Below are 56,237 nucleotides of genomic sequence, written 5' to 3' on the forward strand. Positions count from 1 at the left end.
GCCGAGGCGGCTGGGCGGCCGGGCGTCCCCGCCGGGCGCTCCGGCGCCGCGGGTCGCGCGAACCGCCAGCGCGCGGTGGCGCGGCGTCGCTTCTCCGGCGCGGGCGTCGCGGGCCGCGCGGGTGGCGGCCTCCACGCGGGCCTCCTCGCGCTCGGTGGTGACCAGCCGGGGGCGCTGCGAGGCGCGGACGTCCTCCTTCGAGTCCTCCGTGTACTCGAAGTGGAACAGGCGCTTGATGACCAGCGTGGCGTACGCGCCTGGGGGCAGCGTGAAGGCCACGTTGACCTTGATGTCGCCGCGGTTCACGTCGTCGTTCTGCGTGCGGCCCACGACGAGCTTGTGCGGGAACATCACCAGCGGGCGCTGCTCCTCCTTGAAGTAGAGCATCCGCTCCGCGCCCTTGATGCGCAGGTCGGACAGCTTGAGCTTCTCCCGGCCCAGCACCCAGGTCATGGCCTCGGCGACCTTCGGATCCTCGAAGGTGGTGTCCGGCCCCACGAGCGGGAAGGTCTTCTCGCGCAGGGTGTGCAGCACGTCCGGGGTCGCGTCCCGGTAGTGCAGGAGCGTGCCGGCCTGGTAGCGCATGGGGAACATGGCCTCGCGCGGCAGCATCAGCTGGAGGTAGCGCCGGACGCCCTCGTTCCAGAGGAAGCTCTGGTACTCGAAGAGGATCATCGCCCGGTAGTCCGAGTCGATCTGCAGGAACGCGCGGAGCCAGTCGCCCGGGTGCTCGCGCAGGCTGCGCAGGATGCGGTGGTACTTCTTCGCGCCCTCGAAGGGCACGCGCGCGTCCCAGCGGCCCCAGTTGTCGCGCCAGAAGCCCTTCACCTTGGCGTCCTCGGTGCGGTCCAGGTCCGAGGGGCGGGCGAAGTAGTTGTGCAGCGCGGCCTCGAAGTCGCCCCGGATGAGGTCCTTGGCGATGAAGCCCTGGCCGTGCTTGAGCGCGCCGAAGCGCTGGCTGTCGAAGTAGTTCACCACGCCCAGCCGGTTCACCTCCGCGGCGGCCAGGTTCAGCGGCGCCAGCGAGTCGCGCGTGAGGGCGCGCACGGTGACGGAGAAGCGGTTGGAGGTGATGTTCTTCGCGGAGAGCGGCTTGTCCGTCCGGCCCAGGAACTTCAGGCGCAGGTCGGGCTCCTGCATGTCCACGTCCGCGCCGTCCACGGCGATGATCTGCTCGGTGCGGCCCTGCTTGTCCTTCAGGCCGCAGTAGCTGATGGCGCCGGGCTTCAGCCCGAACGCGTCACGGATTCGGTTCACCGCGTCAAAGGTGGACAGCTTCTGCTTGTCCATCAGGTAGACGCGATGCTTGCCGCTGGCGACCTCGTCGAAGCGGTAGGACTCCTTCACGGAGAAGTCCTCGGGTTTTTGCTTGATTCGCACGACAGCCCCCTTACCACGTGGACGCCCGGATTGAAGCGTTCGCACTGGAAATGGGCTTAACCTGCAACCCCATGAGAAACCTTCCCGCCCTGCTCCTCCTCGCGCTCGCCGGGCTCGCCGTCGGGTGCGCGACCCCGCTGTCCACCATGCAGACGGCCAGGACGCTCGCGCCGGGCCAGGTCCAGGTGACGGGCAGCATGGGGGTGTTCGTCCCGGTGGGGACGCTGGCGTCGGTGGTGGACGTGGGCATCGACCAGGGGCGCGAGGCGAAGCGCGCCATCGACGAGGACCGGCCCTACACCCTCACGGAGGAGGATCAGCAGCGCCTGCTGACGGCGGGCCTGGCCCTGGTGGTGGCGCCGCCGGGGGTGAACCCGGAGCTGATGGTGCGGGTGGGCCTGGTGGACGGGCTGGACGTGGGCGGGCGCTACAACGGCAACTCGCTGCGCTTCGACGGCAAGGTGCGGCTGGCCCACGGCGGGCCGGACCCGCGCCGCTCCTATGACCTGGCGCTGGGGGTGGGGGTGTCCAAGTACCTGTTCTCCGGGGCGGTGATGGACGTCCTGGAGGTGGTCCAGCTCGGGGACTTCAGCCGGACCGACGTGGAGGTGCCGCTGTACCTGAGCGCGGAGTACGGCGACGTGTTCAAGCTCTACGGCGCCCCCAAGTACGTCTTCAGCCACACCCGGCTGGACGCCCAGCTGGTGGACTTCTCCCAGCAGGGCAAGCCGGTGACGGGCTTCGACGCGAGCCTGCCATCCTCCGTGAACAGCCACTTCGTGGGCACGACCGTGGGCTTCGCGGTGGGCTACCGCTACGTGCACTTCTACGCGGAGCTGACCGGCGGCTACGTCTTCTGCAACCCCCACATCTTCGGGCAGAAGCGGGACCTGGGCGGGATGACCTTCCTGCCGTCCATTGGCCTGGGCTTCCGCGCCCCGGAGCGCCGGCCGGCCGCGTCGGTGGACCCCGCGACCCCGGGGACGTTGGCGCCTCCCTCCACGTGAGCCGCCGGGCGGGCGAGGGGACTGACCGGCCGTGCAGGGCGTTGGCGGTCTGGACCCGGGGGCGCTTCGCGAGCGTTCCTTTGGGGCGGAAGGCTCTGGTAGTGTCCGGGCCGGTGAGGATTCGCGCGTGAACCAGGCACCCGCCCCATTCCCGCCCCGGTCCGGGTCGCACCCGCGCGGGCCGCACCTGACGGGGCGGTTCGCGGACGGGACGTTGGGGGAGTTTCCCCTGGGGGCCACCACGTCGCTCGGCCGCCACCCGTCCAACACGCTGCGGCTGGTGGACCGGGAGGTCTCCAAGGAGCACGCCACCATCGAGAAGGTGGGGCGTGACTTCGTGCTGCGCGACCTGAACTCGTCCAACGGCACCTTCGTCAACGGGCGCCGGGTGACAGGGGAGATGCGGCTGAAGGACGGGGATGAGATCGCCCTGGGCTCCTCCCGGCTCGTCTTCCACAGCGGCGAGGCCGTCCCCGGCGGAGGCAACCCGCCCACGCTGCCGGGCGTGACGGTGGTGGCCAACGCCGTCTCCATGCCGGCCTTCCTGGCGCAGATGGACCAGGTGCCGCAGAACTTCCGCCCCGCGGAGCAGGTGACGGACGTCGCCGCCCTGCGCCGCGACTACGAGAAGCTGCGCATCGTCCACGAGTTCCACCGGCAGGTGAGCCTCAAGGGCAACCAGGCCGACCTGTTCGAGCAGATCCTGAAGGTGGCCTTCGAGCTGCTCGCGGCCGACCACGGCGTCATCCTGAAGGTGGGCCCGGAGGGGGAGTTCATCCCGGCCGCGGTGCACCACCGGCAGGGCAAGCAGGCGAACGTCATGCTGTCGGACACCGTGCTCAAGCGCGTGGTGGAGACGGGCAAGGCGGTGCTCACGGCGGACGCCATCATCGACGAGCGCTTCTCCGCCGCGGAGAGCATCGTGGCGCAGGGCATCCGCTCCGCCATGGCGGTGCCGCTGCTGGTGAACGGCGACATCATGGCGGTGCTGTTCCTGGACAGCCGCCAGCAGATCAACGCCTTCTCGGAGAAGGACCTGACCATCCTCTCCGGCATCGCCGCGCAGGCGGGCATCGCGCTGGAGAACGCGGCCCTGGCGGAGCAGATCCGCAACGAGGCGGTGACGCGCGCGGAGCTGTCGCGCTTCCTGTCCAAGGCGGTGGCGGACGCGGTGATCAACGGCGGTACGGAGGACCTGCGCCAGAGCCGGCTCGCGGAGGTGAGCTGCCTGTTCGCGGACATCCGCGGCTTCACCACGCTGGCGGAGAGCGACTCGCCGCAGGAGGTGGTGTCGATGCTCAACAGCTTCTTCACCGCCATGGCGGACGTGGTGTTCCGCTACGAGGGCAACCTGGACAAGTTCATCGGGGACTGCGTGATGGCGGTGTGGGGTCCGCCGCTGTCGCACCCGGATGATCCGGCCCGGGCCCTGCGCGCCGCGCTGGAGATGCAGGACGCCGTCACGGAGCTCAACCGGCAGCGCGTGCTGGACGGCAAGAAGCCCATCGAGGTGGGCATCGGCGTCAACACCGGCCAGGCCGTCGTGGGCTACATGGGCAGCGCGGAGCGCCACGAGTTCACCGCCATTGGCGACACGGTGAACACCGCGTCGCGGCTGTGCGGCATCGCCAAGAGCGGCGAGGTGCTGGCGTCGGAGGCCACGGTGCGCAAGTCCGGCGCGGGCTTCGACGTGGAGGAGCTGCCGGTGCTGCAGGTGAAGGGCAAGGAGAAGGGCGTGCAGACCTTCCGCGTGCACGGCGCGGAGCTGACCACCTCCACCTCCCGCAAGGTGCGCTGACGGTGCGCTCCTCGTCCCTGATGCCCACCCAGTCGTGCCCCAACTGCGGCACGGTGCACGACACCCGGGTGTACGTGAGCGGCCAGAAGGTCACGTGCCGCTGCGGCATCCGGTTCGAGGTGCGGCGCGCGGACGTGTCCGGCATCCATCGCCCGGCCGAGCCGTCGGGCATCCGTCCGGCCGCGCAGGCCGACGACGCGGCGGGCGTCGCGGTGACGTTCACGCCGCGCGCGGCGGAGAATCCGCGAGAATCGACGTCACCTTCCGCCGCGTCCGGTGTTGGAGCGGGGAGGGAGGACGCGGTGGGACAGGAGATGAGGGCCGGCTCCGTCCCAGGGGGCAGCGAGATGAGCATCCCGCGACCGGATGGCGTGGGGAAGGCGGACGAGGGCGAGGTTCCCGTGGGCGCAGCCGCCGTGGGGGGCCCGGGTGCGCCTTCCTCCGGAGTGGCATTGCCCGCGGCGGACCCGGCGGCCGCGGAGCTGATCGGGGCGACGCTGGTGCGCTCGGGGGCGCCGGGCGTGCTGGCCCCGCGCGCGCCCGTGAACACGGGCATCCGCGACATCGAGAACGCGGAGACGATGCTGTCGGGCGCGAAGCCCGAGCTTCCCGGGCTGGAGCTCCTGGAGATCCTGGGGCGCGGCGGCATGGGTGAGGTGTGGCTCGCGCGCCAGCGGTCCCTGGGCCGCACGGTGGCGGTGAAGGTGCTGCCGCCCCGGCTGGCGAAGGACGAGGAGTTCGTGTCGCGCTTCGACAAGGAGGCGACCGCGCTCGCGGCCCTGAGCCACCCGAACATCGTGCAGATCATCGACCGGGGCGTGTCCGGCGAGCACTACTACTTCGTGATGGAGTACGTGGAGGGCCAGTCGCTGCGCCACGCGCTGAGCGGCAGGGAGCCGCTCACGCCCGCGCAGTCGCTGAAGGTGCTGCTCCAGGTGGCGCGCGCCGTGGAGTGCGCGCACGCCAAGAACATCATCCACCGCGACCTGAAGCCGGAGAACATCCTGCTGGACGGGCGGCTGCACGCGAAGGTGGCGGACTTCGGCCTGGCGGGCATCCGCGAGCCGGACTCGGAGAAGCACCTCACCGCGACGGCGGTGGCCATGGGCACGCTCAACTACATGGCCCCGGAGCAGCGCCGGGACGCGAAGAACGTGGACGGGCGCGCGGACCTCTTCTCCCTGGGCGTGATGATGTACGAGGCGCTCACGGGCGAGCTGCCCGTGGGCCGCTTCAAGCTGCCGTCCGAGCGCGTGCGCGGCCTGGATCCCCGCCTGGATCCGGTGGTGGAGCGCCTGCTGGAGACGGACCGCGAGGCCCGCTACGCCACCGCCACGGAGGTGTGCGAGGCGCTGGAGGGGCTGGTGTCGGCCTCGTCGTCGCCGCACGCGGCGCCCGCGTCGGCGCTGGCGCGCGCGCAGCCGTCGCACGTGGCCCCGACGAAGGCCAGCGCGGGCCCGGAGACGGCCGTGCTGGAGGCGCTCCACGCGGGCTGGGGCCGGGTGCGCACGGGCCTGTCCATCGTGGGCGGGCTGGCCGTGCTGGGCTTCGCGGTGCGCGCCTTCGTGGGCGTCGGGGGCCTGGCGGGCCTCGCGCATGTCGTGGACCCGCCCCCCGCCGTCCAGCACTTCCCGCCCAACACGGAAGGGGAGGTGTTCTCCGGCCTGAAGCTCACGCCCCCGGCGGCCGGCTCGGATGACTTCACCCTGGAGCTGGGCTTCGAGCAGGGCGAGGAGGAGCTCAACGTCCACAGCGGCACGTGGACCATGGACCAGGGAGAGCTGCGCGTCGTGCAGGCCGGCCGCGAGGCGGACGGCAAGCTGGTGCCGCGCGCGTACCTGGCGCACCGCTACTTCACGAGCGACGACTTCACGGCGGAGGTGCTGATGGACGTGAAGGCGCTGGGCAAGGAGTGGTCGGTGGAGGAGGACGGGCAGCACTTCGGCGAGCTGGCCTTCCGCATCCGCGACGTGCAGGTGTCCGTCTTCGCCATCCCCGACGCAGGCATGCGGCTGTCGTGGCGCTACTTCTCCCCGGAGGACGGGCACGAGGTGGTGGGCAACAGCGCGGAGGACACCAAGAACCTGGTCCAGGACGAGATGCCGGTGCCGAAGCAGGGCCCCTTCCTGGTGAAGCTCCAGCTCAAGCGGCAGAAGAGCGGCGTGCGGGTGGACGCGTTCCTCAACAAGAAGCTGTTCGCCTCCAAGGTGCTGCCGGGCTTCGAGGGGCGCGTGGGCAAGCTGGCCCTGGGGTGCCGCAACCTCCAGTGCACCTTCGATGACCTGAAGATCGTGGGGCCGCTGCAGGAGCGCCCCGTGCGCCGCGCCGAGTAGTCCCCCGCGGCTGGGAGGGGGCTTGCCGCCCCGTCCGGCGGTCCCCACCTTGCTCCCGCCGGGCTTCCGCGCGTGCGCGGGGCCGTCCGGCACCGCGGGGGTGAGGCATGGGCGTGGACCTGGACCTGGGGCGCGTGCTCCTGCTGCCGCTCTGCGGCCTGGGGCTGGCCCTGCTGCTCTGGGCGACCTTCGCCCTGGGGCGGACGCCCACGGGCGCGCGGCCTCACTGGATGCTCGCGGGCTTCGGGGCGCTGGCCCTGGGGCTGGTGCTCTTCGTCCCGTGGATGCGCGGGACGCCGCTGGTGCCCGTGTCTCCGGACGTGCTGGTGAAGGCGCTGGGGGGGCTGCTGCTGGTGCTGGCCGCGGGCCTGTCCGCCCGGGGGGCCCGGGTGCGCCTGCGGGCGGATGCGCTGCGAGGCGCCGCGCCCATGCCCCTGGACGAGGCGGTGGAGGCCCTGCGCGCGGGCCGGCCCCCGGGCTTCGGAGTGTACCGGGGCCGGCTGGAGGCCGTGGAGACGCTGACGTCGCCCGGCGGCGTGCCGTGCGCCTTCTACGACGCGGCGGTGCACGCGGTGGGCGCGCAGGGCCGGAGGGGGGCGCTCCTGGCGCGGGAGCGCGCGTATGCGCCGGTGCTGCTCCTGAAGGGCGAGCGCACGCGGGCGGCGGTGGGCTTCGCGCCGTCCGCGCTGCTGGCGCCGGTGGAGGTGCGCCGGTGCGCGGTGCCCTCCGGACTCACGCAAGCGGAGCTCCTGGGCGAGCCCGGGCAGGCGCTGTCCTGGGAGCGCGTGGGCGTCCCGGGCGAGGCGTGCCTGGTGGTGGGGGAGCTCCAGCGCGGTTTCCGCGACGGCACCTACGCCCTGCGCGGACGCGGCGGGCGCCCGGCGCTGGTGGTGCTGGGGGAGGAGGCCCCAGGCACCGGCGGGGTGCTGTCCCGCCGGGCCTGGAGGCACTTCGCGGCGGCCGGGGCGCTGTCCCTGGCCGCCGTGCTCATGCTCGCCCGGACCTTGTGAGGCCCGGGCGAGCCGGGGACGGCGGGGCGACTACCCTGGATCGATCTGGCAGTTGTTGGGGCAGCCGTCGCGGTCGTTGGTGTTGCCGTCGTCGCACGTCTCGCCGTAGTCGTACTGGGTGATGCCGTCGCCGCAGCGGGCGTTCCAGATGCAGGTGAGGCTGCACTTGCCGTAGCCCGGGCCGTTGGCGTTGCCGTTGTCGCACTGCTCGCCCTTGTCCACCTGGCCGTTGCCGCAGGTGGACTCGCAGGAGGTGCGTTCGGTCTGGAAGTTGGTCAGCGTGAGCTTGTACGACGACGCGCTCTGGTGGCGCTCCGCCTGGAACACGACGACCTCGTAGATCTTGTCCTTCTGCAGCTTCAGCTTGGACACGGTCGTGGCGTCGGCCAGGTTGACCGAGCCGTCCTTGGCGCCGTGCACGCCGCCCAGGTCCAGGGCGAGCGTGCCGTTGATGTACACCCAGACGTCGTCGTCACCGTTGAACTCCAGCAGCTCGTTGCCCGCGAACTGGAACCAGTAGCGCGTCTCGCTGGTGAAGCTGAAGTTGTGGTTGTTGGCGCCGCGGTTCTCCAGCCCCGCGCCCACCCAGCCGCTGTTGTCGAGCGGGAAGAAGTTCGGGTTGTCGAAGCGGTAGGTGGCGCCGGAGGTGCCCAGCCGGTTCAGCTTCAGCGTGCTGACCTCCGTCATGTTGATGCCCTGCACGTCGTTGTACCACTGGTTGAAGTTCGCGCTGCCGCTGGTGGTGCCGGAGCTGACGCCATCCTTGGCGTAGGTCGGCTTGCCGTTGGTCAGCTTGCCCTCGTACAGCGCTCCCACGATCCCCTGCTCCTCGCCGTTCTTGTCGTCGAAGTCCGGGTGGACGGTGGCCGGGTACTTGCCGCCCACGGGCTGCCCCTTGCCGCGGAAGTCGCGGTAGACGACCGGGATCTCCACGGCGTTCGGGAGCTCATCGGTGACGCGGACGCAGGCGAAGCCTTCCTCCAGCTGGCAGGTGGACGAGCAGCCGTCGTTGGAGCGCGTGTTGCCGTCGTCGCACTGCTCGGTGGTGTCACCGGGGAGGATGACGCCGTCGCCGCAGCGGGACTCGCAGACGCCGTTCACGCACTTGGGCTCCAGCACGCACAGGGGCGAGCAGCCGTCGCCCATGTTGTGGTTGCCGTCGTCGCACTGCTCGGTGCCTTCCTTCTTGCCGTCGCCGCAGGTCGTCTTCGTGCACGGCTGCCCCACGGTGTCGCACTTGTAGCCCTGCTCCAGGCGGCAGGTGTCGCTGCAGCCGTCGCCCTTGGCGGTGTTGCCGTCCTCGCACTCCTCCTCGCCGGCGACGATGCCGTCACCGCACTCGGCCGCGCGGCAGCGCTGGCCCTGGAAGGGGCAGGACCAGCCGGTCTCCACGGCGGAGCAGTCCGCCTTGCAGCCGTCGTTGGACTCCTTGTTCCGGTCGTCGCACGCCTCGCCCTCCTCGACGATGCCGTTGCCGCACGCCGTCGCCACGACGCAGGGCCGGCCCGAGACGGGACACTCGAAGCCGACCTCCACCTCCGTGCAGTCGTTCTTGCAGCCGTCACCGCTCACGGTGTTGGCGTCGTCACAGGCCTCGCCCTTCTGGACCTTGCCGTCGCCACAGACCTGGGGACCCGGATCGTACGAGCCGCCGTCGGGCTGCTTGTCGCCACCGTCCGTGGAGCCGCCATCGTTGCTGCCACCGTCCGTGACATTCGTACCGCCGTCGTCGTCCGGACTGTCATCGCCCGGACAGGCTGTCAGTGTGAGGAGGAGGGAAGCGAGCACGAGGCTCGCGAGTCGAGGCAGACGGGGGGAATGTCTCAGCATGGAGAAGATGCTGAAAGCCCGTGGCCCCGGGTGTCAAATGGATCAGGTGTTTTCTCACCCCGCCGGTACGTAAAAATGCAGAAAGCCCGTACAGGTGTACGGGCTTCCGGCGGTGCCCTGCCTCACGGGGCTACATCTGCTCCAGCTCGCGCCCCTTCGTCTCGCGGATGAACTTCGCGGCGAAGAAGATGGAGAACACGGCGGCCGCGGCGTAGAGGCCGTACGCCCAGCCCAGCCCGATGGCCTGGAGCGACGGGAACGTGGCGGACACGAGGAAGTTGGCCAGCCACTGCGCCATGGCCGCGATGGACAGGGCGAGCGCGCGGATGCGGTTGGGGAACATCTCGCCCAGGAGCACCCAGACGACGGGGCCCCATGAGAAGCCGAAGAAGACGACGTAGAGGTTGGCGGCGATGAGCGCGGTGGTGCCGGCCGCGCCCTGGAGCACGGGCTTGCCCGCGGGATCCAGCGGCGCGCTGCCGAAGAGGTACGCCAGCAGGCCCAGCGTGAGCGCCATGCCCACGGAGCCGATGATCAGCAGGGGCTTTCTGCCGATCTTGTCCACGAACGCGATGGCCACGAGCGTGGTGAGGATGTTGGTGACGCTGGTGATGACGGTGATGGCCAGCGAGTTCTGCTCGGAGAAGCCCACCGCCTGCCAGAGGACGCTGGAGTAGTAGAAGATGACGTTGATGCCCACGAACTGCTGGAGCATCGCGAGCACGATGCCGATCCACACGATGGGCAGGAACCCGAAGCGGCCGCCCTTCAGGTCCGCCAGGTGCGGCGTGTAGTTGGTGCGCAGCGAGCGGCGGATCTCCACGACCTTGGACGGCGCGGTGTCCCCCTCGATGTCGCGCAGCACGCCCAGCGCCTCCTGCTCGCGCCCCTTGGCCACCAGGAAGCGCGGGGACTCCGGGATGAAGAACGCGCCCGCGCCGTAGAGGATCGCGGGCGGCAGGCCGCTGAAGAACATCCACCGCCACGCGGTCAGGCCCAGCCAGCCGGGGTTCGCGGCCGAGCCCGCGGCGCGCGCGATGGCGAAGTCCCCCAGGAGCGCCATGAAGATGCCGACCACGATGGCCAGCTGTTGCAGGGACGCCAGGCGGCCGCGCAGGTGCGCCGGGGCGATCTCCGCGATGTACGCGGGCGCCACCACGCTGGCCGCGCCCACGCCCAGGCCGCCCACCAGCCGCCAGAAGCTCAGGTCCCACAATGAGAACGCCAGGCCGGAGCCGAGCGCGCTGATGGTGAACATGGCCGCCGCGACCATCATGGTGCGCCGGCGCCCGTAGCGGTCCGCGATGTGCCCCGCGCCGAACGCGCCCGCCGCCGAGCCGATGAGCGCCGAGGACACCGAGAGGCCCAGGGCGACCTCGCTCGCGGCGAACTCCGTCTTCAGCGCGCTGACGGTGCCGTTGATGACGGAGGTGTCGAAGCCGAAGAGGAAGCCGCCCAGCGCGGCCACCACGGAGATGATGATGATCCTGCCGGTATGGGTCTCCGGTCGCGCCGTGGGATGCCTGCTCGCCGGAACATCCAGGACTTCCGCCATGACGGGCTCCTTCCCCCTGGGATGGGCGCGTGTCCGGCCCTCGCGGTACGCACAACGGCCCTGAAGAGAGGTGCCCCCCATGGCCGCCGAAAGGCACCCACGGGCAGGGCGGCGCCCCGATGGCTGCTCGCTGGGGAGCAAGGCTCACGCCCCGAGGACGGGCCGACGCTCAGCCCTCGTCCGCCAGGCCGTACTCCTTGAGCTTGCGGGCGAGCGTGTTGCGGCCGATCTCCAGCGTGCGCGCCGCCGCGGTGCGGTTGCCCTTCACGGCCTCCAGGACGCGCAGGATGTGGCGGCGCTCGACCTCCGCCAGCGGCAACAGGAGCGGCGCGTCCGGCGCGGCGGGCGGGGGGGACGGGAGCGCCTTGTCCAGGGAGGGCAGGGGCAGGTGCTCCTCGAGGATCTCTCCCTCGGACAGGACCACGGCGCTCTCGATGCAGTTCTCCAGCTCGCGCACGTTGCCGGGCCACCGGTAGCGCTTGAGCCTCCCGAGCGCGGCGGCGCTGAGGCGGGGCACGGGCAGGCGGTGGCGCTTCGCGGCGGTGGCGACGAAGTGGCGGGCGAGCCGCTCGATGTCCTCGGCGCCGCGCTCGCGCAGCGGGGGCAGGTGCAGCTCCACGACCTTGATGCGGTAGTAGAGGTCCTCGCGGAACCTGCCCTCCGCCACCATGCGCGGCAGGTCGCGGTGGGTGGCCGCGACGATGCGCACGTCGACCTTGACGGCCTGCGTGCCGCCCACGCGCTCGAACTCGCGGTCCTGCAGCACGCGCAGCAGCTTGCCCTGCACGGCCTGGGGCAGCTCTCCCAGCTCGTCGATGAAGACGGTGCCCCCGTCGGCCGCCTCGAACTTGCCGGGCACGCGGTGGTCGGCGCCGGTGAAGGCGCCCTTCTCGTGGCCGAAGAGCTCGTTCTCGATGAGGGCGGCGGGCAGGGCCGCGCAGTCCACCTTCACGAAGGGCTTGTCGCGCCGGGGGCCGTTGACGTGGATGGCGCGCGCGAAGAGCTCCTTGCCGCAGCCGCTCTCTCCGCGCAGCAGCACCGTGGCGTCCGTGGGGGCGGCCTTCTGCACCAGGCGGTAGAGGGCCTTGAGCGGCGGGGCCTCGCCGATGATGCGGTTGAAGAAGTAGCCCACCGGGGCCTGCGGCTGATCCTTCGCGCGCTGGAGCTCCTGGTAGAGGCTGGTGCTCTGGAGGGCGGTGCTCACCTGGGCCGCGATGTCGGTGAGCCTCTGGGTGTCCTCCTCCGTGAAGGGGCCGCCGCCCAGGCGGTTGAGCACCTGGAGCACGCCGTACACGGCGCCGCTCGCGTCGCGCAGGGGCACGGCGGCCAGGCTGATGGTGCGGTAGCCCGTCATCCGGTCGATGTCCGCGAAGAAGCGGCGCTCGCCGCGCGGATCCGGCACGTGCACGGGCACGCCGGTCTCCGCCACGGAGCCCGCCACGCCCTGGCCCAGCTTCACGCGGATCTGCGCGACCTCCGGCAGGTGCGCGGCGCGGCTGAAGAGCTCGCGGCGCACCGGATCCAACAGCCACAGCGTGCCGCGGTCCGCCTGGAGCGTGATGGCGATGCGGTCCACGAGCGTCTGGAGGAAGGCGTCCAGGTCCACCTCGCGCCCGACGAGGCCTCCGAGGGGGAGCAGGACCTGGGACACATCCGGCGGGGAGGAGGGCATGGCGGTGGGCAGCGGCGGAAGTGAGAAGGGCGCTGGGGGCACTGTAGCAGCGCGGGGCGCGGGGCTCGGGGCGCTCATGCGCCCGCCGCGCGGCCCAGGAGCATGCGCTGGCCCTCGCGCGCGGGCTCGGTGAAGGGGAACAGGCCGCGCGCCTCCTGGGCCATGTCCTCCAGGAGCTCGTCCGCGTGGGACGGATCATGGTGGAAGAGGAAGAGGCGGCCCGCGTGCAGGTCCTTGGCCACCTTGGCCGCGTCCATCATCGTGGAGTGGCCCCAGCCCTTCTTGGACATGCCCTTCCGGCCCTCGTACTCGTCGGGCGTGTACTGGGCGTCCAGGCACAGCGCGTCCGCGCCCTCGAAGTGGCGGGCCACGTCCGACGTGAGGCGCTCGGGCAGCTCCACGTCCGTGGCGTACACGAAGGCGTGGCCGTCCGCCTCGACGCGATAGGCCATGCAGCCGTCCGGGTGGGGCACGTCGATGGGCGTCACCTTGAAGGGGCCCACCTCCACGGTGCGGCCGTGCAGCGCGGCGCCGAAGGCCATCTTCGAGCGCATGGTGGACAGCGGCACCGGGAACTGCGGCGGGCGCATCTGCTGCGACAGCGTGGACTCCAGCGCCTGCGCGCCGTTGGCGCCGGGGCCGTACAGCGTCAGCGACGTCGTGGGGAGGTACGCGGGCGTGAAGAAGGGGAAGCCCTGCACGTGGTCCCAGTGCAGGTGCGAGAAGAACATCGTCGCCTTCTGCGGGGCGCCCTCGCGCATCATCACCTCGCCCAGCGCGCGGATGCCCGTGCCCGCGTCGAGGATCAGCCGCTCGCCCTGGCTCGTCACCTCCACGCACGCCGTGTTGCCGCCGATGCGCGAGCCCGACACCGCGATGCTGCCCCGAACGCCAAAGAAGCGGATTTCCATGGTGCGTCTCCTGGTGCTCCGACACCCGCTGGGGGCGCCCTGACGTGGAGGGGCAGAGCACGTCCGGTGCCAGCGCCAAGGGGCTGGAATCATTGGGGGCCGGGGGAGGGGGGCGGCAGGCCGCTCCATTCTGGAGCGCTCCGGATGGGGCGGGCGTTCCAATCCGGCGCGGACATCGCACGACCGGAGTAGGCACGTCATGCACCTGCGGTGCTCACTCGGCCAGCCAGAAGAACTCGTCGCCGCTGGCCAGCGCCTTCTCCAGGAAATCGCTGAACGAGGCGGCAATCTGCCGGGTCTCGACCGGATCCGGGAACGTCTCGTGGAAGGCGTCCAGGAGCGGGTATCGCCCGTTCACCTGCTGCGAGACGTCGGCGAGGATGTAGTCCCCGTCCTGGAGGTAGAGCAGCGTGTACCAGGAGGCGGGGCCATCCGCGTCTGACTCGCTGCCGCGAATGGCTGCCCGACCGCGGCGGATTTCGTCGAGCGAGAGGAAGCGGTAGTTCGCGTACAGGCGTGGACGGAATAGGGTCGCGCCGTTGCAATGCAGGTAGAAGGCGCGCAGATCTGCATCCAACTGCCAGCCCACACGAGCCTCGAAGGCCGCGATTTGCTCCGGCGTCGCGGGAGGCTCAGGAAAGTGGTGCCGGGATACCTCGGCCAGAAGGGTGTCCATGAGCGGCATGCTTTAGTCCACGTAGGGCCGTGCAGGTCCGGGCGTGCTCCACTGGCCGCTCCCAGCGTAGCAGGCCGGGTCATGAGGGCGTGGCCCTGCGCGGAGCACTTCCGCTGGCACTCCGACATGAACGCGGCGCTGCACTGCCAGGGCCCGTAGTAGATGGTCGTGCGCAGCTGCCCACCGTCTGGCGTGTTGACGATGGGCCCGACCCATTTCGCACGCGCAGGACTGCCTCCGCCTCCGACGGTGGCCGAGCCACACCCGGCGAGGATGAAGGCAATGCATAGTGTGCATCGTCGGTTATGGGTGGCTGTCATTGATATTCATGACAGCACGGCCAAGCACGCATGTTAAGGCAGCGCTGGGCTACGAGGTGGTGTTCGACATGAGCCCGAACGCGGCGGGCGCGGCGGAGCTGCGCGCCATGGCCCGCGAGCTGGCGATGCTCGCGGAGCTGCGCTGACGCTCCCGCGCGGGTCGCCTCAGGCTTGCTGTCCGATGGTGCCGGTCCGCAGGGGGCCTCCGCGCCGGTACGTGAGCAGCGCCACCCCTTTGGGCGTGATCCGCGAAGCGGCGAGCTCCAGCGTGCGTGGCTGCGTCCCCGCTCCGAAGAGGCTCCGGCCGCTGCCCAGCGTGACGGGGATGACGTGCAGATGCAGCACGTCCACCAGGTCATGTGCCAGCAGGGTCTGCAGCAGGCCGCGGCTGCCATGCACCTGAAGCTCACGGCCGGGCGAGGCCTTGAGGCGGCGCACTGCCTCCACCGTGTCCCCCGCCAACAGCGTCGAGTTCGCCCATTCCACGCGGCGCAGGGTGGTGGACGCCACGTACTTGGGCAGCGTGTTGAGCTTGTGGGCGATGGGGTCGTCCGGCGACGTCACCCGCGGCCAGTAGCCAGCGAAGATCTCGTACGTCCCGCGCCCGAGCAGGAACGCGTCCGCCCGGGAGAAGATGTCGACGATGTGCGCGCCCAGCTCCTCGCTGCCATGGGGTTGCACCCAGCCGCCATGGGTGAAGCCGCCGCTCGGGTCCTCCTCTGGGGCTCCTGGGGCCTGCACCACTCCGTCGAGTGTCACGAACTCCGTCACCGTCAGCTCCATCGCCGCATCCGTCCCTTCCGGGCAGTCCGTTCGCCCGTTCAAGATCGCGACGGATGGGCGGCGCGTGGATCGACACGCCCGCGTTCTTTCCGCGCCCCGGGAGGCGAGCGGGCCTGGGCTGACTCAGGGCGTGGGCAGGCCGGGGGTGAGCGCCGAGCGCACGTCGGCCTCGGTGAAGGTCGTTCCCCAGACGGCGTTGACCTCCTGGGCGATGAAGGCCGCGCCTGGCTGGAGCGTACCCAGCGAGGCCTCCAGCATCGCCACTCGCGGGTCGGTGAGCTCCAGCAGGCGGGGCACCACGTCGCTGACGTCGCGGCCCTGCTCCTGCGCTGCGCGTACGCCCTGGAGCCACGCGCGCACGGTGCCCTGCGCGTGGGGGACGTAGAGGGGTTGATCCGCCGCGCCCAGCGACACGAGGAGGTGCCCCAGGCTCAGCGTGAGGACGACGCCGCCGTGCAGGGTGAGCAGCGGCCCGTGGTCCGGCGGCAGGGTGTTCCAGTCCACGGCCCCGAGGTTCTGGAGGTACATGGGCGTGATGCGCTGCGGGGCCTGGGTGACGAGCGCGCGCGTGTGCTCCACGGGGATGAGCGTGTCCCAGTCGTCGTGGAGGATGAGGAACGGCGTCTGGACGGCGCTGGCCAGGTGGGCGGCGGTCCACCGCGCGTAGTCCGTGCCGGGGGCGGTGGGATCGCCGCCGGTGGTGGCGTAGATGCGGCGGAAGTAGGGCTCGAAGAACTGCTGGTAGCGCGAGCGCATCGCCGGGTCACTCACGCGGGCCGGTACCTGACGGCTCACGTAGTCCACCTCCGCGGCGAAGTCGGACAGCGGGGACAGGGCGACGCCCACGGCGGGCACCACCGTGGCGGGGGCGTCCGCCGCCGCGTAGAGCGCCTCGTAGCCGCCCCAGGAGCCGCCGAAGATGCCGATGCGCTGCGTGTCCACGTTGCGGGCCTGGGCCAGGAAGCGCATGCCCGCGTTCATGTCGTCGCGGTCGTTCTGCAGGTCTCCGCCCGCGTAGAAGCGGCCGAAGACGGCGAGCACGCCGAAGTCATGGAACAGGTAGACGAAGGCCTCGCCCGCGATGAGCTCCGGCGTGGTGGGCGTGAACGCGATGGGCGAGGAGCCCGGCCCGAAGTGCGGCTCGCTGTCGTCCGGGTGGATGCCGGCGCCGCGCGCGGCCCACTTCGCGTCCACGGCCTCGCCGGTCCAGGCGATGCCGTCGTAGGGCCGGGTGAGCACCACCGTGGGGGATACGCCCGGCTTCCGGGGCGGGAACCACTGCGCGTAGGTGGCGGCGCGGCCGGGCACCTCCAGCTTGAGCAGCTGATAGGGCCAGACCTGCCCCGCGGCGTTCAGCTCCCCGGAGTCGAGCTGGGTCACCAGGACCGAGCCCGAGTCCGTCGGTGTCTCGTCCGGGAGGTGGCAGGTGTTCGTGTTCGAGCTGGAGTTGGCGCAGCAGGCGATGGGGACGGCGCCGAGGAGGGCGAGGGCCAGGAACGGGGTCGAGAACAAGCGCATGCCCCAGCAGACACCGCGGCGCGGAAAATCTGGAAGCCTCCCCGTGGATTCCGGACGAGGATGGCGACACATGGACTACCAGGCGGTGTTGTCGGAGGTCTGGGACGCGGTGCGGCCGGTGGTGGGGCAGGGCCGCGTGGCGTCGTACATCCCGGCGTTGGCGGCGGTGGACCCGCGCCGTTTCGGCATGGCGCTCGCGACGGTGGACGGGGACGTGTACGGCGTGGGGGACTGGCGCGAGCCGTTCTCCATCCAGAGCATCTCCAAGGTGTTCACGCTGGCGCTCGCGCTGGCGCGGGATGGGGACGCGTTGTGGCGGCGCGTGGGCAAGGAGCCGTCGGGCAACCCGTTCAACTCGCTGGTGCAGCTGGAGTACGAGCAGGGCATCCCGCGCAATCCGTTCATCAACGCGGGCGCGCTGGTCATCACGGACCGCCTGCAGCGGCTCACGGGCGATGCGCGCGGCGCGCTGCGGGACTTCCTGCGGGCGGAGAGCGGCAACCCGCTGGTGGACTTCGATCCCGTCATCGCCGCGTCGGAGGCGGAGCACGGCCACCGCAACCGCGCGCTGGCGCACTTCATGGCGAGCTACGGCAACATGGAGAGCGCCGTCCCGGAGGTGCTGGAGCACTACTTCTGGCAGTGCTCCCTGGCGATGAGCTGCGCGGACCTGGCGCGGGCCTGCGGCTTCCTCGCGCGGCATGGTCGGCGCGCGGACGGGGCGCGGCTGCTGACGCGCAGCCAGGCGAAGCAGGTCAACGCGGTGATGCTCACCTGCGGAACCTATGATGCGGCGGGAGAGTTCGCCTACCGCGTGGGGCTGCCGGGCAAGAGCGGCGTGGGTGGGGGCATCATCGCCGTCATCCCCAACCGCTGCGGCCTGTGCGTGTGGAGCCCCGGGCTGGATGCGCGGGGCAACTCGGTGGCGGGCGTGGAGGCGCTGGACCGCTTCACGACGCTGACCGGCCTGTCCGTCTTCTGAGGGCCGCGCGCCGTCAGCGCAACCCGTCCAGCAGTGCCGCCAGCCGCTGGGGCTGGGACGCGAAGGGCGAATGCGACGTGTCCAGCGTGTCCACGGTGAAGGCGTTGCCGGGCGTGAAGGCGTCTGCCTCGCGGATCATCAGGTCCTGGAGCGCGGGGACCAGGGCGCGATCCCGGGCGCAGCGCAGGTAGCTGCGGGGGAGGCGGCCCCAGCGCTCCTTCGTGGCGCCGACCTTGTCCGTCCACAGGGACAGCGGGAGGTCGGGCGTCAGGGTGAGCGCGAAGGGCAGGAAGGCCGCGGCGTCCACGTCGTGGTAGTAGCCCGCGCGCAGGGCCTCCCGGTACGCCGCGTCGCCGCGAGGGTTGATCCGCACCGCGCCCAGCTTCGCGGCGTCTCCGACGAACAGCCCTGCACCGTAGGAGGTATGGGCCTCGGGCAGGGCGCCGTAGCCGCTGGCACTCTGGAGGCGCAGCGGGACGTAGGCGCTCAGGTACACCAGTCGCTCGATGAGGTGCGGGGCCTTCTCCGCCGCGCGGGTGATGACGGTGCCACCCGCGCTGTGTCCCACGAGGACGGGCCTGCCACCGCCCTGGAGCCTCTGGAGCGCCGCGACCACGGCGTCCGCGCAGGTGTCCAATGTGATGTCCGCCTGGGGCGAGCGCTCCTCCTTGAACCGCGCCGCGTCGCCCGTGAGGTAGGACGTGGGGAAGCGCGCGTTGAGGCCGTGGCCGGGCAGGTCGAGGGTCACGACCCGGTGCCCCTTCGCGGAGAGCGCCTCCGAGACGCGCGTCCAGTGCAGGGCGTTGTGCCACGCACCGTGGACCAGGAGGAACGTGCTGGCCTTGCGGGGTGCCTTCGAGGGCGCTGCCGCGAGGCCGATGCCGGGCAGGATGCCCGCGCCCGACAGGGCGGCCTTCATCACGTCACGACGGTTCATGGGGGACTCGTTCGTTGGGGGGAAGCACGGAGAGGAGCCGTTCCCGCACGCGGGCGAGGTCAAAGAGCTGCCTCTCGACCTCCGCCAGGCGTTCCCGGTGAGCGGCCAGTGCGTCAGGGCAGATGGCGTCCGTGACCTGCCGGAGCATGCAGGGCGGGAAGGTGGCGATCTCCTCCACCGAGAATCCCAGGCGGATCATCCGCGCCACCTGGAGGACCTGGGAGACGGCAATCGCGTCGAAGTCGCGGTAGCCGTTGTCACGGCGGTGTGAGGTGAGGAGCCCGGCCTTGTCGTAGTGGCGGATGGAGCGCGCGCTGCTGCCCGTGCGCCGGGCGAGTTCTCCGATGTTCATCCTGTTCTCCCGCCTCCGGAGGTCAGGTCTCCACCACCTCGTCCCTGGAGACGCCATGGCCGGGAGCTTCGGGCCTGACACTGATGTCAAGGTCAAGACCCCGGCTGGGGAACGTGACCGTGTTGTCCCCACGAGATGCCTGACCGCGATCTAGGGTGCGCCGCGTGAGTGTCTCCTCGCCCGTGCCCCGTCCGCGTCCCGCGCTTCTCACGCTTGCCTACCTCGCGTTCATCAGCCTGGGGTTGCCGGACGCGGTGCTGGGGGTCGCGTGGCCGTCGCTGCGCGCCACCTTCGGCCTGTCGCAGGCGGCGATGGGCGCCATCCTCGGGACGGCGGCGGTCGCCTATTTCATCTCAGGGCTGCTCGCGGGCCGGCTGATGCGGGCCATGAACCTGGGGCTCTTGCTGGCGCTGAGCACCGGCTCGGTGGCGCTGGGGCTCATGGGCTACTCCACGGTGCCTCGATTCGTCCTGCTCCTGGCCGCCGCGTGCTTCATCGGCTTCGGCTCGGGCGCCATCGACTCCGCGCTCAACAACTACGCGGCGCAGAACTTCGGGCCCAAGCACATGGCCTGGTTGCACGCGGCCTATAGCGTGGGCGCGGCGCTGGGGCCGGTGCTGATGACCGCGCTGCTCGCGCGAGGGGCGGGGTGGCGGACGGGCTACGCGGTCCTCGCGGGAGTGCTGGGGGGGCTGGCCCTGACGTTCCTGCTCATGCGCCGTCTGTGGGAGGCGCCCGCGGGCACGCCAGGACAAGCGCCACCAGGAGCGGGGCCCACCGCGTCCGCGCTGGAGGCCGTGCGCCGGCCCCGGGTGTGGCTTCAGGTCTTCACGTTCTTCCTCTACACGGGCGTCGAGGTGACGGCCGGTCAGTGGAGCTTCACGGTGCTCACGGAAGGCCGGGGCATGCACACCGCCGCGGCGGGCACCTGCGTGAGCCTCTACTGGGGCAGCCTGCTGGTGGGGCGCGTCCTCTCCGGCTTCGTCGTCGAGCACATCGGGCCGGTGCGGATGCTGCGCGGGAGCACGACGCTGGGCGTGGTGGGCACGCTCCTGTTCGCCATCCCCGCCGTGCCGCCCGCGCTGGGGCTCTCGCTGCTGGGGCTCGCGCTGGCGCCCATCTTCCCGGCCCTGATGTCGGAGACGCCGCGCCGCGTGGGGCTGGAGGTCTCCGCGCATGCCGTGGGCTTCCAGGTCAGCGCGGCCACCGCGGGCGTGGCGGCCGTGCCGAGCCTCGCGGGCATCATCGCGGAGCGGTGGGGGCTCCAGCTCATCGCCCCCTACATGCTCGGGGTGGCCGTGCTGCTGGCCGTGCTGCACGGCGTGCTGTCCGCCGTGGCCGACCGGCCTCGCCTGTCCCGCTGAGCGCGGGGCTCAGCCTCCGGCAGCCAGGTCCGCGCTGCGCAACGTCTTCGGGCCCTGCGCCGTCCATTGCGAGAGCCGCAGCGTCGCGCCCTGCCTCGCCGCGCGTGGCTCCACCTCCACGAACGTGAAGCGCTGCTCCAGCGTCGCGTGCTGCTGCTTCGCGGGGTCCAGCGATGGGTTGACCTGGAGCTCCGCCAGGTATTCGCCCCACTCCTCATCGGAGGCCTCCGGAGCGGGGAGCCGCAGGAGGGAGATCCACGTGCCGGTGTTGGCGTAGAGGGGGCCGCTGCCCTCGTGCCAGCGGGCCGCGTGCGTGTGGCCCATCACCACCGCCTGGGGGTTGTACTTCTTGCCCAGCCGCGCGGTCTCCGCGAGCTCGTCCTTGCCCGGCTCCAGCGCGAAGTAGTCCGTCCCGCTCCGTCCCGCGACCGCGCGGTGGAGGCGCGCATAGAGCGCGAAGCCCGCCTTGGCCAGCTTCAGCCGGGCGCGGCCCAGGGCCTCCGGGGTGTCGAAGGCGTTGAGCTGCTCCGGGTCGAGCACCGACAGCAGCGCGTCCACCTCGTCGTCCTTCAGGTCCACCCGCGCCAGGCTGCGCGCCAGGTGCACATCCGCGTCCGAGCTGCCCACCCCATCCATCGGTTCGAGCGCGAACGCCGGCGCGAGCCCCCGGTTCTCCAAGAGGCGCCGGATGAGCGTGAGCGTCCCGGAGGTGAACAGGACCTTGAGCGCGTCCGGCTTCACGCCGAGCGCCACCATCACCGCGCCCTCGAAGTCCGGCTTGAGCAGGTCCATGTACCGCATGCGGTGCTGGTGCTTGAGCGGGTTGAGCAGCGTCTTCACCAGCACCGAGCCCGGTGGATAGCGGAAGCGGTTCGCCCGCTCCGGCGAGAGGAGCGCCGCGTAGTCGATGCGGTTCGCCACGTCGGTGTGCTCGCCGTGCGTGACGAGCACGCGCGATCCGCCGACCTCCAGTTGAAGTGGCGCGGTGCCGTCCCGGAACTCCAGCCGCGACGCCACGTCCCCGGGCTGCCCCAGCGCGGCGCGGATCACCTCCTGGACGTCCGGCAGCGCCAGCTCCAGGTCGTGGTTGCCCACCACCATCGTCGCGCGCCCTCCAGCGGCGAGCACCCGCCCGAGCGCCTTCAACGCGGGCGCGGTCGCCGCGGACGTCACCAGCGCGCGCGCCTGCTCCAGCGTCCGCTGGGGATCCACCGCCAGCGGGTCGTCATTGAGCAGGAAGTCGAAGCTGTCCCCGTTGAGGACGACGTGGGTGGGCGTGCGGGTGAAGGAGTCGAAGAGGGCGGGCAGCTCGGCGGCACCCGCGAAGATGTCGTAGGGGCCCCCATTGCCCAGGTGGAGATCGCTGAGAATGAGCGTTCGCATCGGTCGATGCTCCTTTCACGGAAGCGCCTGCAGGTCGTTGTGCCGGATGCTCACGGCGGGGTCGCCGAGCACCACGTAGTTGCGCGCGTCGTTGCGTTCGATCCACCGGTGCAGCAGCTCGCGCGGCGCGAGATTCCCGTTGGGCGTGTTCGCATCCAGGTGCGTCAGCAGGATGTTGTTGGCGGCGGAGAACCGGTCGCGGAAGTCCTTCAGTGCGTGGCCCACCGGCATCCCCGCCATGATCTTCCAGAGCGTGTTCCTGAACGGGTGGAGGGTCGTCTGGGTCATCTGCAAGGGCCTGATGGAGAAGCCCCAGGCCCGCTCCACGTGGCCAATCACCGCCAGCGCGCCCCCGTTGGGGTGGGCCAGCATCCGCCGGGGCAGGGCCGCGATGAACGGCGCGCTCGCGAGCGCTCCACCGCTGCGCGCGGCGTTGAGCGGAAACTCGTCGTTCGCGGGCGTGCCCATGCCGAAGCAGGCGAAGAAGAAGGCCACCAGGCCATGGAGCCGCGCGTCGTCCTGGAGGTCCGTCGCCGCCACGTAGTGCGCGGGCGCCATCGCGCCAAACCCAGACCAGTCCTGGCTCAGCAGGGCGCCCTGCTTCGTGAGCTGGAGCGGGTCATCCGCCTTGAAGCCGACGCCATGGGACGCGGTAAAGAGCACCGCCGGGCGCACCTCGCGGCCGTGGAGCGCGTCGAGCAGCCATTCGCGGGTCGCGTCGTCCTCGATGGCGTCACGGCTGGCATACCGGAGCTTCGCGGCGACTGTCTTCGCCGGTTGGGGAGGCTGATCCAGCGCCGCCCCCCGGGCCAGCGGAGCGACGAGGCTGTCCGCGCTGAGCTCCGTGGAGCGATCCCCCGGGTGCCTGGGTCCCCACCAGCTCACCTGCCGGTGGTTGGGCACGGAGGCGCCGGTCTCATACGCCACCACGCTCTCCGCGTAGCGCGCGTACTCCTCGGGCGTGTCGAAGGAGAGCCGGCCCACGGCGTATGACAGGGCGAGCGAGTGCTGGACGTCGAACGGGATGACGTCGGGCCCGCCCACGAGCAGGAGGTAGTAGGGCACGACGGTGGGCTCCACGTCGCCGATGGGCGCCCCGTGCCGCTCCAGGAACTGATGGGCCGTCTCCCCGGCCTGGTAGGTGAGGACGTGGCACCGGTCCGCTTCCACGCGCGCGCGCCGGTGGGCGATGAGCGGCTCCAGGCTCTTGCGCAGCGCCTCGGAGGTGGAGGCGGGGAACACGACGCCCCAGCCGGCCTGGGTGAAGTCCTCCGGCGGCGCGTCGGGTGGCAGGCCGAAGCTGAGGCGCATGGGGAAGAGCTCGAGCCACTTCCTCCACGCCTCGAAGTACGCGGCCTCGCCCCGAGGCTCCGCCACCTCCGCGGCCGCGGGCAACGCGATGGGCGGCACCAGGTACTGCCCGGTGACACCATCCATCCCGTTGATGACCAGCGGATCCTCGGGGCCGACGATGGGGCGCTCCACGTTCACCTCCTCCCTGACATCCTAGGCGTCTCCGCTGACCTGGAAAGAGCGGACAGGGGGCCGGCTGTCGGGCCGCTGGCGTTCGGGCCGCCCGGTGTCGCGTGGCGGGCGCGTCCTCAGACACCAGGGCTGGCGTGTCTCCTGTTTCACGGTCTCCCCGTCCCAGGGGACAGGGGGCGCCTTCTTCGTGGTGGCAATCCCTTGCGTTTCGATCGTACCCCGGTGGAGTTGTGGCGTGGAGGCGCAAGCCTTTGGCGGATGTCTGGATTTGACCTGTTTCGTCTGGTGTTGAAGGGCGTGTCTGTGTTCACGTCCGATCCGCGTCCGGTGCGCCTGGCACCCCTCGCCAGGACCGGCCGGCCGCGAGGGAGAACACTCATGCACGGCGCCGGAGGGGTGCTTCAGACGGACGGAGGACGTCCAGACCCGCTCAACAGCACCCCCCGGTGGTGGAGGCGGTGCAGCCGCTGCAACCCGTGTCCGGCACCAGGTTGGACCTGGTGAGCGCCTGCTCCGTGCGCTCACCTCCCACGAAGAGCGGTCCCGCCGGGTTCGTCAGGCCATGGGACTCCTCAGTGTGCCGGCCAGCCAGCCGTGCATCACGTCGTCATCCACACGCTCCTGCGCGTGCACCCGGAGCGCCGGCTAGCGTCGCCGCTGCTGCTGGGACGCGAGCCGGACCTGGACCCGGAGGCGTGCTTCAGTCGCGGGTGTCGCGGCGCACGGTGACCCTGCGGCCGCGCAGCGTGGAGTTCTTCAGCGCGGAGATGATGCGCGCGGCGTCCGGCTCCGGCACCTCCACGATGGAGTACATGTCCGCGATGTGGATCGCGCCGATGCGCGAGGACTCGAGCCCCGCCTCGCCCGCGATGGCGCCCACGAGATCCGCCGGCCGCATGCCCGCCGTGCGCCCCGCGCCGATGAACAGGCGCGTAACGTTCCACTCCGGCGCGCGCTGGGGGCGCGAGGGGCCACGCTCTCCGCGCTCTCCGCGCTCGGGGCGAGGGCCTCGCGCGGGGCGCTCGCCGCGGTCTCCGCGGTCCGCGAACCGGCCCGGCGGCCCGGCGCGTTCCCCGTGCGGGAACTTCCGCTCCTGCGGCGGTGAGACCTGGGGAATCTCCTGCTCGTTGGACTCCTTGCCCTCGTCCTCCTTCTCCTGGAGGAGCTTGATGGCGGCGGCGGCCACGTCCATGACGCTGAACTCGCCGGACAGGTCCTCCGCGATGCCGCGGAAGGCGTCCAGCTCCCCGGCCACGAGCGCCTCGCGCAGGGACGAGCGGATCATCTCCAGCCGGCGCGCGCGCAGGTCCGACACGGTGGGGACCGCGGAGACCTCGATGCGCTGGCCGGTGAGCCGCTCGATGTTGCGCAGGAGGCGGTGCTCGCGGGGCTCCAGCAGGGTGATGGCCACGCCCTCGCGGCCGGCGCGGCCCGTGCGGCCGATGCGGTGCACGTAGGCCTCCGGCGCGTTGGGCACGTCGAAGTTCACCACGTGCGTCAGGCGCGGGATGTCCAGGCCGCGCGCCGCGACGTCCGTGGCGATGAGCAGGTCCGCCGCCTGCGACTTGAACTGCTTGATGACGCGGTCGCGCTGCTCCTGGCTCATGCCGCCGTGGAGCGCGTGCGCGCGCCAGCCCCGGCCGTTGAGGGACGTGGTGAGCTCATCCACCTCCGTGCGCGTGCGGCAGAACACGATGGCCGCGGTGGGGGACTCCAGGTCCAGCACGCGCCCCAGCGTGGCGATCTTGAACGCGCGCGGCACGATGTAGGCCGTCTGCCGGACGCGGGGCATCTCCCCGGCCTCCAGCTTCTCCTTCGCGATGCGCACGCGCACCGGCTCGCGCAGGTGGCGCTCCGCGATGCTGGCGATGCGCGGGGGCAGGGTGGCGGAGAACAGCGCCGTCTGCCGGTCCTCGGGCGTCTCGGAGAGGATGGCCTCCAGGTCGTCCGCGAAGCCCATGTCGAGCATCTCGTCCGCTTCGTCCAGGACCACGGTCTGCACCTGGTCCAGCTTCAGCGTCTTGCGCCGCAGGTGGTCCAGCGCGCGGCCCGGCGTGGCGACGATGACGTCCACGCCGCGCTTGAGCACGCGCAGCTGCCGGCCGATCTCCTGGCCGCCGTAGAGCGGGAGGACGCTCACGCCCAGCTTCTGGCCATAGCGGTGGATGGCCTCGGACACCTGCATGGCCAGCTCACGCGTGGGCACGAGCACCAGCGCGGAGGTGCTGTGCGGCGCGGCGGCGCCGGGCCGCAGGTGCTGGAGGAGCGGAAGCGAAAACGCGGCCGTCTTGCCGGTGCCCGTGGCGGCGATGCCCAGCAGGTCCTTCTCGGCCAGCAGCGGCGGGAGCGAGGCGGCCTGGATGGGGGTGGGCTCTTCGTAGCCGAGCGACGTCAACGCCTCGACGAGCTCGGGCTTGAGCCCGAGGGCGTCGAAGGTGGGGGTTTCGGGGGCAGCGGGAGGCGGGGGAGCTTTCACACGGCGGCTTGTACCACTTCCGCGCCCGGGCGGAGGACTTGGGACGGCGGGTGCGTCCACCCCCGCACGAAGGGCGGGGGTTCCCGGGCTGTCACGTTTCGTTGCGAAGCCGGGGGGCGAGCAGCTCCGCGACCGCCCCTGCCCCCGAGGACAGCTCCGAGGAGGACAGCACGAGCCGTGAGCGCCGGCCGCCGTCCAGCAGCGCGCCCTCCAGGAGGGACGTGAGGCCCCGGGGGCCGCGGTCCAGGTCGAGGACCAGCTCCAGCGCGTCCTCCCGTGGGAACGGCAGGATGGCGAGCGTGCGAGGGGGGCCCTGCCACGAGGGGCCGGCGTGGAACTCCAGCTCCTGCACGAAGGGCTCGTCGCGCCCCAGGGGGCCGCCGGCCTCGCAGTAGGCGTTGCGCCACTGGAAGCCCAACTGCTGGACGGCCTCGAGCACGGTCTGGAGGGAGGGGTGGGGCAGGACGTGGATCCGGTCGCTGTCCTCGGGGTTGAGGGCGTTGTCGATGTCGAGCGCCGTCTTGAGCCACACGGGCGTGCCGCGCTCGGTGATGGGCGTGTGGGTGGGGACGCGCAGGGAGAAGGGGAGCTCGCGCTCCTCGTGGGGCTGGAGGGTGAAGGGGGTGGAGACGCGCCAGGTGCGCACGACGGCGTTGAGCGCGCTGCGGCGGTCGTTGTCTCGCTGGAGGTACTGCGCCATCAGGTGCAGCTCGATGCGGTCGATCCGCTGGGCCGTGTGGCCGCCCTGGACGTGGACGAGGCCGCGCAGGTCGCCGCCCGCGCGCACGGTGTCGTGCTCCAGGCGCGTGTCCACGCGCGCGCTGCCAATCCCGAGGCGGGCAAGCATCTTCATGAAGGGCATGGGGTCCTCTGGGAGGACGGCATAGGCCGGATGGGGGCTGCACGAAAGCCCGGGTGCCTGGCTGGCTGCCCATCATGCGGCCCCGGTGCGTGGCTTGCGGGTTGGCCCGACGCGTCACCAGCGTAAAGCCTCACCACGGGAGAGGTGCACGATGGCGCAGGGGACGACCAGGCGGGTGCGGTACGCGGTGGTGGGAGCGGGCAACCTCGCGCAGGTGGCCATCCTCCCGGCGTTCCAGCACGCGGAAGAGAACTCCGAGCTGGTGGCGATCATCTCCTCCGACCAGGCGAAGCGGGACGTGCTCCAGGAGCGGTACGGGGTGGCGCACGTGGGGGGCTACGAGAACCTCGAGCAGGTGCTGCGCGACTCGAAGGCGGACGCGGTCTACCTCGTGGTGCCCAACTCGCTGCACCGGGCCTTCACGGAGCGCGCCGCGCGCGCGGGCGTGCACGTCCTCTGCGAGAAGCCGATGGCGACGACGGTGGAGGACTGCGAGGCGATGATCCGCGTCACGAACGAGCACGACGTGAAGCTGATGATCGCCTACCGGCTGCACTTCGAGGAGGCGAACCTCCGCGCCATCGAGCTGGTGCGCTCGGGGAGGCTGGGGGACCCGCTGGTGTTCTCGGGGACGCTGACGCAGCAGGTGCGCGAAGGGGACATCCGCACGCGCGTGGACGTCGGAGGTGGGGCGCTGCTGGACGAAGGGCCATACCCCATCAACGCCGCGCGCTACCTGTTCCGCGACGAGCCGCGCGAGGTCTTCGCGTTCACGGGGGGCGGAAGGGACGGGCGGTTCCACGGCGTGGACGGGTCGGCGTTCGCGCTGATGCGGTTCCCGCATGGACGGGTGGCGCAGTTCGCCATCAGCCACGAGGCCGCCGCCGTGTCGAGCTACCGGCTGGTGGGCACGGAAGGGGACCTCCAGGTGAAGCAGGGCTTCGGCTACGGCACGGACATCCAGCACGAGCTCACGGTGGGGGGAGAGACGGAGACGCGGACGTTCAAGAACAGCGACCAGTTCGCGCCGGAGCTCGTCTACTTCTCGAAGTGCATCCTGGAGGATCGGGATCCGGAGCCCAACGGCATCGAAGGGCTGGCGGACGTGCGCGTCATCGTCGCGCTACAGGAGTCCGCGCGAACGAACAAGCCGGTGAAGCTGGCTCCGTTCGAGAAGCCGAAGCGGCCCACGCTGGAGCAGCTCATCGTCAAGCCGCCGGTGGAGCCGCCAGAGCCGGTGAACGCGCCGGCCCCGGCGGAGGGGTAGCGCTCAAGGCTTGATGCTGTCGTCCGCGACGCCTTCGAGCGCGGCCAGGAGCTTCTTCGTGAGCCGGTCGAAGTCGTCCAGGTCGCGCGCGTCCAGCTCCGCGAACAGGCGCCGGATGATGCGCCTGCGCGCGTCCTCCACCCGTCTGCGCGCGCGCTGCCCTTCCTCCGTCAGCTCGAGGGAGTACTGGCGGCGGTCCGCCTCGCTGCGCTCCCGACGGATCCAGCCGCGTTCAATCAGCGATTCGAGCGCCCGGCCGGTCAGCGTCGGGTCGGTGCCCGTGGCCCGGGCCAGCTCCGCCTGGGAGCTGCGGCCATGCCGGCCGATGTGGCGCAGGAACTTCGCCTGGGCGCTCCCGATGTCGAACGTCCCGTACTCGCGCGCGGCGACCAGCCGCAGGCGCTGGGACAGGGCGCTGAAGCGCTCGAAGAACTCTTCCTCCGGTTCGCGGCGGGGCACGGTCGCAGGCGTACCCGAAAGGTGCGACGGCGGCAACCTGGGGGGGGCGCCTTGACCCCGAATCATGGACCCGTCTATGAATTGCCCATCAAATTGATGGATGGGTCTATCAATCGGGAGGGACGAATGGATGACCTTCAGGAGTTCGCGCGGCAGGTGTTCGCGGCCCAGCCGTTCAGCCAGTTCATCGGAGCGCAGCTCGCGAGCTCCGGGCCGGGGAGCGCGGAGCTGCGACTGGGCATCGTGGACCACCTGAAGCAGCAGCACGGCTTCGTCCACGGCGGCGTGCTCAGCTACCTCGCGGACAACGCCATCACGTTCGCGGGTGGCCTGGCGCTGGGGGGCAACGCGCTGACCTCCGAGTACAAGATCAACTACCTGAAGCCCGCCGTGGGCTCGCTGCTCATCGCGCGGGCCCAGGCGAAGGCCGCCGGCAAGCGGCAGGCCGTGTGCCAGTGCGAGGTCTTCGCCGTGAAGGACGGCGTGGAGACGCTGTGTGCCCTGGCGCAGGGGACGGTGGTCTCCGCGGCCTGAAGGCGCTTCAGGCGGGCCGGGCCCACAGGTCGCGGATGTCCGTCGGAAGCTCTCCGGCGATGTCGTCGCTCTCGCCGTCGGAGATCTGCGCCTGGATGGCGCTGAAGACGGCGCGGATGATGGGCTCGGCGCCCTGGGGCTCCACGCCGAGGTCATCGGCCACCATCTCCAGCATCTCGCCGCGGCCGAACTTCCGGGGCGGCGGCCCGGACTCGTGGCGCGCGCAGCGCACCAGGAGCTCTCGCAGCTTCTGCGGCAGCTGGGCCTCCATGTCGTTGCTCTCTTCACCGAAGAGGCGTTGCTCGAGCACGCAGAGCACGGAGACAGCGGCTTCCTGGGCGGCCTGCTCGCTCTGGAGCTGGCCTACGTCGCGCAGGTACGTGAGGAAGGCCTTGAACGTCTGGGACGTGCGGGACTCATGGCGCATGCGACGGCGCTCGTCGAGCGGGAGGTCCGTCCTGCGCTGGGTGGGGCTTCCTGCCTGCTGCTGGGAGTCGGGGGTGTCTTGCGATGCCATGTCCGTTTCCTCGTTCCTGGGCGTGAGGTCCAACGCCAAAGCTGAAGTGCCCGGGAAGCGGGAGGAAGGCACGCGCCGCCCTGCGAGCCGCCCGCTTCCCGTGGGCGGGGGCTGACGGGAAGCGCCTGCTCCCACCGCCGTCGTCGCCCTTGCCTTGGCGTGGGTCCGTCCGAACCGTGGAGAGAGGGGCCGCATGGCGCGGCCGCTCACCCAAGCGAGGTGTCGAGATGGCCGAGGACCTGTCTCCCAGGGGCGAGGCCCTGCGCAACGCCGCCCGCCGGATCGCGGCACGGCGGGCCGAGGATCCGCGGACGCCCCTGGTTCAAATCATTGGAGAGGCCGCACGCCACTACGACCTGTCTCCCAGCGAGGAGTTGATGCTCCAGGCGGACCTGCTGCCGGAGAGCTCGGAGGCGACGCGATCCTGATTCCTGCGTCGATGCGCGGCGATGGCCGACCGCCGCTGGAGCCATGCGGTTTCAATCCAGGTACCCCTCGACGCGGTTCCCTCGCCTGAGCGAAAAGGCGAGGCCATGCGCTTCGGTCCCTGGCTCGTAATCCTGTTCCAGATGTTGGCCTGTGCCACCCCGGGGCATGGACCTGAAGAACGCGCAGCCCGAAGCCTCCGAGTCGCCAATCTGCGGAGGGCGGCGAAGTTGCCGTGGAGTGACGAGGGACGATGCGTTGTCAGAGAGGCGTCCCAGTCATGGCCGACGCTCGTGGAGCGGTGCTACCCGACCCTTGAGCACGAGCGGGTTCGGTTCAGAGACCCGGAAGGAAGATGCGCTGTCGCCTCTGCGGGGGCGGCAGCCATGGGGCTCGGGATCTGTGTCCTGGCTGCTCCGGAAGTCGTGGTGGGGGCGGTCGTTGTCATCGGGGTGGTGGTCGTTGCGGTCGCCATCCACGAGGCCTTGGCTGCGCATGAGCTGAGCGGCGCCTATCCCGAAGATGAGCGTCCCGCTCCACAGACGAAGCCCGCACTACCGGATCGGTGGGTGGAGCGTCAGCCCCAACCAGAAACATCCGGACAGGACTGGCTGCCGCCGTTGCCACCTGCCCCTGGGACGCGTGAGCGCCGCCCCGAGTGCACGCCTCAGCGAGTGCGGCATCTGGGGGGAAATGACCTGCACAATCAGTGCGCGGACCGCGTGCCCGGGAACGTCCTTCCTGGCTGGGATGTGCTCATCAATGGGAAGCGGTTCGATGCACTCCAGGGCGGAACGCGCACGCTCTGGGAGGCCAAGACGAACGCCATCGAGAATTACAATGCTTTCGTGAGGCGGACAGAGCTTCAGAAGCAGGTAGAGGAAGGCCGACGCGAGCGAGATCTGGCTGCGGCGTGTCACTATGATTTTGTCATCGGAGTGCGTACGGAGGCACATCGGCGGATACTCAAAGAGGCGGCGCCTGACCTACAGGTCGTCGTCATGACGTGGTGCTGAGAAGACGATGATGCACGACATGCTGAGCATCAAGGTGTATGGCCCCGCGCTCAAGGGCGACGACCCGCGTCCTCTGGCGGTCGTTCGCGCCGTGGAACGTTCCTTGCCGGATCTGCGATTGGAGTGGGCCGTTGCCGAGGATCACCAGGTTCACCATGTGTCACAACGAGCGGAATGGCTTGCTCGGGCTCAGAACAGCGGCGGCTTTCCAATGCTCTGTAACAACGACGAGCATTGGCCTGTGACGGTTTTCGGCTTGGGGCTCAGCGCGAACTCAGGGCCTGGGGGCAAGGCGCTGTTCGAGGTCCAGGTGGAACTCCCCATGACCGAGCCAGTGCTCGCGGCCGCAGCGGACCTCCTGGGCGCGGTGGCGGTGAGTGCGAATGCGTTCTGGGGGCACGCGACTCCCTTCGGAGCGAGTGTGGAGATCTCCGGCCAGACGGTCCATCCGCACGAGCCAGGGTCGCCTCCGCGAGGACTGCCAGCGCTCAAGGCCCCAGCTCAGATCCATTCGCCTGAACTTCCACATCGTATCGGGTGGCTGAACTACTGGTCGGAGGCTACTTCACGCGCCATTGGCTTACCGGAGTCCGCACGTGATGTCGGATGGATCTCTCGGCCACTGGAGGGTGGGTGGCTGGTTCAGCTTACCGAGGCGCCCCTGGACTTGGAGCGGCCCGAGCACCTTGCGTCGCTCCGACATGCCTATGAGCGCTTCCCTGCGATTGGTGGGCAATCCAAGTGAGCGCGCTCATGCTAGATGTCCGACCATGAACATCGTTCGACTGTCGGTCGTTTGCGCGGGTGCGGCGTTCCTGGTGGTGGGATGTGGGGGGCGCCGGCGCAACTCCAAGGTGGACTTCTCCCAGATGGGACCGTCCATCAACGCGAAGCGCTACGCGAACCTGGAGAGGATCGCCGCCAGGGATCTCAAGTGCGATGTGGAGCTGACGCCGCAATACCTGGGTGAAAACCAGTACCAGATGATTGGCTGCAACACCGAGGGCGTCTACGAGTTGCGCTGTGTGATGGGCCAGTGCCACTGGATTCCCGATGTGAGGCTTCGCGCGGAGTTCGACCTGGGCTGTGGGAAGTCCGAGCTCCAGACGTCCAAGCTGGATCGCGTGACGACCGGCGTCGCGGGCTGTGGGAAGCGCGCGACGTACCGGCTGAGTCATGGGTACTCGTGGATCCTGAACTCGCCCGTGGCCGAGGATGCGACGCCCGCTCCAGCGCCCGCGAGCGAAGTGCCGGTGCCGACCACGCTTTGACTTGAAGCGCAGGGCCGCAGGAACCTGGGCGCTGGATCCCGGCCAGCGGCCGCTCAGTCCTTCCAGAGGATCTTCCACGGGTGCTTGCGCAGGTCGGTGACCAGGGTCTTCAGCTCATCGTAGAAGGCCGGGTCCTTCAGCAGCGCTCCGCCTGTCCCTTCGCCTGCGTCCAGCTGTCCGAGGATCCGATCCGCCTTGGTCGCGATCTGCTCCAGTTGACCCGCCGCCGCCGTGAAGCGCTGGAGGGCCAGCTTCACCTGCTGGCCGTCCTCGGGCGTCAGCGGGCCTGTCACCGCCGCCAGGCCATCCAACGTCGCTCCGGCGGACCTCGTCAGCCCGGGGAGGTCCTTTCGCATCAGCGCCGCCACGGCGGAGGCGTCGTCCAGGAGCCGGGCTCCCTTGCCGCCGGGCTGCATGGATTCCTTCGCCAACTGCGCGAGCTGCCGCAGGTCCTTCGACGCCGCCGCCAGCTCCGTGGCCAGGACCCTCACGTCGCCTTGGTTCTCCGTCAGGACCTGGTCCAGCGTCTTCGCCAGTCGCGACACGTTGGCGGCCAGGCCGGTCACGGCCTCCGGGTCCTTCTCCAGCATGTCCGACAGCAGCGTCACGAACTTGGACAGCTGCTCCGACAGCAAATCCAGACGCGGCGCATCCACGCCTCGCAACGCCTCGGTCTCCGGCAGCGGTGCGTCCGCGTTGCCAGGGTTCAACTCCAGATACGGCTCACCCAGGAGGCCCACTGTCGCCACCGTGACCCGGGCGTCCTTGCGCAGCGCGCCCCTTGCCGCGGGCTCCACGGACAGGTCCATGCGGACGGGGAGGGGGAGGCCCTTCGCGTCCCGTCGGTCCGCCAGGAGATGGATGGTGTCCACCTTGCCCACCTGGACGCCTCCCAGCTTCACCGGGGCTCCCTGCACCACATTGCCCGTGTGCCCGAAGTCCACCTCCAGCCTGGCGCCCCGGCCCAGCGTCAGCTCCCCCATCAACCAGAGCAACACCAGCACGCCCACCAGCGTCGCGAGCACCAGCGCCCCGACCTTCAACTCCAGCCGTTGCTCATCCATCCGTCGCGCCCTCCATGAACGGCGCCGTCAGCGTCCGCAGCTCCGGGGCAGGGGACTTCAGGAACCCCTCGGGGCTCCCCAGGTACGCATTGCGCCCCTTCGCCACCACCAACACCCGGTCCGCGATGTCTCTCAACTGCCGGTAGTCGTGCGACACCACCAGCGCCCCCAGGCCCAGTTCCTTCAACGACGCCAACACCGCCTCCACCTGCATCGCCGCCCTCCGGTCCAATCCCGTCGTCGGCTCGTCCAGCAGCAGGTAGCGCGGCTTGAGCACGAGCGCCCTCGCGATGGCCGCGCGCTTCTTCGCTCCCGGCCCCAGCTCCGGCGGCAGTCGGTCCGCCCACTCCTTCAGGCCCACCTTCTCCAGCGCCGTCTCCACGGCGTCCTCGGGCGCGCTCGGAGCCGCGAGGCGTACATTCTCTCGCAGCGTCCTCCAGTCCAGCAGCGCGGGGCCCTGCACCAGGTACGGCGCCCTGCGGCGGAGCGTCACCAGCGTCCGCTCCGGCTGGGTGTCCACGCGCTCACCGAACAGCGTCACCGTGCCGGCCCCTGGCTTCAACAACCCCACGGCCAGCCGGCACAGCACGCTCTTGCCGGAGCCGCTCGCTCCCGCGATGAACGTCAGCTCCCGCGTGGAGACCCGCGCGCTCAGGCCGTCCAGCACGCGGCGGCCTTGTTCGAAGGCGATCGCCACGTCCTCGAAGACCAGCGTGTCCGGACCGGTGTCACTCACAGGCGCACGAACTGGAACGCAAGCGACACCGTCAGGTCAATCAACAGGCATCCCAGGCTGGCCGCCACCACGCCGTTCGTCGTGGCCTCGCCCACCGCCTCCGCGCCGCCCCGGGCGTTCAACCCCGCCACCGCCGCCGCGAGCGGGATGTAGAGCCCGCATCCCACCACCTTCAGCCCTCCCACCAGCAGATCCCATCCATCCACGTACCTCGCGTCCATGAACGCCCGGCCGTCGATGTTCAACGCCACGCTCGCCACCAGCACCGCCGACGCCGTCGCCGCGATCGTCCCCAGCACGCACAGCAGCGGCACCCCCACCACCCCCGCCACCAGCCGGGGCGCCACCAGATCCGCGTGAGGATCCCCCGCGGACATCTCCAGCGCCTCCACCTGCTCGTTCACGCTCATCGTGGCCAGCTCCGCCGAGTGGCTGGCCCCCGCTCGCGACGCTGTCAGCAGCGCGGAGACCGCCGGGCCCAACTCGCGGATGATCATCTCGAAGTAGGCCGGGCCCAGCACCGCCACGTTGCCGATCAGCTTCTTCGCCTGCGCGTTGGCGATCATCACCAGCACCGCCCCGAAGAAGGCCATGCCCGACATCACCAGCCACACGCTGCGCCCGCCCAGCTCGTGCACCTGCGCCAGGGTTTCGCGCCACGGGATTCCGTCCCGCATGCCCGCCCGCACCGTGCGCACCAGCATCACCCCCGGCGCTCCGAAGAAGGCCAGCGCCCGCTTCATGCCAGCCACCGCGCCAGCAGCGGCGTGAGCAGGAAGTCCAACAGGAAGATGGCCGCGCAGCCCAGCACCACCGCGCTCGCCGCGGCCTCTCCCACGGCGCGGGCGCCTCCCTTCGCGCGGAGGCCCACCGCCGTGGACACCAGCGAGATGGCCAGCCCGAACGCCCCCGTCTTCACCACGCCCCCCAGGATGTCGGATGGGCTCAGCATCTGCGCGAACGTCTGGAAGAACACCCGCACCGGCAGCTCCAACGTCAGCTTCGCCGCCACCGCCTCGCACAGGATGGACACCAGGAACGTGAACGTGCTCAGCGCCAGCATGCTCAGCTCCATTGCCACCACCCGGGGCGCCACCAGCAGCGCGAACGGATCCAGGCCGATGCCTCGCAGGCCCTCGATCTGTCCGCCCACCTTCAGCGTGGCCAGCTCCGCCGCGTTCCTCGCGCCGATGCGCGCGGACATGATCAGCCCCAGGAGCAACGGGCCGAACTCCCACAGCACGCCGTAGCCCGCCGCCCAGCCCAGGAAGGCCCTCGCCCCGAAGCGCTGGACGTAGAGCGCCGCCTGCACCACCACGATGACGCCCGCCAGCGCCGCCGTCGCCAGCGCCAGGGGCAGTGACCCGTAGCCGAACTGCACCAGACCGCGCGCCAGCTCGCGCCGCTCCAGCCTGCGCAGGCCCCAGGCCGTGCGGCCCGCGACCAGGGCCAGCGCGCCCACGCCGCCCACCGCCCGCATCGCCGAGCGTCCCAGCCAGGACAGGGCGGCGGTGCTCACGGATGAAGGAACCGCGAAGTCATGCGAGGGCCTCGTCCGGCGCGCGCTCGAGCTCTGGCGCCGGAGCTCCATCGTGCACCAGTCGGCCGCCTCGCAGGTACAACCAGCGGGGCAGGGGCAGGTCCACCGGCGCTTCCGGCGCCGCCACCAGCAGCGTTCCCTGGCCGGCGACCTCCAGGAGCACCCTCGCCACCTGCCTCGCGGTGCCCGGATCCAGGCCCGCGAACGGATCATCCGCGAGCAGCACCGCCGGCCGCGCGGCGATGGCCCTCGCGAGCCCTGCGCGCTTCTTCATGCCGCCGGACAGCCGCTCCGGCAGCGTGTCCGCCGCGTCCGCCAGCCCCACCGATCGCAGCACCGCGTCCGTCCGCTCGCGCGCTGTTGCCTCCGGCACGCGACGGCGGAGCAGCGGCTGCATCACGTTCTGCCGCACCGTCAGCGAGTCGAAGAGCGCGTCCGTCTGGAACACGAAGCCGAACGACGCCTGCTGCCCGCGCCGCTCCGGCGCCGAGAGCCGGGCGACGTCCTGCCCATCCCACGTCACCCGGCCGGAGGAGGGGCGCAGGAGGCCCGCGAAGGCCTTCAGGAGCGTCGTCTTGCCCGACCCCGAGCGGCCCAGCACCAGCGCCTGCGTGCCGGGCGGGACGTGACAGTCCGTAGGCTCCAGCACCGTCCGGGCGCCGTAGCGGATGCAGAGGGCTTCGGCGCGCAGGTCCATGGCTCAGCGGCGGTAGAAGAACTGGTAGACGCCCTGGTCACCCGATGCGCCCAACTGCGTGGGCGAAGTGCCATCGAGGGCGCGCAGCGCTCTCGTTCCTGAATAGACAGTCGCCCAGTTCTTGCCGTCGAAGAACTGCACGGTGCCTCCTGAGGCAGTGGCGGTGGTCACGTAAACCGCATTCTGCCCGAAGGCTTGCACGTCAGTGAGGTCGGGCTCCGACGGCACCGAGGGCAGTCTCCGCCAGACTCCATGGTTGCGCTCCAGGACGACGCCCTTGTCGCCTACGGCATAGACGTAGTTCTCATTCACCACGCTCACGCCCCTCAGATAGATGCTGGGGAGACCCGCGGGGAGCGTCTCTTCCTCCCAGAGCCCACTGGCCGGATTGAACCGGAGCACGCGAGGCTGCGGATCCGAAACGTCAAAATCCTTCGCGCCGACCGCGAACATCCGTTCAACGCCACCGGCCGCATGGATCGCGCGGAGGTTGATACCCGTGGCCGCGCTCTGCATAGGAGCGGTTCCCGGCGTCCATTGGAAGATGTTGCCATTGCCCGCCACGGCATAGGTCGTCGGCGGGAAGCCGGCCGCGTTGAATCCGACAACCCCCGTGAAATCCACGCCGCTGCCAGCGACGGTGACCGAGGTGCAGTCCGATTGTGCCGCGGTCTTGCTGGCCAGCTTGCCCCCCGTGCCCGCCAGGATCAGCCGTCCCGCGTTGCTGACCCATGCCGCCGACCAGCTTCCAGTGCAGGTGGACCAGGTCGTCCCTCCGTCATTTTGGAGCTTCAGCACGTTGCCTTGGAGGTCGAGTCCTGCCACCCCCGCGAGCCACGCGAAATCCTGGCTGATGGCGAGGGCATTCCAGCGAGCCCGATTCACGGCCCCTGGGTCGCCCTGCCAGTTCAAGTCGCAGGTGATGCTGTCGTCCACGCGGCCATTGCAGTCATTGTCCAGGCGGTCGCACACCTCGGCTCGCCCCCTGTTCACGTACTCAGTGCTCTCATCGCAGTCGGAGAACTCCTGGACCGTGCCCCCGGGCTGCGGTCCGCAGGTCACGCCTCCGTCCGCGCCTGCCTGTCCATCTCCGTCCTCATCGAAGTAGTAGGCCGTGGGAGTGACGGCGCTGTTGCAGACGACTCCGCCATCCGTCGTGTCGCAGGCACTCACTCCGGAACACGCGAACGCGTTCTTGCAGTCTCCCCCCACGTTGAAGGCCTCATCGACCTCGCCGTTGCAGTTGTCGTCCTGTCCGTCGCAGCGGAACTCCTCCTGTCCGGGGTGCACCTGGCCGTCGTTGTCGTTGCAGTCCTTCCCGTTGCTGGCGCTGTTGAACGAAGGCGGGTGGCAGGACGCGGGCTGCGGTCCGAGGGTGCTGCTGCCGTACGTGTCGCCGTCCGCGTCGAAGTACCAGATCCGGGCCCCCCCGACCGACGTGTCGTCGTCGTTGCAGTCCGTGCCCCCCTCGTCCTGCGCGACGAACCCGTCCCCATCCGAGTCCGTGGCGCTCAGGTCCAGGGACACCGGCGTGATTCCATTCTTTGCGAGGCTCGCGGTGGTCTCATCGGTCACCACCTGGGCGCCCTCACAGTCCTGCTCCTTCGCTGCGGCCAGGAGCTTCACGCCGTGGCTCCAGCCGGCCTGGCGGAACACCGCCACGGACAGTGTGCCCGGAGGCGGATCCGAGGGGACATTCACGTTCGTCGTGGCGTACCGCGACGCGTCCGCTTGATCCGTGACGGTCAGCGTCACGCACCCCGGCCGAAATCCTTCGTAATGAATTTCGACCCTCAAGGCGGCGGTCTTGAGGTCGTCCCCCTTGGAACAGCCGGCGAGGACGCCCGCGAGTACGGCGAGCAGGAATAAACGCATGGGACACGCATTCTGGGGCGCGCCCCACACCCGGAGTGGGGCGATGTCGCCACCCGTCGGCATTTCAACCCGAGAGCCTTCTCCCTCGACCCTTAGTCCGCTCCGCGAGGCATCGTCCAGACACGCTCCGCTCATCCGCCCCGAGATGATGGCTTCCGTGTATTAGGGGCCGCTGACCGTTCAACACTGGCCCGTTCCACCGCCTGCCTTATGCCCACCGTCCGCCGTGTCCTCCTCGCCGCGCCCCTGGGTGCCTGCCTCTGCGCGCTGGCCCCGGACGCGCTCGCCCAGACGCCGCCGGCCGCGTCCCCGTCCGCCGAAGCTCCCGCCAGCGCCTATCCCAAGCCTCCGAAGCCGGACGCCAACGCCGCGCCGCTCACGCTGGAGCGCGCCGTGGAGCTCGCCTCCCAGCACAACGAGGCCGTGCTCGCCGCGGGACAGAGCGCCGAGGCCGCCCAGGCCCGCGTCGCCCGCGCCCGCGCCTTCTTCCTGCCCACCCTGACGGCTACCGGCACCTACACTCGCCGCCTGCGTGAGTCCACGCGCGAGGTGGGCGGACAGACCGTCGTGCTCCAGAAGTTCAACGCCCTGGGCGCCGTCTTCTCCGGCCGGGTCGCCCTCTTCGACGCGCGCGGCTTCCCGCTCTACAAGGCCGCGAAGCTGGAGAGCGAGGCGTCCAAGCTGGACGCCGTGGAGACGCGCCGCCAGGTGGCCTTCAGCGCCGCCAACGCCTTCCTCGTCACCCTGGCCAACCAGCAGGTGTACCAGGCCGCCGAGCAGCGCCTGGCCTTCGCGAAGCAGAGCCTGGCGGACGCGCAGGCCCGCGCCAGCGCGGGGCTCGCCAGTACCAACGACGTCACCCGCGCGGAGCTGGAGGTGGCCACCGCCGAGTCCAACCTCGCGGCCGCCCTGGGCACCGCGGAGACGAGCCGCCTGGAGCTGAGCTACCTCCTGGTGGATCCGGTGGCCGGGGAGCTGGCGCCGCCGGAGCCGCTGCTCACGGACGCCGCGCGGCCCACGCCGCCCCTGGAGCTGCTCACGCAGGGCGCCACGGACCGGCGGCCGGACATCCTCTCCGCGCGCCTGCGCGTGCGCTCGCTGCGGGAGAACGCGAAGGAGCCCCTGGCGCGCCTGCTGCCGTCCCTGGGGGCGAGCGCCCAGTACCGGCTCACCAACGAGGCGGGCCTCAACGGCAACGTGGGCGACGGCTTCCTCGCGCTGGATCTCACCTGGACGCTCTTCGATGGCGGCACCCGCTACGCGGAGCGTGACGAGCGCGTGGCCAACGCCAACGTCGCGGAGCTGAACACCCAGGCCGCCGCCCGCCGCGTGCCGGTGGACATCGAGCAGGCGCGGGTGAACCTGGAGACGGCCCGGGCCGCGCTCGCGCAGAGCGAGCAGGCGGCGAAGGCGGCGCGCAAGAACGCCGCGGAAACGGGCATCCTCTACCGCCAGGGGCTGTCCACCGCGCTCACCCTGGCGGACGCGTCGCTCAGCCTCTTCGAGGCGGAGGTGGCGCTGGCGCAGAACCGCTACGGGCTGGGGGTGGCGCTGTTGGGGCTGAGGGCCGCTGTCGGACTGAATCCACTCGGGAAGGAACCGTGAAGGCAATGCAACGCACCGGAGTGCTGGCCCTCTCGCTGGCCATGCTGGCCCTGGCCCCTGGCTGCAAGAAGGAAGCGACCGCGCAGGGCGGCAAGGGCGCGGGACGGGGCCCCACCCAGTTCCCCGTGGAGGTCGCGCCCGTGGAGGCGCGCGACGTGGAATACGCCGTCAGCGCCGTGGGCGCGGTGGAGGCCTTCGAGAGCGTGCAGATCACCGCGCGCGTCCCGGGCGCCCTGGAGCGCGTGGCCTTCGCGGAAGGTCAGGTCGTGAAGAAGGGCGAGGTGCTCGCGGAGATCGAGCCCGCGCGCTACGCCATCGCCGTGCGCGCCGCGGAGGCCGCGCTGCAGAAGGCCCAGGCCGCGCTGGTGGAGGCGAAGGCCGGCGCCGAGCGCCGCGCGCAGGTCAACGCGCAGAGCCCGGGCCTCCTGCCCGCCGAGCAGCTGGAGACGTACCAGGCCCGCTTCGCCACCGCCCAGGCGGACGTGTCGGCCGCGAAGGCGGCCCTGGAGCAGGCGCAGCTCAACCAGCGCGACGCCTACGTGCGCGCCCCCATGGACGGCGTCCTCCAGACGCGCACCGTGCAGACGGGCCAGTACGTGCAGCCGGGCGTGGTGCTGGCCACGCTGCTGCGCCGCGACCCGCTGCTGCTGCGCTTCAACGTGCCCGCGGCGGACGTGGCCCGCATCCAGCCGGGCATGCCCGCGCGCTTCACGGTGCGCTCGGACGGCGGGACGTACGAGGCGAAGATCACCTATGTGTCCGCGAGCGCGGACGCGCAGAGCCGCATGGTGACGGTGACCGCGGAGGTCACGGGCGAGGCCGCGCAGAAGCTGCGCCCGGGCGCCTTCGCCACGGTGAGCGTGCCGGTGGAGTCGCGCGGGGGCAGCCCGGTGATTCCGCAGACGGCCATCCGCCCCAGCGAGCGCGGCTTCCTGGCCTTCGTGGTGACGGACAACAAGGCGCGCGAGCGCATCCTGGAGCTGGGCCTGCGCACGCCGGACGGGCGGGTGGAGGTGAAGGAGGGCCTCAAGCCCGGTGAGGTCCTGGTGGTGCGCGGCGCGGAGGCCCTGCGCGACGGCGTGGCCGTGCGCGTGGAGCAGGAGCGCCCGAAGCCGAAGGTGGTGGGCGAGCAGCCCCCGGCCGAGGCCCGCAGCGGCGCGAGCACGGGCACGGAGGGCCGGCCATGAGCATCACCGACGTCTGTATCAAGAAGCCGGTGTTCGCCTGGATGATCATGGCGGCGACCATCATCTTCGGACTGGTGGCGGCCCAGCGCATCGGCATCAGCCAGTTCCCGGACGTCGACTTCCCCACCATCAACATCTCCGTGACGTGGGAGGGCGCGAACCCGGAGGCGGTGGAGTCGGACGTCGTCGAGTTCATCGAGGAGGCCGTCACGCAGGTGGAGGGCGTCAAGAGCATCACGTCCTCCGCCCGCCAGGGCAGCGCCAACATCACGGTGGAGCTGGACCTGTCGCGCAACGTGGACCTGGCGCTCCAGGACGTGCAGACCAAGGTGAGCCAGGCGCAGCGCCGGCTGCCCCTGGACATCGACCCGCCCGTCGTCTCCAAGTCCAACCCGGAGGACCAGCCCATCATGTGGCTGGGCGTGTCCGGCCCCTTCTCCCAGCAGGTGGTGAGCGACTTCGCCCGCTACCGCGTGAAGGAGCGCCTTCAGACGGTGCCCGGCGTGGGCGAGGTCATCCTCGGCGGCCTCCTGGAGCGCAACGTCCGCATCTGGGTGGACGCGCAGAAGCTGGACGCGCACGCGCTCACCGTGACGGACCTCATCGCCGCGCTCCAGCGCGAGCACGTGGAGCTGCCCGCCGGCCGCATCGAGACCCAGGGGCGCGAGGTCAACGTGCGCTTCATGGGCGAGGCGCTGGACCTGGAGACGCTCCAGAACGTGGTGGTGCGCGAGGAGGGCGGCCGCCCGGTGTACCTGCACGACGTGGCCATCGTGGAGGACGGCTTCGAGGACGAGCGGCGCCTCGCGCGCGTGAACGGCGAGCCCGCGCAGGCCATGGGCATCAAGAAGCAGCGCGGCGCGAACGCGGTGGCCGTGGCCCAGGAGGTGCGGGCGCAGCTGGCGGAGCTCCAGAAGGAGCTGCCGGAGGGCATGAGCGCGAGCATCAACTTCGACTCGACGCAGTTCATCGAGGAGAGCGTGCACGAGATCGAGTTCGAGCTCCTGCTCGCGTGCATCCTCACCGCGTTCGTGTGCTGGGTGTTCCTGGGCTCGCTGTCCAGCACGCTCAACGTGGTGCTCGCCATCCCCATGTCGCTGCTGGGGACGGTGGCGGTCATCTACTTCCTGGGCTTCACGCTCAACACGTTCACGCTGCTGGGGCTGGCGCTCGCCGTGGGCATCGTGGTGGACGACGCCATCATGGTGCTGGAGAACATCTTCCGGCACGCGGAGGAGGGGAAGGACCGGGTGAGCGCCGCGCGCGAGGGCACCGCGGAGATCACCTTCGCGGCCCTGGCGGCGACGCTGGCGGTGGTGGCCATCTTCCTGCCCGTCGTCTTCATGAAGGGCATCATCGGCCGGTTCTTCCTCCAGTTCGGCGTCACGCTGTGCGTGGCGGTGCTCCTGTCCTACGTGGAGGCCATCACCCTGGCGCCCGCGCGCTGCGCGCAGCTGCTCAAGACGTCGCGCGAGCACCGCAGCCGCATTGGCGTGGTGGTGGACAAGGCCTTCTCCAAGCTGGAGGCGCTGTACGCGCGGGCGCTGGGCTGGGGGCTGGTGCGGCCCTGGCGCGTGCTGCTCGTCGCGGTGGCCATGCTGATCCTCAGCGCGTTCGCGTTCAAGGCGCTGCCGGGCGAGTTCGTCCCGTCGCAGGACCAGGGCCGCATGTCCGTGCGCCTCCAGACGGCGGTGGGCAGCAGCCTGGAGGAGACCAACCGCCTCTTCAAGCGCGCGGAGGCGTTCGTCGCCAGCCGTCCGGAGGTGACGCGCGTGTTCGTGGTGGTGGGCGGCGGCGGCAGCGGCTCCGCCGTGAACTCCGGCAACATGAACCTGACGCTGGTGCCGACGGATCAGCGCATGTCGCAGGCGGAGTTCGCGCAGGTGCTGCGCAAGGAGCTGAACAGCTACCCGGGCCTGCGCGCGGTGGTGCAGGACCTGTCGCAGGCGGGCTTCACCGCCCAGCGCGGCTTCCCGGTGGAGTTCAGCGTGCGCGGGTCGGACTGGGACAAGCTGGTGGAGGCGAGCCAGTCCCTGCGCGAGCAGCTCCAGGCGTCCGGCAAGGTGGTGGACCTGGACACGGACTACCAGCTGGGCCAGCCGGAGCTGCGCATCACGCCGGACCGCGCCCGCGCGGCGGACCTGGGCGTGCCCATCCAGGCGGTGGCGTCCACGGTGAACGCCCTGGTGGGCGGCGTGCGCGTGGGCAAGTACAGCAGCGGCGGGCGCCGCATCGACGTGCGCATGCGCCTGCTGGCCAGCCAGCGCTCACGGCCGGAGGACCTGGCGCTCCTGAAGGTCCGGACGGCGAGCAACACGCTGGTGCCGCTGTCGTCGCTGGTGACGCAGGAGGAGCTGCCCGCGCTACAGGCCATCACCCGGCGCGACCGCGAGCGCGCCATCAGCCTCTACGCCAACGTGGCGCCGGGGTCGAACCAGGAGGAGGCGCTGGCCACGGTGGAGGCGCTGGGCAAGGACCTGCCCGGCGGCATCCGCGTGGTGGCGGGCGGCGCCAGCGTGGCGTTCCGCGAGTCCATGAGCAGCCTCATCTTCGCGCTCTTCCTGGGCATCGCCGTCGCGTACATGGTGCTGGGCGCGCAGTTCAACTCGTTCCTGCACCCGGTGACGGTGCTCACGATCCTGCCCCTGTCGGTGGCGGGCGCGTCGTTCGCGCTGCTCGTCACGGGCAACACGCTGAACATCTTCAGCATGATCGGCCTGCTGCTCCTGATGGGCATCGTGAAGAAGAACTCCATCATCCTGGTGGACTACGCGCTCCAGCAGCGCGAGCAGGGCGCGGACGCGATGCAGGCGATGCTGCGCGCGGGCCCCGTGCGCCTGCGTCCCATCCTGATGACGTCCACCGCGACGATGATGTCCGCGGTGCCGGCGGCGCTGGCGCTGGGCGCGGGCAGCGAGACGCGCGCGCCCATGTCCATCGCGGTGCTGGGCGGCCTGTCCGTGTCCACCGTGCTCAGCCTGCTCGTGGTGCCCGCGTTCTACGTGGTCGCGGACCGCATCAAGACGCGGCTGGGCAACCGGCTGCGCAAGGGCAAGGGAGACGACGGCCCGCAGGTCGTCCACGAGGAGCCCCGGCCGGTGCCGCACGGGTAGGGGCCGGGCGCGGTGACGCCCGACACGCCCGGACGCCCGCGCATGAGCGCCCAGGGGCCCTTCCAGCTCGTGCGGGCGACGGCCCGGCCGCCCGCGCGCCTCCTGCCTCTCCCGGACGATGCAGGCGCCCTGGCGCGTGCGCAGCGTCTTTCCGGACACGGGCCCTTTGGGGCCTCGCACCTTCGGAGACGCGCCATGGCCACACCTGTTCCTCCCGACACCCACGCCGTGCCCGTCAAGGAGCGCGACGAGTCACTCGAGCTCCAGCCGTTCCTGGATGAAATCCAGAGCGACGCGGTCATGCACAGCCAGGGCCTGGAGGCCCGGGAGGCCGCGAGCGCGGTGTTCTGCTCGCTCGCCCGGCGCCTGTCGGACGGAGAGGACGTGAAGCTCTTCCGCTCGCTGCGCGGCGGCATTGGCGCCATCCTGGGCGCCTGCTCGGTACACCGGGGGCCGTCGCGCGCGAAGCGCATCGGCCGCGATGAGTTCATCACCGACGTGGCGGATCACCTGGACATCAAGCCGGATCAGGCCTTTCGCGTCGTCACCGCGGTGTTCACCGCCGTGCGCGACCGCATCCCCGAGGACGAGGTCGCCGCCGTGGCGTCACAGCTGCCCGCGGAGCTGGGCGACCTCTTCCGCAGACCGGTCTGACCCCGGTCCCGCCCGGAGGCTCCGCGTGCGCTCAGCGACGCGCCGCCTCCGCGCCGGAGCTGGCGCCCACGGCAGGGGGGAGCGCCTGTGACGACAGGGCATCCCCGCCCCGTCGGAACTCCATGGCGTCGTCGTCCACGCGGCCGTAGCGCATCATCACCAGGTCGCGCACGTAGTTCTGGTACAGGCGCCACGGCGCGCGCGAGCCCTGGCGGGGCAGGGCGTCCAGCGCGCGCTGCACATACCCGGAGCTGAAGTCGAGCACCGGCTCCGGCGTCATGGCAGGGCCGCCGACGCGCGGCGTGCTCTGCGTGTAGCCGTGCTGCCTCATGTGATTGAGCAGGCGGCAGGTGTACTCCGCCACCAGATCGCACTTCAGCGTCCACGACGCGTTGGTGTACCCGAAGGCCGCGACGAGGTTGGGCACGTCGCTGAACATCATCCCCTTGTACGTCAGCGTTCGCGCCAACTGGACGGGCGCGCCGTCCACCACCAGCGACAGGCCGCTCAGGATCTTCACGTTCAGCCCGGTGGCGGTGACGATGACGTCCGCGTCCAGGTGCGCGCCCGAGCGCAGCTTCAGGCCCGTCTCGGTGAAGGACTCGATGTGGTCCGTCACCACGGAGGCGTGGCCCTCGCGGATAGCATGGAAGAGGTCGCCGTCGGGGGCGACGCACAGCCGCTCGTCCCAGGGGTTGTAGCGGGGCGCGAAGTGCGTATCGGCGTCGAAGGTCTTGCCGAGCGCGCGCCGCACCCCCAGGCGCAGCAGCCACTTCATCAGGCCCGGCCGGCTGCGCGCGAGCTTGTAGAAGAACATGCCGCGCAGGACGTTCTTCCAGCGCGCGGCCGCGTAGGCCACGCGCCGGGGGAGGACGTACCGCAACGCCTGGGCGACGCCGTCCTCGGCCGGCTGATCCGCGATGTACGTCGGCGAGCGCTGTAGCATCGTGACGTGCGCGGCGCGCCCGGCCATCGCGGGGACCAGCGTCACCGCCGTCGCGCCGCTGCCGATGACGACCACGCGCTTGCCGCTGTAGTCCAGGTCCTCGGGCCAGTGCTGCGGGTGCACCACGCGGCCCTGGAAGCGCTCCGTGCCGGGCCAGGTGGGCGTGTAGCCGCTCGCGTAGTCGTAGTAGCCGGTGCAGGCGTAGAGGAAGCCGCACGTCATGCGCGTCGGGACGCGCTCCGGGCCCACCTCCACGTCCACCGTCCAGCGCGAGTCCTCCGAGGACCACTCCGCCCGCGTCGCCCGGTGGTGGTAGCGGATGTGCCGGTCGATGCCGTACTCCGCGGCGGTCTCCTCGATGTACGCCTTGATGGACGGCCCCTCCGCGATGGCCTTGCCGCCCAGCCACGGCCGGAAGCGATAGCCCAGCGTGTACATGTCCGAGTCCGAGCGGACGCCCGGATAGCGGAACAGGTCCCACGTGCCGCCCATGGCCCCGCGCCCTTCGAGGATGGCGTAGCTGCGGGTGGGGCAGAGCGTCTGGAGATGGTACGCGGCGCCGATGCCCGACAGGCCCGCGCCGATGATCAACACCTCCACGTGCGACGGCGGCTCGGCGGGAGACGGGGGCATCACGGGACTCCTCGTGGTACAGGAAGGTACCCAGTCCGTACGTCTGTGGGTGAGAGGTAGCAGTGACGTCTGGTACGGTCAAGTACCAGCCCCAGGAGCCGCATGACGTCCCCAGCCGAGCACGCAGGTGAGGCCCCCCGGGACCGGCTCGTCGCGGGCATGGCGCAGGCCATCATCGAGGTGGGCTACGCCCGGCTGACCATCGCGGACATCGTGCGGCACGCGCGGGTGTCGAGGCGCACGTTCTACGAGCACTTCGAGGACAAGGAGGCGTGCCTGCTGGCGCTCTACGCGGCGCAGAGCGCGCGGCTGCTGGAGGAGATCCAGGCGGCCATCCAGCACGCCCCCCCCGGCGAGCTGCGGGCCAGCATCGGCGCGGCGGTCTACCTCTCCAGCCTCCAGAGCCGGCCAGGGCTCGTGCGGACGCTCCTCGTGGAGATCCTGCACGTGGGCTCGAAGGGCTTCGAGCTGCGCCGCCAGGTGATGCGGAGCTTCGCGGAGCTGATGCGGCGGGAGTTCGACGCGGCGGGCACCGGGGCCCCGCTGTCACCGGCGATCGCCATGGCGCTGGTGGGCGGCATCAACGAGCTCATCCTGGAGGCCGTGGAGGAGGAGCGCGTCGACCGGCTCTCGGAGCTGGCCGGTCCGGTCGCCGCGTTCGTCCGGGGGCTCCTGGAGGCTCGGCCTCCGGCGAAGTGAACGACCCTCCGTCCAGGGGCTCCAGGGGGAGGCCTCGCGGCACGGCCCAGGCGTGGCTCCGCTCTTCGTAGACGGAGAGCTGGGCGGGGGCGGGGAAGGCTGGGGGCGAAAGAAGCGCGGCGCGAGGAGGCATCGCATCTCGGCGTCCTCTGACTGATAGGCTGCGTCGCGGCGCTCACGGCCCTGAGCGGAGGACGCAATGCCCTGGTGGAACCCTTCCCGGAGAACCGGCGCGCAGGACGTGCGCGAGCGCTCGCCTCGCAGGTCCGCTTCCACCGCCCAAGCACTGGCGGAGCGCCTGCTCCTCTTCAGCTTCATCGCGGAGGCCGTGCGCCACGGGCTGGTGGATCCGCTCATGGAGCCGCGGCGGGCCTGAGGTCCGAGGCCCCCTTTTTTCCATCTTGCCCAGGATGTTTTCACATCCTAAGCACTCCGCGACGACCATGGCCCGAACAACGCCGTACCCGATTCGCTGCGCCGATGGCTTCGAGCTACAGGCCACGCTGCACACGCCGGAAGGGCCCGTCCGGGGCGTGGTGCTGGTGCACCCCGCCACCGCCATGCCGGAGCGAATGTATTTCGCGTTCGCTTCGCGCCTGACGGACGTCGGCTTCGCGGCGGTCACGTACAACTATCGCGGCGTGCATCCCTCGGGGGACGCGCGGAGGACGCGGGCCGGGTTCACCACGTGGATCGACCAGGACGTGGACGCGGTGACCCACTGGGCGGCGGAGCGCTACGCGGGACTGCCGGTGATGGCGGTGGGCCACAGCTTCGGGGGCCACGCCATCGGGTTGAGCCAGAGCAGCCAGCGCCTCACCGCCGCGGTGATGGTGGCGTCCCAGGCCGGGAGCCTGCGGTTCATCCGGCAGTGGCGGGAGCGGCTGCTGGTGACGATGTTCCTGAAGATCATCGGGCCGGTGTGCGCGCGGGTCCTGGGCTACATGCCCTATGTGCGACTGGGGCTCGGCGAGGACGTGCCCGCGCAGACGATGCTGGAGTGGAGCCGCTGGACGTCCTTGCCCCGCTTCTACTTCGACGATCCGCGCCTGGACGCGGTGACCCGCTTCGCCCGGCTGCGCATGCCGGTGCTGGCCATCGGGCTGGACGACGACCCGTGGGGGCCTCCCGAGGCCATCGACCTCATCAGTCAGCACCTCACGAACTGCACCGTGGAGCGCCGGCAGTTCTCCCCGGCGGACAGCGCCGGCCAGGGCATCGCGCACCTGGGCTTCTTCCGCGAGCACCACGCCGCCACGCTCTGGCCCCAGGTGGTGGACTGGCTGTGTCGCCAGGCGCTGGCGCGCGATCCGGATCAGCGCCCATGAGGCGCCGCGGCCGCCCTGGCGCGCGTCTTCGTCTTCAGGGAGCCCGTTCCACCGGTCCGTGTCAGGCACGGACCGGCGGTGCCTCGTGACGACCGCTAGTAGCGGAAGCCCAACTGGAGCGACAGGCCGGGGTACTGATCCACGGCGCCACCGGCGACGTAGGGGTCGCCCGGCTCCGGGTTGAACTTGAAGAAGTACCGGCGCAGGTCCGCCTTCAGCCGCACATCGACGATGCGGTTGAGCCGGTACGCCAGCGTCGCGCTGCCCGTGACGGCGCCCGCGGACATCCTCGGGAACCACGCGTCCGAGGACAGCTCGCCGGAGTCCAGCGGGTGCTGGTAGCCGAGGCGGAAGTTGAAGTCGAACTTCTCCGACAGCGCCGCCCGCAGGCCCAGCGTCAGGCCCGCCGTCTTGTACTCCACGTTGGGCAGGTCCAACGGCCGCTCGCCGTCCACCGCGTCGATGCGGAACGTGCTCATCCCGTACGCGCCGGTGACCTCGAAGCCGTAGCGCTGCGCCTCGCCGAAGGGCATCACGTAGCGCAGGCCCGCCGTCCACTCGCGCGCCGTCGTGGGGTAGGAGACCGCCCCCGTGGAGCCCGTGGACTTCAGCCCGAAGGACTGATCAATCGAACCCGTGATGCCCAGCCGCGCCAGCGCGCCCTGCTGGAAGGCCGCGAGCGGATAGACCGTCACGTCGCCCGCCACCTGGGGCGCGCCCGGCAGCGCCAGGCCGCCCACGTCCGTGCCCAGCGTGTACGGCCGCAGCACGCCGAACACGTCATCCTTGTAGCGCAGCGACCGGCCGAACAGCTTGAAGCCCAGCGCGCCCTCCACGATGGGCGCCGAGGTGGCCCCGGCTTGCGCGAGGGCCGGCGCCTCCTCCGGCTTCCGCGGCTTCGTCGCCTTGGGCTCGGCGGCCACCGGCTTGCGGACGGGCTCCGCGTCCGGCGCCTTCGCCGGGGCCGGCGTCTCCGCGAGGGGCTTCGCGGGCGTCACCGACGGCTCCGGCTCCACCGGCGCGGCGGGCTGCACCGGGGCCGGGGCCGCCTCCGGCGCGCGGGACTTCAGCAGGCCGCGCTCCAGCGCCGTCCACTGCCGCTTCACCGCCGCGGGCACCGCCTTCGCCGTGGCGGGCTTCGCGGCGGCGGGCGAGGCCAGCGCCTTGCCGTCCTTGCCGTTGCGCACCGTGATGCGCACCTGCGGCTTCTTGCCCACGGTGGACGTGTCCGCCACCACCACCGCGTTCAGGCCCAGCTCGCTCGCCACGGCGGCGGCGCCAGCGGGCTGCCTCGGGTCCACGTCCAGGCGCGATGCGGCGGCGCGCACCGCGGACTCCGGGACGACCTCGTAGCGGGCCGGACGGCGGTTGAGCTCCGCCTCCAGCACGTCGCGCGCGGCGTCCGCGTGCGGCCCGGAGGCGAGCACCGCCACGCGGCGCGTCTCCGCCACCTTCGAGGCCTTGGCCTTCCTCGTCGTGGACGTCGACGCCTTCTTCGGCGCGGCGTACGCGGTGGGAGCGAACAGCAGGGCCGCGCCCAGCAGGGCGGCGGCGGAGGCGTATCGGGTGCGCGTCATCACGGGTTGCTCGGCTTTCCGGCGACGAGCCACTCGGTGAGGCAGGCCGTGTCCGCGGCGCTCAGCGAGCTGCCCAGCGGCATCTGCGCGCCACAGCCCGGGGACGTCGTCAGCTTCTTCAGGAAGAACGACTGGGACGGGTTGGCGCTGTCCGCCAGCGGCGCCGCGTCGCACGTCGCGTTGGTGGTGTAGAGCCGCCCGGGGAGGCCGGACGCCTGGAGGTCCAGGTTCCCGCCCGCGGCCTTGTTCTCCGTGGAGTGACACGTGAAGCACTGCGCCTGGATGATGCTGGACGCGGTGGTGCCCGGCGCGCAGGAGCTGGTGTTGCCTCCGGTGAAGCGCTCGGGGTCATCAAGCCCGCCAGCACAGCCGGCGGTGGTGGCGAGGAGCGCGGCCGCGACCAGCGTGGCGCGCGACGGACGACGGGCGGCGGATGGGTTCGCGAACAAGTCGAGCACGGGGGCAAGAGGGGAGCGACAAGCCCCGCAGGATACCCGGCCCGCGCGGGACTGTGCACCCTTCAACGGATCCGTTCGCGCTCACGTGACACGCGCTCCCTTCTCCGCTTGCCCTCCCCTGGGTGCGAGGGGGTCACACCTACCTCGCCCCGAGCGCCGGCGGGTCCCCGGCTACCTGTTGCGCTTCTTGAGGAAGCGCGTCACCCGGAGCTTCCCGAAGCGGCCGCCGAACAGGTACCAGGTGAGCACCGCGCCGAAGAGGGCCGCGGCGAGCGCGATGCCCACGATGCCCAGCACCGGCACGTTCCCGTACATGGGCGGCCGGGGCGCGAAGGCGATGAAGGCGCCCACGATGAAGCCGCACGCGCACAGGCCCAGGAAGGCGATGACGGCCACGCTGCGCAGGTTCTCGTTGAGCTTGTCGAACTGCTCCGCGCGCACCGTGACGCTGAACTTGCCCGTCTCCAGGTCCATCAGGATCTGCGACAGCTGCGTGGGCAGGTCCTGCGCCATGGACTGGAAGCGCAGCAGCGTGCGCATCAGGCCGCCCTGGAGCTGCGTGGGGTCATACCGGCCCGCCATCAGCTCCTTCGCGTACGGCAGCGCGACCTCCAGGATGTTCAGCTCCGGGTAGAGCCCGCGCAGCATGCCCTCCGTGGAGATGGAGGCGCGCGACAGGAGCGCGTACTCCTTGGGGATGCGGATGCGGTACTTCACCGCCAGGTCCAGCAGGTCGCGCAGGAGCGTGCGCGCGTCCACCTGGCCCAGCGTGGTGGGCAGGTGCTGGCCGAGGATGGACTCGATGTCGTTGCGGAAGCCCATCAGGTTGGCGCGCGAGTCCGGCACGCCCACGCGGTAGAGGATGCGCGCCACGGAGTCGCTGTCCTTCAGCGCCACCGCCAGGCACAGCATCACCAGCGTCTCCTGCATGGGGCGGGTGAGCCGGCCCACCACGCCGAAGTCCAGCAGCGCCAGCCGGTTGCCCTCCATGAGCAGCACGTTGCCGGGGTGCGGGTCGCCGTGGAACAGGCCGTCGTCGAAGAGCTGGCGGAAGCTGGCCTCCAGGATGTGCTGGGCCACCTGCTTGCGGTCCGCCTCCGCCAGGGTCGCGGGGTTGATCTTCTCCCCGCGGATGAACTCCATGGTGAGCACGGTGCGGCTGGAGAGCGCCGCGTGCACGCGCGGAATCTTCAGGTACGGGCGGTCCTTGTGGTTCTCCAGGAACGCGCGGATGTTGGTGGCCTCGTTGATGAAGTCCAGCTCCTCGTGGATGGCGCGGTCGAACTCGTCCACGATGCCGGAGGGCGTGTAGATGCCCGTCTCCTCCACCACGGCCTCCAGCAGGCGCGCCAGCGAGCGCAGCACGCCCAGGTCCGCGTCGATGCGCTGGGCGATGCCGGGGCGCTGCACCTTGATGACGACCTCCTCGCCGTCCAGCGTCACCGCGCGGTGCACCTGCGCGATGGACGCGGCGGCGAGCGGCTCCGGATCCACCTGGGCGAACAGCTCCTGCACGTCCTTGCCCAGGGCCTCGCGGATCTGCGCGTGGATGGCCTCCAGGGGGATGGCCTCCACGTCGTCCTGGAGCGTGGCCAGCTCGTCCACGAACTCGGCGGGCAGGAGGTCCGCGCGGGTGGAGAGCACCTGGCCCAGCTTGATGAACGTGGGGCCCAGCTCCGACAGGAAGAGGCGGAAGCGGCGCGCGGTGGACTCGCGGCGGGCCTCCTCGGAGACCTCCACCTTCTCCTTGCGGCCGCCCAGCAGGCGCCAGACGCCGGCGCGGTCGGTCACCTCGCCGAAGCCGTGGCGGGCGGCGATGAGGGCGATCTGCCGGATGCGGTTGAGGTCCTGGAGATTCATGGCGAGGCCTGTGGGGCAGCCTGCGGCGGACGGGCCACGTAGCGCAAGAGGACGTAGCCCACGACGGCGGACAGCAGCGAGCCCGTCAGGATGCCCAGCTTGGCCTCCGCCAACAGGGCCGGCTGGTGCGCGAAGGCCAGCCCGGCCACGAAGAGGGCCACCGTGAAGCCGATGCCGGCCACCACCGCCACCCCGTGCAGCTGGGCGACGCTGCCGCCCGTGGGCAGCGGGGACACGCCCGCCTTCACCGCCGCCCAGGTGAACAGGAAGATGCCCAGCTGCTTGCCCACGAAGAGGCCCACGATGATGCCCAGCGGCAGGGGCTTGAGCAGGTCGGAGCGCGACATGGCGGACACGTCCACGCCGGAGTTGGCCAGCGCGAACAGCGGCACGATGCCGTAGGCCACGTAGCCGTGCCACAGGTGCACGAAGCGGTTGAGCGGCGGCTCGATGTCCTCCAGCGCCTCCTCGATGTGGAGCAGCTGCGCGCCCCGCGCGCCCTCGTCGTCCGGCTGGGACACGAGCCCCCGGATGTACTCCGCCAGCTCCTCCAGCACCTCGCGCCCCGGGCGGGTGGGCAGCGCGGGGATGGCCAGGCCCAGCACCACGCCGGACAGCGTGGCGTGGATGCCGCCGTGGTGCATGGCGTACCAGAGCGCCGCGCCCACGGCGGCGTAGGCCAGGCCGCTGCGCACGTAGAAGCGGTTGAGCCCCCAGAGCGCCGCCACGAGCCCCGCCGCCACCGCCAGCCACTCCACGTGCACGCCCGTGCCGTAGAACAGCGCGATGACGAGGATGCCGCCGATGTCGTCGAAGATGGCGAGCGCGGTGAGGAATACCACCAGCCCCTGGCTCACGCGCGCCTTCACCAGCGTGAGGCAGCCGATGGCGAAGGCGATGTCCGTGGCCATGGGGATGGCCCAGCCTCCCTCCGCGGGCGTGCCCCGAGTGAAGAAGAAGTAGAGCCCCGCGGGGACCACCATGCCGCCCAGCGCGGCGATGAGCGGCAGCACCGCCCGGGAGAGGGTGCGCAGCTCGCCCGCGGCCAGCTCGCGCTTGATCTCCATCCCCACGAGGAAGAAGAAGAGCGTCATCAGGCCGTCGTTGATGAGCTCGCGGAAGGTGAAGGGGCCGCCGTGGCCCGCCACCTCCAGGCGCAGGGGCGCGTCGAAGACGGCGGCATAGGTGGCGCCCCAGGGGGAGTTGGCCCAGGCGAGCGCGGCCACCGCGCAGAGCGCCAGGAGGATGCCGCTGCTGGCCTCCAGCCGGAAGAACGCCTGCACGGGGGCCAGGGCCACCTTGAACAGGGCGGGGACGAGGGGACGGGTCGTCGTCGGGGGAGAGGTCGCCATGTCGCCGGGCAGCCTGCCGGGGGGCCCGGGGCCTGCAAACCGTTTTCGGTCGCGGGCCCGCCGAAATGTCGGACGAGGGTGGTAGGCATACGCGCCAGGTAGGGGCGCCGGTCCGTTGATCCGGAGGTAAGGCCGTGAGAGAAGGTCGGGGATGGCGGTGACGCAGCAGACGAAGACAGGCAAGGCGGCGGCCGGGGTGCTGCCCGAAGAGGACACGACTCCGGACGTCGGCGCGGGTGAGGCCCCCGCGGGAGCGCGGGAGATCGCCTCGCTGACCCCGATGATGCGCCAGTACCTGGAGGTGAAGGCGCTCCATCCGGACACGGTGCTCTTCTTCCGGCTGGGTGACTTCTACGAGATGTTCTTCGAGGACGCGGTGAAGGCCTCGGAGCTGCTCCAGATCACCCTCACGGCGCGGGCCAAGGGCGCGGACAAGATCCCCATGTGCGGGGTGCCGTACCACTCCTCGCGCCGGTACATCGCGAAGCTGGTGGAGCACGGCCTCAAGGTCGCCATCTGCGAGCAGGTGACGGAGCCGGGCGCGGGGCCGGGCATCGTGCAGCGGGAGGTGACGCGGGTCATCACGCCCGGCATGGTGCTGGACGACGAGGTGCTGGAGCCGCAGGCCAGCAACTTCCTCGCGGCCGTGTGCTGGGGGGAGGCGGGCTTCGGCGCGGCGCTGCTGGAGGCGTCCACCGGCGAGTTCTACACCTTCGAGGCGCAGGGCCTGTCGGAGCTGGTGGAGGGCCTGTCGCGCGTGGAGCCGCGCGAGCTGCTGGTGCCCCAGGGGATGCGGGAGGCGCCGGAGGTGGTGCAGGTGTGCCAGCGGCTGTCGCGCGCGCCGGCCGTGGCGGAGGGCGAGGGCGCGGCCTTCGAGCACACCCGGGCCGCCGCGTTCCTGCGCTCGCACTTCAACGTGCAGTCGCTGTCCGCGTTCGGGCTGGACGGCTCGCCGCTGGCCACCGGGGCGGCCGGGGCCGCGCTGCGCTACCTCAAGGACACGCAGAAGACGCCCGCGGCGCACGTGGACCGGCTGTCGCGCCAGGAGCGCGCGGGCTGCCTGGTGATGGACGAGTCCTCGCGGGGCAACCTGGAGGTGCTCAAGAGCCTGCGCGACGGCGGGCGCAAGGGGTCGCTGCTGGGCGTGCTGGACCGGACGGCCACGGGCCCGGGCGCGCGAAAGCTGGCGCGCTGGCTGTCCGCGCCGCTGTGCTCGCTGCCGGAGATCGAGGCGCGGCTGGACGCGGTGGAGGAGCTGTCCGGCAAGAGCGTGTGGCGCGAGGAGCTGGTGGCCACGCTCAAGGAGGTGGGCGACCTGGAGCGGCTGTGCGGCCGGCTGTCGCTGGGCGCGGGCAACGCGCGGGACCTGCGCGCGCTGGGGCTGTCGCTGACGCAGCTGCCGAAGCTGGGCGCGGCGCTCGCGCGGTGTGACGCGGCGCTGCTCAAGTCGCTGGCCGGGCCGCTGGGCGCGCTGCCGGAGCTGGCGGACCTGCTGATGCGCGCGGTGACGGACGAGCCGCCGGTGGTCATCCGCGAGGGCGGCTTCATCCGGCCGGGCTTCCACGCGGAGCTGGACGACCTGGTGGCGCTGTCCACGTCCGGCAAGGACTACCTGCTCAAGCTGGAGCAGCGGGAGAAGGACCGCACGGGCATCTCCTCGCTGAAGATCCGCTACAACAAGGTGTTCGGCTACTACCTGGAGGTGACGAAGGCGAACCTCCACGCGGTGCCCAGGGACTACATCCGCAAGCAGACCACGGTGGGCGCGGAGCGCTTCGTCACCGAGGAGCTGAAGGAGTACGAGGAGAAGGTCCTCACCGCCGAGGAGCGCCGGGTGGTGCTGGAGCTCCAGCTGTTCGAGGAGCTGCGCGCGAAGGTGATCGCCGCGGCGCCGGCCATCCGCTCCGCGGCGGAGGCGGTGGCCACGGCGGACGCGCTGGTGTCGTTCGCGCGGTGCGCGGCGGAGTACGGCTACACGCGGCCTCAGGTGGACGCGGGCGAGGGGCTGACCATCACCGGCGGCCGGCACCCGGTGGTGGAGCGGATGCTGGGCTCGGGCGAGTCCTTCGTCCCCAACGACGTGCGGCTGGATCCGGAGGACGCGCAGCTCCTGGTCATCACCGGCCCGAACATGGCGGGCAAGAGCACGGTGATGCGGCAGGTGGCGCTGACGGCGCTGATGGCGCAGGCGGGCTCGTTCGTGCCGGCGAAGGCGGCGCGCATCGGCCTGTGCGACCGCATCTTCACGCGCGTGGGCGCGGCGGACAACCTGGCGCGCGGGCAGTCCACGTTCATGGTGGAGATGACGGAGACGAGCCACATCCTCCACCACGCCACGAAGAAGAGCCTGGTCATCCTGGATGAGATTGGCCGTGGCACGTCCACGTTCGACGGCCTCTCCATCGCGTGGGCGGTCGCGGAGCACCTCCACGACCAGGTGGGGGCGCGGGCGCTCTTCGCCACGCACTACCACGAGCTGGTGGACCTGGCGCGCGAGCGGCCGCGGGTGAAGAACCTGTGCATCGCGGTGAAGGAGCAGGGCGGCAAGGTCATCTTCCTGCGCAAGCTGGTGCCCGGCGGGGCCAGCCGCTCCTACGGCATCGAGGTCGCGAAGCTCGCGGGCCTGCCGCCGGAGGTGGTGGCGCGCGCGCGGGAGCTGCTCCAGAACCTGGAGTCCGGCGAGCTGGACGACGCGGGCCGTCCCCGCGTGGCGGTGCGCTCCACGAAGCGCGTCGCCACGAACGCGGGGCAGCTGGGCTTGTTCGGGGGCCCCGCGCCTGCGCCGGCCG

49 protein-coding genes (1 of these 49 running past the window's edge) are annotated in these 56,237 nt (G+C 71.1%); 21 read left to right on the forward strand and 28 right to left on the reverse strand.

Translation table 11 applies throughout. From position 1 onward, the window contains the following. On the reverse strand, positions 1–1,380 hold a 1,380-nt coding region (truD, locus tag U8525_RS19860), incomplete at its 3' end, for a tRNA pseudouridine(13) synthase TruD (RefSeq protein ID WP_374267841.1). 71 nt (positions 1,381–1,451) lie between these two features. Here truD and U8525_RS19865 point away from each other — a divergent pair. The 4 genes from U8525_RS19865 to U8525_RS19880 all read left to right on the forward strand — a co-directional run bounded on the left by U8525_RS19865 (position 1,452) and on the right by U8525_RS19880 (position 7,528). Then, positions 1,452–2,387 carry a hypothetical protein gene (locus U8525_RS19865; RefSeq protein WP_374267842.1) on the forward strand — a complete coding sequence of 312 codons (936 nt, stop codon included), beginning with the start codon at positions 1,452–1,454 and terminating at the stop codon, positions 2,385–2,387. Positions 2,388–2,514: 127 nt separating this feature from the next. Then, on the forward strand, positions 2,515–4,185 hold the full coding sequence (locus U8525_RS19870) for an adenylate/guanylate cyclase domain-containing protein (RefSeq protein ID WP_374267843.1): 1,671 nt from the start codon (positions 2,515–2,517) through the stop codon (positions 4,183–4,185). Between the two features lie 20 nt (positions 4,186–4,205). Continuing rightward, positions 4,206–6,518 (forward strand): serine/threonine-protein kinase, encoded by a 2,313-nt coding sequence (locus U8525_RS19875; RefSeq protein ID WP_374267972.1) that lies wholly within the window; start codon positions 4,206–4,208, stop codon positions 6,516–6,518. Positions 6,519–6,625: 107 nt separating this feature from the next. Then, on the forward strand, positions 6,626–7,528 hold the full coding sequence (locus U8525_RS19880) for a hypothetical protein (protein ID WP_374267844.1): 903 nt from the start codon (positions 6,626–6,628) through the stop codon (positions 7,526–7,528). A 30-nt stretch (positions 7,529–7,558) separates the two neighbouring features. Here U8525_RS19880 and U8525_RS19885 read toward each other — a convergent pair whose 3' ends face one another. From U8525_RS19885 to U8525_RS19905, 5 genes are all read right to left on the reverse strand, one after another. Continuing rightward, positions 7,559–9,358, reverse strand: a complete 1,800-nt coding sequence (locus tag U8525_RS19885; RefSeq protein WP_374267845.1) for a DUF4215 domain-containing protein — start codon at positions 9,356–9,358, stop codon at positions 7,559–7,561. Positions 9,359–9,488: 130 nt separating this feature from the next. Continuing rightward, the gene (locus U8525_RS19890; RefSeq protein WP_374267846.1) at positions 9,489–10,913 is read right to left on the reverse strand and encodes a sugar porter family MFS transporter; all 1,425 of its coding nucleotides are present in this window, start codon (positions 10,911–10,913) and stop codon (positions 9,489–9,491) included. 169 nt (positions 10,914–11,082) lie between these two features. Beyond that, entirely contained in the window at positions 11,083–12,585 is a 1,503-nt protein-coding gene (locus tag U8525_RS19895) for a sigma 54-interacting transcriptional regulator (RefSeq protein WP_374267848.1), read from the reverse strand. A 74-nt stretch (positions 12,586–12,659) separates the two neighbouring features. After that, positions 12,660–13,496 (reverse strand): MBL fold metallo-hydrolase, encoded by an 837-nt coding sequence (locus U8525_RS19900; RefSeq protein ID WP_374267849.1) that lies wholly within the window; start codon positions 13,494–13,496, stop codon positions 12,660–12,662. A gap of 214 nt (positions 13,497–13,710) precedes the next feature. Beyond that, on the reverse strand, positions 13,711–14,172 hold the full coding sequence (locus U8525_RS19905) for an SMI1/KNR4 family protein (RefSeq protein WP_374267851.1): 462 nt from the start codon (positions 14,170–14,172) through the stop codon (positions 13,711–13,713). A gap of 328 nt (positions 14,173–14,500) precedes the next feature. Here U8525_RS19905 and U8525_RS19910 point away from each other — a divergent pair, with 328 nt between their 5' ends. Next, positions 14,501–14,638: a hypothetical protein gene (locus tag U8525_RS19910; protein ID WP_374267852.1), complete on the forward strand. Its 138-nt coding sequence runs from the start codon at positions 14,501–14,503 to the stop codon at positions 14,636–14,638. A gap of 19 nt (positions 14,639–14,657) precedes the next feature. Here the strand turns inward: U8525_RS19910 and U8525_RS19915 are convergent, their stop codons facing one another. Then, a complete protein-coding gene (locus tag U8525_RS19915) occupies positions 14,658–15,275 on the reverse strand; it encodes a dihydrofolate reductase family protein (RefSeq protein ID WP_374267853.1) in 618 nt (205 codons plus the stop codon). A 123-nt stretch (positions 15,276–15,398) separates the two neighbouring features. Then, positions 15,399–16,793, reverse strand: coding sequence for an alpha/beta hydrolase family protein (locus U8525_RS19920; RefSeq protein WP_374267854.1), 1,395 nt, complete (start codon positions 16,791–16,793; stop codon positions 15,399–15,401). 70 nt (positions 16,794–16,863) lie between these two features. Between U8525_RS19920 and U8525_RS19925 the strand changes: the two genes are divergently transcribed. Then, the gene (locus tag U8525_RS19925) at positions 16,864–17,775 is read left to right on the forward strand and encodes a glutaminase (protein ID WP_374267855.1); all 912 of its coding nucleotides are present in this window, start codon (positions 16,864–16,866) and stop codon (positions 17,773–17,775) included. Positions 17,776–17,788: 13 nt separating this feature from the next. Here U8525_RS19925 and U8525_RS19930 read toward each other — a convergent pair whose 3' ends face one another. Together U8525_RS19930 and U8525_RS19935 are read right to left on the reverse strand one after the other, a co-directional pair. Next, positions 17,789–18,712: an alpha/beta fold hydrolase gene (locus U8525_RS19930; protein ID WP_374267856.1), complete on the reverse strand. Its 924-nt coding sequence runs from the start codon at positions 18,710–18,712 to the stop codon at positions 17,789–17,791. Then, entirely contained in the window at positions 18,699–19,064 is a 366-nt protein-coding gene (locus U8525_RS19935; protein WP_374267857.1) for a MerR family transcriptional regulator, read from the reverse strand. Before U8525_RS19935 ends, U8525_RS19930 begins: the two co-directional genes overlap by 14 nt. Positions 19,065–19,246: 182 nt before the next feature. On the opposite strand from U8525_RS19935, the gene U8525_RS19940 reads away from it, so the two are divergent. After that, the gene (locus tag U8525_RS19940) at positions 19,247–20,428 is read left to right on the forward strand and encodes a sugar MFS transporter (protein WP_374267858.1); all 1,182 of its coding nucleotides are present in this window, start codon (positions 19,247–19,249) and stop codon (positions 20,426–20,428) included. A 9-nt stretch (positions 20,429–20,437) separates the two neighbouring features. On the opposite strand, the gene U8525_RS19945 is transcribed toward U8525_RS19940, so the two are convergent. The 5 genes from U8525_RS19945 to U8525_RS19965 form a co-directional block, all read right to left on the reverse strand. Next, entirely contained in the window at positions 20,438–21,811 is a 1,374-nt protein-coding gene (locus U8525_RS19945) for a metallophosphoesterase (protein ID WP_374267859.1), read from the reverse strand. A gap of 15 nt (positions 21,812–21,826) precedes the next feature. Continuing rightward, entirely contained in the window at positions 21,827–23,296 is a 1,470-nt protein-coding gene (locus U8525_RS19950) for a hypothetical protein (protein WP_374267860.1), read from the reverse strand. Between the two features lie 430 nt (positions 23,297–23,726). Beyond that, complete coding sequence (locus tag U8525_RS19955; protein ID WP_374267862.1) at positions 23,727–23,828, reverse strand: DUF6229 family protein; 102 nt, start codon at positions 23,826–23,828, stop codon at positions 23,727–23,729. Between the two features lie 168 nt (positions 23,829–23,996). Continuing rightward, positions 23,997–25,772, reverse strand: coding sequence for a DEAD/DEAH box helicase (locus U8525_RS19960; RefSeq protein ID WP_374267863.1), 1,776 nt, complete (start codon positions 25,770–25,772; stop codon positions 23,997–23,999). 91 nt (positions 25,773–25,863) lie between these two features. Next, positions 25,864–26,634 (reverse strand): sporulation protein, encoded by a 771-nt coding sequence (locus U8525_RS19965; protein WP_374267864.1) that lies wholly within the window; start codon positions 26,632–26,634, stop codon positions 25,864–25,866. 151 nt (positions 26,635–26,785) lie between these two features. On the opposite strand from U8525_RS19965, the gene U8525_RS19970 reads away from it, so the two are divergent. Then, positions 26,786–27,901 (forward strand): Gfo/Idh/MocA family protein, encoded by a 1,116-nt coding sequence (locus U8525_RS19970; RefSeq protein WP_374267865.1) that lies wholly within the window; start codon positions 26,786–26,788, stop codon positions 27,899–27,901. 3 nt (positions 27,902–27,904) lie between these two features. Here U8525_RS19970 and U8525_RS19975 read toward each other — a convergent pair whose 3' ends face one another. Then, entirely contained in the window at positions 27,905–28,360 is a 456-nt protein-coding gene (locus U8525_RS19975; RefSeq protein ID WP_374267866.1) for a MarR family winged helix-turn-helix transcriptional regulator, read from the reverse strand. A gap of 126 nt (positions 28,361–28,486) precedes the next feature. Between U8525_RS19975 and U8525_RS19980 the strand changes: the two genes are divergently transcribed. Continuing rightward, complete coding sequence (locus U8525_RS19980) at positions 28,487–28,894, forward strand: PaaI family thioesterase (protein ID WP_374267867.1); 408 nt, start codon at positions 28,487–28,489, stop codon at positions 28,892–28,894. A gap of 7 nt (positions 28,895–28,901) precedes the next feature. Here U8525_RS19980 and U8525_RS19985 read toward each other — a convergent pair whose 3' ends face one another. Further along, the gene (locus tag U8525_RS19985; protein ID WP_374267868.1) at positions 28,902–29,411 is read right to left on the reverse strand and encodes a DUF2267 domain-containing protein; all 510 of its coding nucleotides are present in this window, start codon (positions 29,409–29,411) and stop codon (positions 28,902–28,904) included. A gap of 227 nt (positions 29,412–29,638) precedes the next feature. Between U8525_RS19985 and U8525_RS19990 the strand changes: the two genes are divergently transcribed. The 4 genes from U8525_RS19990 to U8525_RS20005 all read left to right on the forward strand — a co-directional run bounded on the left by U8525_RS19990 (position 29,639) and on the right by U8525_RS20005 (position 32,124). Beyond that, the gene (locus U8525_RS19990; protein WP_374267869.1) at positions 29,639–29,839 is read left to right on the forward strand and encodes a hypothetical protein; all 201 of its coding nucleotides are present in this window, start codon (positions 29,639–29,641) and stop codon (positions 29,837–29,839) included. A 384-nt stretch (positions 29,840–30,223) separates the two neighbouring features. Beyond that, complete coding sequence (locus U8525_RS19995) at positions 30,224–30,853, forward strand: DUF6310 domain-containing protein (protein WP_374267870.1); 630 nt, start codon at positions 30,224–30,226, stop codon at positions 30,851–30,853. Positions 30,854–30,872: 19 nt separating this feature from the next. Further along, entirely contained in the window at positions 30,873–31,598 is a 726-nt protein-coding gene (locus tag U8525_RS20000) for a DUF5953 family protein (RefSeq protein ID WP_374267871.1), read from the forward strand. 25 nt (positions 31,599–31,623) lie between these two features. Further along, a complete protein-coding gene (locus U8525_RS20005) occupies positions 31,624–32,124 on the forward strand; it encodes a hypothetical protein (RefSeq protein ID WP_374267872.1) in 501 nt (166 codons plus the stop codon). Positions 32,125–32,177: 53 nt separating this feature from the next. Here the strand turns inward: U8525_RS20005 and U8525_RS20010 are convergent, their stop codons facing one another. From U8525_RS20010 to U8525_RS20035, 6 genes are read right to left on the reverse strand one after another with little or no spacing between them, the layout of a single operon-like run. Continuing rightward, positions 32,178–33,188: an MlaD family protein gene (locus U8525_RS20010; protein ID WP_374267873.1), complete on the reverse strand. Its 1,011-nt coding sequence runs from the start codon at positions 33,186–33,188 to the stop codon at positions 32,178–32,180. Then, positions 33,181–33,924 carry an ATP-binding cassette domain-containing protein gene (locus U8525_RS20015; RefSeq protein ID WP_374267874.1) on the reverse strand — a complete coding sequence of 248 codons (744 nt, stop codon included), beginning with the start codon at positions 33,922–33,924 and terminating at the stop codon, positions 33,181–33,183. The genes U8525_RS20010 and U8525_RS20015 overlap by 8 nt, the downstream gene beginning before the upstream one ends. Beyond that, entirely contained in the window at positions 33,921–34,667 is a 747-nt protein-coding gene (locus tag U8525_RS20020) for an MlaE family ABC transporter permease (RefSeq protein WP_374267875.1), read from the reverse strand. Before U8525_RS20020 ends, U8525_RS20015 begins: the two co-directional genes overlap by 4 nt. Beyond that, complete coding sequence (locus U8525_RS20025; protein WP_374267876.1) at positions 34,664–35,443, reverse strand: MlaE family ABC transporter permease; 780 nt, start codon at positions 35,441–35,443, stop codon at positions 34,664–34,666. Before U8525_RS20025 ends, U8525_RS20020 begins: the two co-directional genes overlap by 4 nt. Before the next feature lie 19 nt (positions 35,444–35,462). Beyond that, a complete protein-coding gene (locus tag U8525_RS20030) occupies positions 35,463–36,161 on the reverse strand; it encodes an ABC transporter ATP-binding protein (protein ID WP_374267877.1) in 699 nt (232 codons plus the stop codon). Positions 36,162–36,164: 3 nt separating this feature from the next. Next, entirely contained in the window at positions 36,165–38,036 is a 1,872-nt protein-coding gene (locus tag U8525_RS20035) for a MopE-related protein (RefSeq protein ID WP_374267878.1), read from the reverse strand. 210 nt (positions 38,037–38,246) lie between these two features. Between U8525_RS20035 and U8525_RS20040 the strand changes: the two genes are divergently transcribed. The 4 genes from U8525_RS20040 (at position 38,247) to U8525_RS20055 (ending at position 44,595) form a co-directional block, all read left to right on the forward strand. Continuing rightward, positions 38,247–39,641 (forward strand): TolC family protein, encoded by a 1,395-nt coding sequence (locus U8525_RS20040; RefSeq protein ID WP_374267879.1) that lies wholly within the window; start codon positions 38,247–38,249, stop codon positions 39,639–39,641. A 5-nt stretch (positions 39,642–39,646) separates the two neighbouring features. Then, positions 39,647–40,828 (forward strand): efflux RND transporter periplasmic adaptor subunit, encoded by a 1,182-nt coding sequence (locus U8525_RS20045; protein ID WP_374267880.1) that lies wholly within the window; start codon positions 39,647–39,649, stop codon positions 40,826–40,828. Then, entirely contained in the window at positions 40,825–43,941 is a 3,117-nt protein-coding gene (locus tag U8525_RS20050; RefSeq protein ID WP_374267881.1) for an efflux RND transporter permease subunit, read from the forward strand. Before U8525_RS20045 ends, U8525_RS20050 begins: the two co-directional genes overlap by 4 nt. 195 nt (positions 43,942–44,136) lie before the next feature. Beyond that, positions 44,137–44,595, forward strand: a complete 459-nt coding sequence (locus tag U8525_RS20055; protein WP_374267882.1) for a DUF2267 domain-containing protein — start codon at positions 44,137–44,139, stop codon at positions 44,593–44,595. A 31-nt stretch (positions 44,596–44,626) separates the two neighbouring features. On the opposite strand, the gene U8525_RS20060 is transcribed toward U8525_RS20055, so the two are convergent. Next, positions 44,627–46,174 (reverse strand): flavin-containing monooxygenase, encoded by a 1,548-nt coding sequence (locus U8525_RS20060; protein ID WP_374267883.1) that lies wholly within the window; start codon positions 46,172–46,174, stop codon positions 44,627–44,629. A gap of 102 nt (positions 46,175–46,276) precedes the next feature. On the opposite strand from U8525_RS20060, the gene U8525_RS20065 reads away from it, so the two are divergent. The 3 genes from U8525_RS20065 (at position 46,277) to U8525_RS20075 (ending at position 48,201) form a co-directional block, all read left to right on the forward strand. After that, on the forward strand, positions 46,277–46,873 hold the full coding sequence (locus U8525_RS20065; RefSeq protein ID WP_374267884.1) for a TetR/AcrR family transcriptional regulator: 597 nt from the start codon (positions 46,277–46,279) through the stop codon (positions 46,871–46,873). A 199-nt stretch (positions 46,874–47,072) separates the two neighbouring features. Beyond that, entirely contained in the window at positions 47,073–47,249 is a 177-nt protein-coding gene (locus tag U8525_RS20070; protein ID WP_374267885.1) for a hypothetical protein, read from the forward strand. Positions 47,250–47,316: 67 nt separating this feature from the next. After that, positions 47,317–48,201, forward strand: coding sequence for an alpha/beta fold hydrolase (locus U8525_RS20075; RefSeq protein WP_374267886.1), 885 nt, complete (start codon positions 47,317–47,319; stop codon positions 48,199–48,201). A 95-nt stretch (positions 48,202–48,296) separates the two neighbouring features. Here the strand turns inward: U8525_RS20075 and U8525_RS20080 are convergent, their stop codons facing one another. The 4 genes from U8525_RS20080 to nhaA all read right to left on the reverse strand — a co-directional run bounded on the left by U8525_RS20080 (position 48,297) and on the right by nhaA (position 53,448). Next, positions 48,297–49,778, reverse strand: a complete 1,482-nt coding sequence (locus tag U8525_RS20080; protein ID WP_374267887.1) for a hypothetical protein — start codon at positions 49,776–49,778, stop codon at positions 48,297–48,299. Further along, positions 49,778–50,236: a hypothetical protein gene (locus U8525_RS20085; RefSeq protein ID WP_374267888.1), complete on the reverse strand. Its 459-nt coding sequence runs from the start codon at positions 50,234–50,236 to the stop codon at positions 49,778–49,780. The genes U8525_RS20080 and U8525_RS20085 overlap by 1 nt, the downstream gene beginning before the upstream one ends. A 171-nt stretch (positions 50,237–50,407) precedes the next feature. Then, positions 50,408–52,096 carry an ABC1 kinase family protein gene (locus U8525_RS20090; RefSeq protein ID WP_374267889.1) on the reverse strand — a complete coding sequence of 563 codons (1,689 nt, stop codon included), beginning with the start codon at positions 52,094–52,096 and terminating at the stop codon, positions 50,408–50,410. After that, entirely contained in the window at positions 52,093–53,448 is a 1,356-nt protein-coding gene (gene nhaA, locus U8525_RS20095; RefSeq protein WP_374267890.1) for a Na+/H+ antiporter NhaA, read from the reverse strand. The genes U8525_RS20090 and nhaA overlap by 4 nt, the downstream gene beginning before the upstream one ends. 151 nt (positions 53,449–53,599) lie before the next feature. Between nhaA and mutS the strand changes: the two genes are divergently transcribed. Beyond that, positions 53,600–56,237, forward strand: partial view of a DNA mismatch repair protein MutS gene (gene mutS / locus U8525_RS20100; protein ID WP_374267891.1) — the 5' portion only. Its footprint extends 131 nt past the window's final position; the window shows 2,638 of its 2,769 coding nt (coding positions 1–2,638); it begins with the start codon at positions 53,600–53,602; its stop codon lies beyond the right edge, outside the window.

It is taken from the genome of Corallococcus sp. RDP092CA (assembly GCF_041903675.1).
Lineage (GTDB): Bacteria > Myxococcota > Myxococcia > Myxococcales > Myxococcaceae > Corallococcus.

What these genes read in the sequence shown, in the direction of transcription:
- U8525_RS19865 (WP_374267842.1), top strand. Translation starts at nt 1,452, where the DNA reads ATGAGAAACCTTCCCGCCCTGCTCCTCCTCGCGCTCGCCGGGCTCGCC.
- U8525_RS19875 (WP_374267972.1), top strand. Translation starts at nt 4,206, where the DNA reads ATGCCCACCCAGTCGTGCCCCAACTGCGGCACGGTGCACGACACCCGG.
- U8525_RS19880 (WP_374267844.1), top strand. Translation starts at nt 6,626, where the DNA reads ATGGGCGTGGACCTGGACCTGGGGCGCGTGCTCCTGCTGCCGCTCTGC.
- U8525_RS19885 (WP_374267845.1), bottom strand. Translation starts at nt 9,358, where the DNA reads ATGCTGAGACATTCCCCCCGTCTGCCTCGACTCGCGAGCCTCGTGCTC.
- U8525_RS19890 (WP_374267846.1), bottom strand. Translation starts at nt 10,913, where the DNA reads ATGGCGGAAGTCCTGGATGTTCCGGCGAGCAGGCATCCCACGGCGCGA.
- U8525_RS19895 (WP_374267848.1), bottom strand. Translation starts at nt 12,585, where the DNA reads ATGCCCTCCTCCCCGCCGGATGTGTCCCAGGTCCTGCTCCCCCTCGGA.
- U8525_RS19900 (WP_374267849.1), bottom strand. Translation starts at nt 13,496, where the DNA reads ATGGAAATCCGCTTCTTTGGCGTTCGGGGCAGCATCGCGGTGTCGGGC.
- U8525_RS19905 (WP_374267851.1), bottom strand. Translation starts at nt 14,172, where the DNA reads ATGGACACCCTTCTGGCCGAGGTATCCCGGCACCACTTTCCTGAGCCT.
- U8525_RS19910 (WP_374267852.1), top strand. Translation starts at nt 14,501, where the DNA reads ATGACAGCACGGCCAAGCACGCATGTTAAGGCAGCGCTGGGCTACGAG.
- U8525_RS19915 (WP_374267853.1), bottom strand. Translation starts at nt 15,275, where the DNA reads ATGGAGCTGACGGTGACGGAGTTCGTGACACTCGACGGAGTGGTGCAG.
- U8525_RS19920 (WP_374267854.1), bottom strand. Translation starts at nt 16,793, where the DNA reads ATGCGCTTGTTCTCGACCCCGTTCCTGGCCCTCGCCCTCCTCGGCGCC.
- U8525_RS19925 (WP_374267855.1), top strand. Translation starts at nt 16,864, where the DNA reads ATGGACTACCAGGCGGTGTTGTCGGAGGTCTGGGACGCGGTGCGGCCG.
- U8525_RS19930 (WP_374267856.1), bottom strand. Translation starts at nt 18,712, where the DNA reads ATGAACCGTCGTGACGTGATGAAGGCCGCCCTGTCGGGCGCGGGCATC.
- U8525_RS19935 (WP_374267857.1), bottom strand. Translation starts at nt 19,064, where the DNA reads ATGAACATCGGAGAACTCGCCCGGCGCACGGGCAGCAGCGCGCGCTCC.
- U8525_RS19945 (WP_374267859.1), bottom strand. Translation starts at nt 21,811, where the DNA reads ATGCGAACGCTCATTCTCAGCGATCTCCACCTGGGCAATGGGGGCCCC.
- U8525_RS19965 (WP_374267864.1), bottom strand. Translation starts at nt 26,634, where the DNA reads ATGCCCTTCATGAAGATGCTTGCCCGCCTCGGGATTGGCAGCGCGCGC.
- U8525_RS19970 (WP_374267865.1), top strand. Translation starts at nt 26,786, where the DNA reads ATGGCGCAGGGGACGACCAGGCGGGTGCGGTACGCGGTGGTGGGAGCG.
- U8525_RS19980 (WP_374267867.1), top strand. Translation starts at nt 28,487, where the DNA reads ATGGATGACCTTCAGGAGTTCGCGCGGCAGGTGTTCGCGGCCCAGCCG.
- U8525_RS19985 (WP_374267868.1), bottom strand. Translation starts at nt 29,411, where the DNA reads ATGGCATCGCAAGACACCCCCGACTCCCAGCAGCAGGCAGGAAGCCCC.
- U8525_RS19990 (WP_374267869.1), top strand. Translation starts at nt 29,639, where the DNA reads ATGGCCGAGGACCTGTCTCCCAGGGGCGAGGCCCTGCGCAACGCCGCC.
- U8525_RS19995 (WP_374267870.1), top strand. Translation starts at nt 30,224, where the DNA reads ATGGGGCTCGGGATCTGTGTCCTGGCTGCTCCGGAAGTCGTGGTGGGG.
- U8525_RS20000 (WP_374267871.1), top strand. Translation starts at nt 30,873, where the DNA reads ATGCTGAGCATCAAGGTGTATGGCCCCGCGCTCAAGGGCGACGACCCG.
- U8525_RS20005 (WP_374267872.1), top strand. Translation starts at nt 31,624, where the DNA reads ATGAACATCGTTCGACTGTCGGTCGTTTGCGCGGGTGCGGCGTTCCTG.
- U8525_RS20010 (WP_374267873.1), bottom strand. Translation starts at nt 33,188, where the DNA reads ATGGATGAGCAACGGCTGGAGTTGAAGGTCGGGGCGCTGGTGCTCGCG.
- U8525_RS20020 (WP_374267875.1), bottom strand. Translation starts at nt 34,667, where the DNA reads ATGAAGCGGGCGCTGGCCTTCTTCGGAGCGCCGGGGGTGATGCTGGTG.
- U8525_RS20030 (WP_374267877.1), bottom strand. Translation starts at nt 36,161, where the DNA reads ATGGACCTGCGCGCCGAAGCCCTCTGCATCCGCTACGGCGCCCGGACG.
- U8525_RS20035 (WP_374267878.1), bottom strand. Translation starts at nt 38,036, where the DNA reads ATGCGTTTATTCCTGCTCGCCGTACTCGCGGGCGTCCTCGCCGGCTGT.
- U8525_RS20040 (WP_374267879.1), top strand. Translation starts at nt 38,247, where the DNA reads ATGCCCACCGTCCGCCGTGTCCTCCTCGCCGCGCCCCTGGGTGCCTGC.
- U8525_RS20045 (WP_374267880.1), top strand. Translation starts at nt 39,647, where the DNA reads ATGCAACGCACCGGAGTGCTGGCCCTCTCGCTGGCCATGCTGGCCCTG.
- U8525_RS20050 (WP_374267881.1), top strand. Translation starts at nt 40,825, where the DNA reads ATGAGCATCACCGACGTCTGTATCAAGAAGCCGGTGTTCGCCTGGATG.
- U8525_RS20055 (WP_374267882.1), top strand. Translation starts at nt 44,137, where the DNA reads ATGGCCACACCTGTTCCTCCCGACACCCACGCCGTGCCCGTCAAGGAG.
- U8525_RS20060 (WP_374267883.1), bottom strand. Translation starts at nt 46,174, where the DNA reads ATGCCCCCGTCTCCCGCCGAGCCGCCGTCGCACGTGGAGGTGTTGATC.
- U8525_RS20065 (WP_374267884.1), top strand. Translation starts at nt 46,277, where the DNA reads ATGACGTCCCCAGCCGAGCACGCAGGTGAGGCCCCCCGGGACCGGCTC.
- U8525_RS20070 (WP_374267885.1), top strand. Translation starts at nt 47,073, where the DNA reads ATGCCCTGGTGGAACCCTTCCCGGAGAACCGGCGCGCAGGACGTGCGC.
- U8525_RS20075 (WP_374267886.1), top strand. Translation starts at nt 47,317, where the DNA reads ATGGCCCGAACAACGCCGTACCCGATTCGCTGCGCCGATGGCTTCGAG.
- U8525_RS20080 (WP_374267887.1), bottom strand. Translation starts at nt 49,778, where the DNA reads ATGACGCGCACCCGATACGCCTCCGCCGCCGCCCTGCTGGGCGCGGCC.
- U8525_RS20090 (WP_374267889.1), bottom strand. Translation starts at nt 52,096, where the DNA reads ATGAATCTCCAGGACCTCAACCGCATCCGGCAGATCGCCCTCATCGCC.
- nhaA (WP_374267890.1), bottom strand. Translation starts at nt 53,448, where the DNA reads ATGGCGACCTCTCCCCCGACGACGACCCGTCCCCTCGTCCCCGCCCTG.